This window comes from Kitasatospora herbaricolor (assembly GCF_030813695.1).
Taxonomy (GTDB): Bacteria; Actinomycetota; Actinomycetes; order Streptomycetales; family Streptomycetaceae; genus Kitasatospora; species Kitasatospora herbaricolor.
Genome location: NZ_JAUSVA010000002.1, coordinates 6,397,539 through 6,454,431, shown reverse-complemented (window position 1 = coordinate 6,454,431; position 56,893 = coordinate 6,397,539). Strand labels below are relative to the sequence as shown.

Below are 56,893 nucleotides of genomic sequence, written 5' to 3'. Positions count from 1 at the left end.
GAGCAGCTCGCCGTCCTTGACCACCCGCACCACGTACCGGCTGCCGCGTCGCAGGCCGCCGGGGGCCATCACCACCAGATCCGAGGAGTGTCCGAAGATCTCCAGCAGATCCTTGCGCAGTCGCCGCGCCGCCACGCCGGTGTCCAGCTCAGCCTCGATCACGATCCGGCCGCTCACAATGTGCAAGCCGCCGGCGAACCTGAGGATCGCCGAAACCTCCGCCTTGCGGCAGCAGGCCCGGGTGACGGGGAGCCGGCTGATTTCGTCCTTCACCGCTGCCGTCATCGCCATGGGCCGATCCTTCCATGTGTCCGGAAAATCCGGTCGTACGCCGCGGCCAGAAGCTCCCGGTCGTGTCGCGGCGTACCGTCCGCCGCGGCGACCCGGTCGAGCACCAGCGCCGCTCCCATCCGCTCCGCCGCCTTCTCCAGGCCGGCCAGGTCGGCGACACCGAAGGCGCCGCCGGTGACCGCCCGCTCGTCCACCAGGATCGCATCAACGGCGAGCTCCGGGGCGTGGTCGGCTATCACCTCCAGGTGGCGCTGCGGGGTGAAGCCCTCGGTCTCGCCCGGCTGGGGGGCCAGGTTCAGGGTGAGCAGGCGCCTGGCCCGGGTCTCGGTGAGCGCCTTGGCGAGGTCCGGGACGAGCAGGTGCGGCAGCACGCTGGTGAACCAGGAGCCGGGGCCCAGCACCACCCAGTCGGCCTCCCGGACGGCCGCCACGGCCTCGGGGACGGCCGGCGGCGCGTCCGGCAGCAACCGGATGGACTGCACCGTCCCCGGGGTCACCGCGACGTTCGCCTGGCCGCGCACGGCGGACAGCTCGCCGGGCAGGGCCGGGTCGTGACCGCGGACGACCGCCTCGATGTCCAGCGGGACGGCGGACATCGGCAGCACCCGGCCCTGCACGTTGAGCAGCCGGCCGACCCAGTCCAGCGCGGCCACCGGGTCGCCGAGCTTCTCCCAGAGCGCCACGATCAGCAGGTTGCCGACCGCGTGCCCGCCCAGCTCGCCGGTGCCGCTGAAGCGCTGCTGGATCACCTCGGACCAGGTCCGGCCCCAGTCGTCGTCGCCGCAGAGCGCCGCCAGCGCCTTGCGCAGGTCGCCCGGCGGCAGGACGCCGAGCTCGGTGCGCAGCCGGCCGCTGGAGCCGCCGTCGTCCGCCACCGTCACCACCGCGGTGAGGTCGGTGGTCAGCCGGCGCAGCGCCGACAGCGAGGCCGACAGGCCCTGCCCGCCGCCCAGCGCCGCGATCCTCGGGGCCTTGGCGCGGGGTCTGCCCGTCATCCAGCGCAAGGGGACCGCCGACCGGTCGGCGGCCTTGTTCTGGAGCTGCCGCCCGGGCACGTATCCCGCCACAACCACCTCGCGTTCCTCTGCCTGCCGCCGCCGGCTGCCTGGCGGCAGGGCGTCGCGGCTACTCCCGTCCCATGTCCCGGTGGACGAGCACCGTCTCCACCCCGTCGGCGATGAGACGCTTCGTCAGCCGTTCGGACATGGCCACGCTGCGGTGCTTGCCACCGGTGCAGCCTACGGCAAGCGTCATGTACCGCTTTCCCTCGCGGCGGTACCCCTCGGTGACGATACGCAGCAGGTCCGTGTAGCCGTCAAGGAATTCGTTCGCCCCGGGCTGCTGGAACACGTAGTCGGCGACGTCACTGTCCGTGCCGGTGCGGGCACGCAGCTCTGGGACCCAGTGCGGATTGGGCAGGAACCGGCAGTCCACCACGAGGTCCGCGTCGACCGGCAGGCCGTACTTGAAACCGAAGGACATCACCGTCGCGCGGAGCTCGGGCTCGTCGTGGTCGGCGAACTGGGCGTCGAGCTTGGCCCGCAGCTGGTGGACGTTGAGGTTGGAGGTGTCGATCACCAGGTCGGCCTCGCCGCGCAGCTCGCGCAGCAGGTCCCGCTCCTGGGCGATGCCGTCCACGATCCGGCCGTCGGCCTGCAGCGGGTGCGGGCGGCGGACGCTCTCGAAGCGGCGGACCAGCGCGTCGTCGGAGGACTCCAGGAAGACCACGCGCAGCCGCACGCCGCGCTTCTCCAGCTCGTCCAGCGAGGTCAGCAGGTCGTCGAAGAACTTGCGGCCGCGGACGTCCACCACGACGCCGATCCGGGCGACGGCGCCCTGGGAGCGCGCGCCGAGGTCGACCATGGTGGGGATGAGCGCCGGCGGCAGGTTGTCCACGACGAACCAGCCCAGGTCCTCCAGGCACTTGGCCGCCGTGGAGCGGCCGGCCCCGGACATGCCGGAGATGATCACCAGCTCCGGGGTGGTCTCCGCCCCGGGCTGCGGCCGGGCGGTACCCCCATCGTCTGTCACGGTCACTTCGCTTCCCCGCTCTCGGTGGTTCTGCTGAGGAGAACGCCCGGGGCGGCGCCGCGCTTCCCCAGGTCACCCTGGGGAGTGAACGCGGGCCGCACGGACTGACGGGCGGCGCCGGCCGTCATGGCGTCTCCGGTTGCGTTGCGGTCGGTGGCACTGCGGCCGGCGGCATCGGCGCCGCCGGCCCCGCGGGCGGCGCTGCCGCGGCGGGCAGCGCGGTGCCGCCCTCGGCGGCGTCCCCGGTCACGGCGCCCTCGTCGGCACCGTCGTCAAGGATCTCCCCGGTGGCGGTGTTCACCGCGAATGCCGCGGGTGTACGGGAGGCCAACGCCGCCGCAACAGTCTCGGCGGTGCGCCGGCCGATCCCCGGGACCTCGCAGAGCTCGTCCACGGTGGCCGCCCTGAGCTTCTTCAGCGAACCGAAGTGCTTGAGCAGTGCCTGGCGGCGAGTCTCGCCCAGGCCGGGAACGGAGTCCAGCTCCCCGGCGGTGAGTCGCTTGGAACGCTTGTTGCGCTGGTAGGAGATCGCGAAGCGGTGGGCCTCGTCGCGGACCCGCTGCAGCAGGTACAGGCCCTCGCTGCTGCGCGGCAGCACCACCGGGTCGTCCTCGCCGGGCAGCCAGACCTCCTCCAGGCGCTTGGCCAGGCCGCAGAGGGCGACGTCGTCGATGCCCAGCTCGTCCAGCGCCCGGCGGGCGGCGGCGACCTGCGGCTGGCCGCCGTCGACCACCAGCAGCTGCGGCGGGTAGGCGAACCGGCGCGGCCGGCCGGTCTCCGGGTCGATCGGACCGGCCGGCAGCTCGCCGGCGGTGACGGTGGCGTTCGCGGCGTCCGGGACCGTCGCGTCGGCGCCGGCCGGCCGCTGCCCCGGGTCGTCGGCCTCCGGGACGGCCCACTCGCCGGTCTGCTCGCGCTCCTGGAGGTAGCGGCGGAACCGGCGGCTGATCACCTCGTGCATCGAGCGGACGTCGTCCTGGCCCTCGAAGCCCTTGATCTGGAACCGCCGGTACTCGCTCTTGCGGGCCAGACCGTCCTCGAAGACCACCATCGAGGCGACCACGTCCTCGCCCTGCAGGTGCGAGATGTCGAAGCACTCGATGCGCAGCGGCACCGAGTCGAGCTCCAGCGCGTCGGCGATCTCCTGCAGGGCCCGGCTGCGGGTGGTGAGGTCGGAGGCGCGCTTGGTCTTGTGCAGGGCCAGCGACTGCTGGGCGTTGCGCTCGACCGTGGCCATCAGGTCCTTCTTGTCACCGCGTTGCGGCACCCGCAGATCGACCTGGGACCCGCGCAGGCCGCTCAGCCACTCCCGCACCGGCGCTGCCGGCTCGGGCAGCGCGGGCACCAGCACCTCGCGCGGGACGCTCTCCGCGCCACCGCCGTACAGCTGTTGGAGGGCGTGCTCGACCAGCGCCGCGGTGTCGACGTCCTCGACCTTGTCGGTGACCCAGCCGCGCTGCCCGCGCACCCGGCCGCCGCGGACGTGGAAGATCTGGACGGCGGCCTCCAGTTCGTCCTCGGCGAGGGCCAGCAGGTCGGCGTCGGTCCCGTCGGCGAGGACGACGGCGTTCTTCTCCATCGCCCGCTTGAGGGCGCCGATGTCGTCGCGCAGCCGGGCGGCCTTCTCGTACTCCATCTCGGCGGCGGCGTCCCGCATCTGCTCCTCCAGCCGGCGCAGGTGGTTACCGGTGCGCCCGGCCATGAAGTCGCAGAACTCCTCGGCCAGCTCGACGTGTTCGGCCTGCGAGATCTTGCCGACGCAGGGTGCCGCGCACTTGCCGATGTACCCGAGCAGACAGGGCCGGCCGACCTGGGCGGCCCGCTTGAAGACGCCGTTGGAGCAGGTACGGACGGGGAAGACCCGCAGCAGCAGGTCGACCGTCTCGCGGATCGCCCAGGCGTGCCCGTACGGACCGAAGTAGCGCACGCCCTTCTTGTGCGCCCCGCGCATCACCTGGACCCGCGGGAACTCCTCGTTGAGGGTCACCGCGAGCTCCGGATAGCTCTTGTCGTCGCGGTACTTGACGTTGAACCGGGGATCGAACTCCTTGATCCAGGAGTACTCCAGCTGCAGCGCCTCGACCTCGGTGCCGACCACCGTCCACTCGACGGAGGCGGCGGTGGTGACCATCGTCGCGGTGCGGGGGTGCAGGCCGGCGATGTCCTGGAAGTAGGAGGACAGCCGCGGGCGCAGGCTCTTGGCCTTGCCGACGTAGATGACCCGCCCGTGGGCGTCGCGGAACCGGTAGACACCGGGTGAGGTCGGGATCGCGCCCGGGGCGGGGCGGTAGGTGGACGGGTCAGCCATGGGTCTACCGTACCGAGTCGGCCGGACATCCCGGGGTCCGGTTCACCGTTCGGGCGGCGGGTCCCGCCGCCGGTCCGCCGGGCGGTCCGTCCGCAGGTCGGACCGCAGGCCGGACCCCAGGTCGGGCGCCGGGCCGGGGAGCGGCGCGGGCAGCCGGTCGGGCGCCGGGCCGGGAGGCGGCACGGGCGGGGCGTTCAGCGGTCGCCGCCGAGGTCGAGCAGGTCCGCGCCGAGCGGGGTGATCGAGTGGAGCACCGCCCCGCCGCGGCGGCGGGTGGTGATCAGGTTGGCCTCGCGCAGGACGCCCGCGTGCTGGCTGGCCGCCGCCGGGGAGACGCCGAGCCGGCGGGCCAGCTCCCCGGTGCTGCAGCCGCCGGCGACGACGTCCAGCGCGGCGGCCCGGGTGCGGCCCAGCAGGGCTCCCAGCGGATTCCGGCCCGGCCCGCGGTCGTCCCAGAAGGCGGCCGCCACGAGCGGATCGCGCAACGCCGGGACGCCCAGCACCGGTGGCGCCGCCTCGTCCCGGAGATCGGTCAGCAGCTCCGCCCGGCCGGCCAGGAACACCGACGGCGCCAGGACGAGGCCGCGGCCGTTCAGCCGGATCTCGGCGTCCCGGGGGAAGCGCACCTCCAGCACCGGGCTGCGCCAGCGCACCAGGGCCGGGCAGAGCGTCTCCAGCAGCCGCTCGACGCCGCCGTCCAGGACCGTGCGCGCGTAGTCGGCGCGGACGGCGTCGAGGTGCCCGCGGATCCGGTGCCAGTACGGCTCGACCAAGGTCCGGTAGCAGGCGTCCAGGGAGCCGGCCAGCAGCCTCCTGGCGTCCTGGTCGCCGTCGGTCAGCGCCCGCAGCCAGCCCGGTTCGGCCCTGGGCAGCGGCAGGTGCTCCAGCTCCATCCGCAGCACCGTGTCCGGGACGGTCAGCAGGTGCTCGACCCCCGCCTCGATGGCCGGCGCGGACCCGGCCAGGGCCCGTAGGTCGAGGCCCCGGCCCGGGCCGGGCACCAGCGACATCATCGGGCGCAACGGCTCCCGGGGCCCGTCGCGACCGGGCCGCCCCGCGCTGCCGCCGATCCTGGCGAGCAGCTCCCGGCGCCACGGCCGGAAGCCCACCGGGACGTCGCGGCAGAGCAGTTGGTCGAGGGCGTGGCCGGTCTCGGCGGCCGCCCCGGCGCCGCCGCTCACCCTGGTCCTGGCCAGGTCGTCCGCCGTGAAGTGGATCCGCAGCATCGATCGTCCCTCCCCCAGGAGGCCCCCGCCCCCGCCCCGTCTGCAGTCTCGCGGGTCGGGGGCACGCCGTCCAGCAGGGCCTTTAAGGCTCCACCGAAAGGCCTGCCGGTCACCGACTCCCGGGCCGCAGGCTGGAGTTGTTCGACCCCGCGGGGAGTCCGGCCGGCGCCCCCGACGGGGGTGGGGGCGCCGGCCGGGCAGCTGCCCCCGGCGTCCGGGGGCGATCACCGATCACCGATCACCGTTCACCTCGAAGAGGGAGTCCATCGCATGAGGAAGATCTCCGCCGCCGTCGCCGGCACGGCCGTGGCCGCGCTCGCCGCCCTGCTGCCGTCCACCGCGCACGCCGCGCCGTCGCAGCTCTCCGCGGACGGCAACCTGCACGCCTACCTGGGGCTCAACCGGACCTCGCAGTGCGCCCAGTGGGAGGGCGGCTCCTCGAACTGGGGGTCCTGTGCCAACGTGACCCACTCGCTGTGGAACAACGGCGTGGACGACGGGACGGGCGACGTCCTGGTCTACTGGGGCACCGGCTGGACGGGTGCCTACCGCTGCATCAACACCGGCACGGTGATCGACGACCTCTCCACGGTGACCTTCAACCGCGGGACCGGCGGCGGGCGCGGCCAGACCCTAAAAAACAACATCGCCTCCCACAAGTGGGTCCCCTCCGGCACCTGCTGACGAACCGGCACCGGCCCGGGGCAGCGGTCACCCGGGACACCGGTGCCCCGGGGGCCCGGCCGCTCGGGGGGAGCGGCCGGGGCCGACCGCGCCGGGTCAGGCGGGCGTCACCTTGAGGGTGCCGCCCTCCACCGCCACCTGGTACGAGGGCAGCGGGCTGGGCGCCGGGCCCGTCCCCTGCACCGAACCGTCGGTGATGCTGAACCGGCTGCCGTGGCACGGGCAGAGGATCTCGTTGTTCTTGACCTGGTCGACGATGCAGCCGGCGTGGGGGCACTTGGCGCTGAACGCCTTGTACTGGCCCTCGGTCGGCTGGGTGACGACGATCTTCTTCTCCCGGAACACCTTGCCGCCGCCGACCGGTACCTCGGCGGCCGGGCCGACCTCGACCGGGCCGGCCGCGGCACCGGAGGAGGAGCCGCCCGAGGTGGTGGAGCCGCAGCCGGAGACGGCGAGCGCGCCGCCGCCGGCGAGCACGGCGGCGGCGCCGCAGAGCAGGGTGCGGCGGGTGGTGGCGGGGCTCTGCTGGGCCTCGGACATCGTGGCTGCTCCTGCTCGTGCGGTCGGGTCTGCGGTCGGGTCTGCGGTCGGGTCTGCTGCGGACGGCCCTGGCGGGCCCGCCGAATTCTACGGCGCGAGACCGTGCCGCCCGCCCCGGGTGGGCCGGGGGCGGACGGCACGGGGCCTGGGCTACTTCTTGGCGGCGGCGCGCTTGCGGGGCGCCTTGGCCGGTGCGGGCGCGTCACTGACGTCCGGCAGGATGTCGCGCAGGAACTTGCCGGTGTGGCTGGCGGGCACCGCCGCGACCTCCTCCGGGGTGCCTTCGGCGACGATGGTGCCGCCGCCGGAGCCGCCCTCGGGGCCCATGTCGACCACCCAGTCCGCGGTCTTGATCACATCGAGGTTGTGCTCGATGACGACGACCGTGTTGCCCTTCTCGACCAGCCCGTCCAGCACCTTGATCAGCTTGCTGATGTCCTCGAAGTGCAGGCCGGTGGTGGGCTCGTCCAGCACGTAGACCGTCCGGCCGGTGGAGCGCTTCTGCAGCTCCGAGGCGAGCTTGACGCGCTGCGCCTCACCGCCGGAGAGGGTCGGCGCGGACTGGCCCAGCCGGACGTAGCCCAGGCCCACGTCGTTGAGGGTGCGCAGGTGCCGGGCGATGGCCGGCACGGCCTCGAAGAAGGCCAGGCCCTCCTCGATCGGCATGTCCAGCACCTCGGAGATGGACTTGCCCTTGTAGTGGACCTCCAGCGTCTCCCGGTTGTACCGGGCGCCGTGGCAGACCTCGCACGGGACGTAGACGTCCGGCAGGAAGTTCATCTCGATCTTGATGGTGCCGTCGCCCGAGCAGTTCTCGCAGCGGCCGCCCTTGACGTTGAAGGAGAAGCGGCCCGGCAGGTAGCCGCGCACCTTCGCCTCCTGGGTCTCCGCGAACAGCCGGCGGACGTGGTCGAAGACGCCGGTGTAGGTGGCCGGGTTGGAGCGCGGGGTGCGGCCGATCGGCGACTGGTCCACGTGCACGACCTTGTCCACCAGGTCGGTGCCGGTGACCCGGGTGTGCCGGCCGGGCACGCTGCGCGCGCCGTTCAGCTCCCGGGCGAGGTGGGTGTAGAGGATGTCGTTGACCAGGGTGGACTTGCCGGAGCCGGACACCCCCGTGATCGCCGTGAACGTCCCGAGCGGGAAGCCCACGGTGACGTCCTTGAGGTTGTGCTCGCGGGCGCCGTGCACCACCAGCTGGCGCTTCTTGTCGCGCGGCCGGCGGGCGGCCGGGATCGGGATGGACCGCTTGCCGGAGAGGTACTGGCCGGTCAGCGACTCCTTGTTGGTCAGCAGCTGCTTCAGCGAGCCGGAGTGCACCACCTTGCCGCCGTGCTCGCCGGCGCCCGGGCCGATGTCGACCACCCAGTCGGCCATCTTGATGGTGTCCTCGTCGTGCTCGACGACGATCAGGGTGTTGCCGATGTCCCGCAGCCGGACCAGTGTCTCGATCAGGCGGTGGTTGTCGCGCTGGTGCAGGCCGATGGAGGGCTCGTCCAGCACGTAGAGCACGCCGACCAGGCCGGAGCCGATCTGGGTGGCGAGGCGGATCCGCTGGGCCTCGCCGCCGGAGAGGGTGCCGGCCGCCCGGTTGAGCGAGAGGTAGTCCAGGCCGACGTCGACCAGGAACCGCAGCCGCTCGTTGACCTCCTTGAGCACCCGCTCGGCGATCTGCTTGTCGCGGGCGTCGAGCTTCATCGCGCCGAGGAAGTCGGAGCAGTCGCTGATCGACATCGCCGAGACGTCCGCGATCGACCTGCCCTGCACGGTGACCGCCAGCACCACCGGCTTGAGCCGGGTGCCCTCGCAGGTCGGGCAGGGCACCTCGCGCATGTAGCCCTCGAAGCGCTCGCGACTGCTGTCGCTCTCCGCCTCGGTGTGCCGGCGCTGGATGAACGGCACCGCGCCCTCGAACCCGGTGGTGTAGGAGCGGTCGCGCCCGTAGCGGTTGCGGTAGCGGACCTCGACCTGGTGCTTGTGGCCGTACAGCAGGGCCTTCTTGGCGCGGGCGGGCAGCCCCGCCCAGGGGATGTCGGTCCGGAAGCCCAGCTCGCCGGAGAGCGCGTCGATCAGCCGCTGGAAGTACTCCTTGGTGTGGCCGCCGGACCACGGGTGGATCGCGCCCTCGTCGAGGGACTTCTCCTCGTCGGGGATGACCAGCTCGGGGTCGACCTCCATCCGGTTGCCGAGACCCGAGCAGTCCGGGCAGGCGCCGAACGGGGAGTTGAAGGAGAAGGAGCGCGGCTCCAGCTCCTCGAAGGAGACGTCGTCGTACGGGCAGTAGAGGTGCTCGGAGTACATCCGCTCGCGCTCGGGGTCGTCGTCCGGGAGGTCGACGAAGTCGAGCACCACCATGCCACCGGCCAGCTTCAGGGCCGTCTCGACCGAGTCGGTCAGCCGGCGCTTGGCGCTGTTCTTGACGGTGAGGCGGTCGATGACCACCTCGACGGTGTGCTTCTCCTGCTTCTTCAGCTTGGGCGGCTCGGCGAGCTGGATCGTCTCGCCGTCCACCCGGGCGCGGGCGTAGCCCTTGGACTGGAGGTCCGCGAACAGGTCGACGAACTCGCCCTTGCGCTCCCGGACGACCGGGCTGAGCACCTGGAAGCGGGTGCCCTCGGCCAGCTCCAGCACGCGGTCGACGATGGCCTGCGGGGACTGCTTGGCGATCGGCCGCGCGCAGTGCGGACAGTGCGGCTTGCCGATCCGGGCGAACAGCAGCCGGAGGTAGTCGTACACCTCGGTGATGGTGCCGACGGTCGAGCGGGGGTTGCGGTTGGTGGACTTCTGGTCGATGGAGACGGCCGGGGAGAGGCCCTCGATGAAGTCGACGTCGGGCTTGTCCATCTGCCCGAGGAACTGCCGGGCGTACGAGGACAGCGACTCGACGTAGCGCCGCTGGCCCTCCGCGAAGATCGTGTCGAAGGCCAGCGAGGACTTGCCCGAGCCGGAGAGGCCGGTGAAGACGATCAGCGAGTCGCGCGGGAGGTCGAGGGAGACGTTCTTGAGGTTGTGCTCGCGAGCACCGCGGACGATGAGGCGGTCGGCCACTGCTTCTGGCGCCTTTCTCCGGTGGGCTTCTCACTCAGGTGTTTGGCTGAGGACTCTCACCCAGATGCCAACGAGCTCGGAGGGCCCGTTCTTCCGGTGTTCCAGTCTCGCAGCTTGGGACGGCCAGCCTACTAGCTCAGGCGTTCGATTATCGAGCCTGTCCAGTGGAGTCCACCCGAACGGGTGACGGCGGCCCCGTGCCGTCCGGCCCGGCCCGACCCCGTAACCCGGACAACCCCCCAGGTGAACCGGCCAATCCCGGCCGGCGCACCGGATATCCGCCCCACCGCGCGGCGGATCGGCGATAGCGTCGTACCTCTCAACGAGCGGCCGCCCCGGCGGGCACGCGGCGAGGGCGGCACCCAGCGATCCACGCGTCACCGGACAGGGCACGACAGACCCGGGCGGGTTCGGACCGGCCGGGCGAAACCTTCGGAGGGGTACACCATGACCGACACCGACCACTCGGCACCCGGCGCGCCCGACATCGCGGCCCGGGCCGCGGCGACCAGCCTGCTCCTGGTCGCCGAGAGCACCGACCGGCTGCTGCGGACCGTCGCCGCACTGGACCCGGAGGCCCTGGCAGGCCCCTCGGCCCTGCCCGGCTGGACCCGCGGCCACGTCCTCGCGCACATCGCCCGCAACGCCGACTCGCTGGTCAACCTGCTCGACGGCGCGCGCACCGGCACGGACATCCCGCAGTACGCCACGCCCGAGACCCGCGACCGGGACATCGAGGCCGGCGCGCCACGGCCGCTCGACGTCCAGCTCGCCGACGTCCGGGACTCCTCCGCGCGCTTCACCGCGGCCGCCGCGGAACTCGACGAGAAGGCCTGGACGGCAGAGGTCCGCCACCGCGCCGGCTTCACCTTCGAGGCGTCCGAGATCCCCTGGAAGCGGCTGATGGAGGTCGAGTACCACCACGTCGACCTGGCCGCCGGCCACACCCCCGCGCACTGGCCGGAGGAGTTCGCCACGGCCGAGTTCCGCCGGCTGGCCGCCAAGCTGGACGGCGCGCCCGGACTGCCCGCCGTCCAACTGGTCGCGGAGGACACCGGGGAGCGGGCCCGGATCGGCGACCGGGACGGCGAGCCCGCGCTGACCGCCGAGGGCCCGGTGCGGGCGCTCACCGCCTGGCTGTCCGGCCGCTCGGCCGGCGACGGCCTGCAGGTCCACCGGGGCGACCGCCTGCTCAGCGACGCCCGTGCCGCCCTGCCGGAGCTTCCGCCGCTCGGCTGAGCGCGCCACGACGGGCAGACCGGGACTCGCGGCGGGGGCGGGGACCACGCGATGATCACTGCAGAGCCAGGAGTCCTGCCCCTTCGGCAGCACCCGAGACCAACGAGGAGCGCCCCGATGACGTACCACGGAGCGGTGAAGGTCGGCGGCCCGCCGGACGTGCGCGAGCTGGCCCACCTGATCATCAGCAAGGTGGCCGTCGGCCCGTACGACAACAACGCCTACCTGCTGCGCTGCCGGGCCACCGACGAGCAGTTGCTGATCGACGCGGCCGCGGACGCGCCGGTGCTGCTGGAGACCGTCGGCGACCGGCTGGCCACCGTCGTCACCACCCACCGCCACCACGACCACTGGGGCGCACTGGCCGAGGTGGTGGCCGCGACCGGGGCCCGGACGGCGGCCGGCCGGATCGACGCCGAGGCGGTGGACGTCCCCACCGACCTGCTGCTGGACGACGGCGACGTGCTGCGGGTGGGCCAGGTCGAGCTCACCGTCCGCCAGCTGGTCGGGCACACCCCCGGGGCGATCGTGCTGGTCTACGACGACCCGCAGGGCCACCAGCACGTCTTCACCGGCGACTGCCTGTTCCCCGGCGGGATCGGCAACACCTGGGGCGACCCGGCCGCCTTCGAGAGCCTCTTCCGGGACGTCAACGAGAAGATCTTCGACGTGCTGCCGGACGAGGCCTGGGTCTACCCCGGCCACGGCGCCGACACCACGCTCGGCGCCGAGCGCCCGAAGCTCGGCGAGTGGCGCGAGCGCGGCTGGTGACCCGGTGGCGGGGCCGCCCCCGACCGGGCGGCCCCGCCCCGCCGGAGCTTCGGCGCGTACGGGGAGGCACGCCCGTACGGGGCCTGGAGAACGGACGCGGGCCGGAAGGCGTACGCGGGCCCGGACACGTACGCGGGCTAGAAGTCCCCGTAGTTGACCTGGAAGGTCGGCAGGCCGAGGCGGCGCCAGAGCGCCACCACCCGGTCCCGGTCGTCCAGGCTGACCCGGACGGCGAAGCGGTGGCGGACGTGGGCGTCGAAGAGGTCCAGCTTCACCGCGTCGTCCCGGCGGGTGTCCCCCGCCGCGCGCATCCACAGCTCGTCGTGGAGCACGCCGTGGGTGGCCAGCCAGGCCTCGGTCTGCGGCCGGTACTCCTCGCTGCGGCCGGACAGCACCACGACCCGGTGGCCGGCGTCCCGGTACAGCCGGACGGTCTCCGCGACCGCCGTGTTGAGGGCGTCCTCGTCGCAGTGCTCGAAGTCGTACGGCCCGCGCGAGACGTTCAGCGCGAGTGTCCCGTCGATGTCGACCATCACCGCCGGCGGCAGCCCCTCGGCGGGCACGTACGGCTCCACCGGGATCGTCTCGGCCATCCACTCGGCGGTGAGCCGCCAGCCGCTGCGCCGCGCCGAGCGGTGCCGCTGGTCCAGCCGCCGGATCGCCTCCTCGCCGACCGGGTCGGCGCGGGCGGCGTCGCGGGCCAGGCACTCCTCCAGCGGGACGTCGGTGAAGTCGTGGACGACGAAGGTGATGTCGTCCGCCTGCGCCAGGACGGCCTTCAGCCGGCCGGCCATCCCCGAGGTCATGTGGGTGTTGTCGACGACCACGTCGAAGCCGTCCCGGACGGCGGCCAGGATCGCGGCCTCCTGGACGGCCATCGCGGTCTTCTCGTGCTTGTGGCTCCAGGCCCGCTCGCCGCCGTGCTCGTCCAGCATCGCGCGGATGTCGTCCATGTTGACCCGGCGCATGGTGCCCCGGGAGTCCGCCAGGAGCTGCAGGGCCCGGGTGGTCTTGCCCGAGGCGGGCAGGCCGGTGGTGAGGTGCACGGTGGGCATGGTTCAGCCTTCGTCGTCGGTCTTGAACGGCGCGTCGCCGCGGGGCTTGACGGCCTTCCAGGCCATGTCGGTGACGTCCCGCCCGTCGTACAGGCGGAACATCGCGGCGGTCATGCGGGACTTCTTGGCCTCGGCCGCGAAGGACTTGCGGTCCAGGCCGGCCGGGATCAGGGCGAATTCCGCCTCGGCCCGGGCCACGAACTCGGCGGCCAGGGCCCGCTGGCGGTCGGCGATCTGCTCCACCCAGTCCCGGAACTCGTCCGGGACCCGGTCGAACAGCGTCCCCGGCTCGCGGCCGGCGGCCAGCGCCTCCCAGACGGTCTTCTCGTTGGTGCCGGTGTAGAGCCGGTGCAGCGCGAGGTAGGCGGTCAGCTTGAGCTTGGCCCGGACGCCGGAGGCGAACCGGATGACGTAGCCCTCCTCCTGCGTCCCGCCGACCTGCTCGCCGTCCATGGTGGTGTCCGTGGCGGCGCGCTTCTCCAGCTCCGCGACGTCCGAGCTGAACCCCCAGGTCCGGACCGCCGGGCCGATCGGCGCCCAGTGCTCGGCGGCGACCGCAAGCGGCTCCTCGCTGCCGTCGGCGGGCCGGTACGCGGCGAGCAGCACCAGCTCCTGGCGGGCGCCGTAGTCGACGACGATCCGGTTGCCCGGGTAGATCGCCTCGGCCAGGTAGGTGAGGCCCTCGTCCAGGCGGCCGGTGTCGGAGCTGTCCAGGACCTGCTGCGCCCACCGGGCCTGCTCGGAGATGAACGAGCCCTTGGACGCGGCGTGCCAGCGGCCGGCGTGGTGGAAGACGATGGCCAGGCTGCCGTCGGCCTTCTCGAAGACCTCGAAGGGCTCGGCGGGCAGCTCCGGCGCGAAGTCGTGGAGGCCGTGCATCGCCGTGACGAAGATCTTCGGGAACGGCAGGGCGACCACCTCGCCACTCGCGTCGTCGGCGATCAGACCCCGGCAGCGCATGGTGACCGGTGTCCAGAAATGCCCGTACTGACAGATCGCCGTGTAGGTGTAGATGGAGATCGGCAGCGTCGGGTGCGGCTTGCGGGTGACATGCCCGGCCTCGATCGCGGCCGCGAGATCGGCGCCGTCGAAGAGGTCGTCGAGGGTCGGACGGGTCGTTACGGGAGTCACGGGAGCCTGCTTTCGATGGTCTGCCCGCGATTGTGCCCCGAACGGCGGTATGACTGCCGGAAATATTACTGTCGGCGCCCGACCGGGACGACGGCCGGGGAGGCCCACGGCGGGCGCACCCGGAGGCCGACGGCGAAAGGCCCCGCGGACCGGCGTTCCGGTCCGCGGGGCCGCCTCAGCCCACCGGGGCGTCAGACGTCGATCTTCTCCTGCCGCTGGCCCGCCGCGGCCTCCTGCCGCTTCGAGGCGATCAGGCTGGCCACCGTGGTGACGGTCAGCACCACCACGATGAAACCGAGGGAGAGCGGGATGCCGATCTCCGGCACGTGCAGGCCGCTCTCGTGCAGGGCGTGCAGCACCAGCTTCACGCCGATGAAGCCGAGGATCACCGACAGGCCGTACGACAGGTAGATGAGCTTCTTCAGCAGACCGCCGATCAGGAAGTACAGCTGACGCAGGCCCATCAGGGCGAAGGCGTTGGCGGTGAAGACGATGTACGGGTCCTGGGTCAGGCCGAAGATCGCGGGGATCGAGTCGAGCGCGAACAGGACGTCGGTGGTGCCGATCGCGATCATCACGATCAGCATCGGCGTCATCAGCCGGCGGCCGTTCTCCCGGATGAAGAGCTTGGTGCCGTGGTAGACGCTGGTGGACGGGAAGCGCCGCTCGATCGTCTTGAGCAGGCGGTTCTCCTCGAACTCCTCCTCCTCGCCGGCCCGGGCGTCGGCGATCAGCTTCCACGCCGTCCAGATCAGGAAGGCGCCGAAGATGTAGAAGACCCAGGAGAACTGCGTCACCAGGGCGGCGCCGCCGGCGATGAAGACCGCCCGCAGGACCAGCGCGATGATCACACCGAACATCAGCACGCGCTGCTGGTAGATCCTGGGCACCGCGAACTTGCCCATGATCAGGATGAACACGAACAGGTTGTCGACACTCAGGGACTTCTCGGTGATGTACCCGGCGAAGAACTCCGTGGCGGGCTGCGAACCCGAGTGCCACCAGAGGAATCCGCCGAAGATCAGGGCCAGGACGATCCAGACGGCCGTCCAGATTCCGGCCTCCTTGATCGAGACCTCATGGGGCTTTCGGCCGCCGATGAAGAAATCGGCCACGATCAGGGCGATCAACACCCCGATGGTGCCGACCCACATGGATACGGAAACGTCCACTTCTGCTGCTCCTCCGGCAGGTAGGCGAGACAGTCATCGTCACTGCCGGAGGTCTCTTCCGCCCGTCGGCCCGCATTCCGGGGCAGACGGACCAGCGCCCCGGGAAACCTGGAACAGGCGTCCGTGATGACGGGAACACTGCGGGGGAATACTCCCCTCCGCTGCGCCCCACACTAACAGGAAGCCCAAGAAAAGGTAAAGAAGGTAAAAAGTCGGCCCGGGACCGCCCACCGGCCCTGCGACGCGGCGGGTGCCGCCGGGTGCCGACGGGTGCCGGCCCGCGGTCAGGCGGGCGGGCTCAGAGGAAGGGGTCGATCGCGGGCAGCATGTCCTGGAAGGTCCGGGCCCGGGCCGGCGCGCCGATCGCCTGCATGCCCCAGCCGCCGGACTCCTCGCGGAACACCTTGGCCATGATCTGGCCGGTGTGCGGTCCGCCGCCCGCCAGCTCGTAGCGGGCCAGCTCCTGGCCGTTGCTCTCGTCCACCAGCCGGCAGTGCGCGTTCTGCACCTCGGCGAAGGTCTGCCCGGTGTACGAGCTGACCGTGAAGACCACCTGGGTGATGTGCACGGGCACGTGCGCCAGGTCGACCAGGATCGACTCGTCGTCGTCACCCGCCCCGGAGCCGCCCACCAGGTTGTCGCCGGTGTGCCGCACCGACCCGTCGTTGCTCTCCAGGTGCTGGAAGAAGACCACGTCGGACGGGGTCTTCTCGGCGTACAGCAGCGCGGAGGCGTCCAGGTCGATCTGCCGGGTGCGACTGCCGAACAGGCCGCGCTTGGGGGCGGCCCGCCAGCCGAGCCCCATCCGGACGACGGTCAGGGACTCGCCCGAACTCTTCTGCAGACTGACCGACTGTCCCTTGGCCAGGTTCACCGACACGGTGCTGTCCTCTCTCCTCGGCCGCGCGGGTCGGTATCCCGCGCCGGTTCCACGGCGGAACACCCCGTTGCCGTCCCCCGGCTGAGGCCCCCTGGTGCCGGGCCGCGGCCCGCCCCCGGCCGCCGGCCGGCCGGCGGCACGCTGCCGACACCCGCGGGCAAGCCTATGGCCTGCGGGTGTCGGCACCGTGCAGGACGGACCGTTTGTACCAGTCCCGGGACACGCCCGGGCTTGACCGCGCCCACCGGCCGGGTCAGGCCATGCCCGCCTCGCGCATCTGGCGCAGCTCCTTCTTCAGCTCCTTGACCTCGTCCCGGATCCGGGCCGCGACCTCGAACTGGAGGTCGGTGGCGGCCGCGTGCATGCGCTCGGTCAGCTGCTGGATCAGGTCGGCCAGCTCGGTGGCCGGCAGGTTCTTGGCGGGCTTGCGGTCGGCGCCCAGGGCGGGCACCGGGGCCTTGCCCTTGCCGCTGCCCCGGTAGCCGGTGGAGAGCAGTTCCTCGGTGTCGATCTCCTCGCGGCTGAGGGTGTCGAGGATGTCGCCGATCTTCTTGCGCAGCGGCTGCGGGTCGATGCCGTGCTTCGCGTTGTACGCCTGCTGGACCTCGCGGCGGCGGTTGGTCTCCTCGATGGCCTTCTCCATCGCCGGGGTGATCCGGTCCGCGTACATGTGGACCTGGCCGGAGACGTTTCGGGCGGCGCGGCCGATGGTCTGGATCAGCGAGGTGCCGGAGCGCAGGAAGCCCTCCTTGTCGGCGTCCAGGATGGCGACCAGCGAGACCTCGGGCAGGTCGAGGCCCTCGCGGAGCAGGTTGATGCCGACCAGGACGTCGTACTCGCCGGCCCGCAGTTCGCGCAGCAGCTCGACCCGGCGCAGCGTGTCGATGTCGCTGTGCAGGTACCGGACCCTGATGTCGAGGCCGAGCATGTAGTCGGTGAGGTCCTCGGACATCTTCTTGGTGAGGGTGGTCACCAGGACGCGCTCGTTGCGCTCGACCCGCTTGCGCACCTCGTGCACCAGGTCGTCGATCTGACCCTCGGTCGGCTTGACCACGATCTCGGGGTCGATCAGGCCGGTCGGGCGGATGATCTGCTCGACCACGCCGTCGCCGCGGGACAGCTCGTACTTGCCCGGGGTCGCGGAGAGGTAGACCGTCTGGCCGGTGCGCTCCAGGAACTCCTCCCACTTCAGCGGGCGGTTGTCCATCGCGGAGGGCAGCCGGAACCCGTGCTCGACCAGGGTGCGCTTCCGGGAGGCGTCGCCCTCGTACATGGCGCCGATCTGCGGGACGGTGACGTGCGACTCGTCGATGACCAGGAGGAAGTCCTCCGGGAAGTAGTCGAGCAGGGTGTTGGGGGCGGTGCCGGGCTCGCGGCCGTCGAAGTGCATCGAGTAGTTCTCGACGCCGGAGCAGGTGCCGATCTGCCGCAGCATCTCGATGTCGTAGGTGGTCCGCATCCGCAGCCGCTGGGCCTCCAGCAGCTTGCCCTGCTTCTCCATCCGGGCGAGCGTCTGCTCCAGCTCCTGCTCGATGCCGTTGACCGCCCGCTCCATCCGCTCCGGGCCGGCCACGTAGTGGGAGGCGGGGAAGATGTGGACGGAGTCGTCCTGGCTGATGATCTCGCCGGTGAGCGGGTGCAGGGTGTAGAGCGCCTCGATCTCGTCGCCGAACATCTCGATCCGGACGGCCAGCTCCTCGTAGACCGGGAAGATCTCGATGGTGTCGCCGCGGACCCGGAAGGTGCCGCGGGTGAAGGCGAGGTCGTTGCGGGAGTACTGGATGTCGACGAAGCGGCGCAGCAGGACGTCCCGGTCGATCTCCTCGCCGATCTTGAGCTGCACCATCCGGTCGACGTACTCCTGCGGCGTGCCGAGGCCGTAGATGCAGGAGACCGAGGCGACCACGACCACGTCGCGGCGGGTGAGCAGCGAGTTGGTGGCGGAGTGCCGCAGGCGCTCGACCTCCTCGTTGATCGAGGAGTCCTTCTCGATGTAGGTGTCCGTCTGCGGGACGTACGCCTCGGGCTGGTAGTAGTCGTAGTACGAGACGAAGTACTCGACGGCGTTGTTGGGGAGCAGCTCGCGGAACTCGTTGGCGAGCTGGGCCGCCAGGGTCTTGTTGGGCGCCATCACCAGGGTGGGCCGCTGGAGCTTCTCGATCATCCAGGCGGTGGTGGCCGACTTGCCGGTGCCGGTGGCGCCCAGCAGGACGACGTCCTGCTCGCCGGCGCGGATGCGGCGCTCCAGGTCGGCGATGGCCGCGGGCTGGTCGCCGTTGGGCTGGTAGGGGCTGACGACCTCGAAGGGCGCCACTGTCCGCTCAATGCTCGTGATGGGTCGCACGCCTCCACCGTACGGCCCGGCACCGACAATCCGTCGGGGTTGCACCCGCGCGGGCCCCCGGAGGCACCCGCGGGCTCTTCCGGCGGACGGGGAGACGTGTCATCATTTGATGACATCAGCTGATGACATCGCTTGACGACAAGGAGCAACGCCGTGCGCCCCGGCACCCTCAGCGCACCCGTCCTGGCCGACCCGCGGACGGTACGCGGCCGGGCCCTGGTCCCCGTCCTGGTCTTCCTCGGCATGGTCGTCGCCGTGGTCAGCAGCCTCGGCGCGCCGCTGGTACCGACCGTCGCCGCCGACTACGGCGTCTCGCTCGGCGGCGCCCAGTGGTCCCTCACCATCACGCTGCTGGCCGGCGCCGTGGCCACGCCCGTGCTCAGCCGGCTCAGCGACGGGCCGCACCGGCGCCGGGTCGTCCTCGGCGCGCTGGCCCTGATCGTCACCGGCTGCGTGCTCGCCGCCCTGCCCGCCGGCTTCCCGCTGCTGCTGGCCGGCCGGGCGATGCAGGGCATCGGCCTCGGCCTGACCCCGCTGGCGATGGGCGTCGCCCGCGACCACCTGCCCGGCCCGCGGGCCCGGTCCGCCGTCGCGACGCTCTCGGTCACAACCGTCGCGGGCGTCGGGCTCGGCTACCCGCTGACCGGCATGATCGCCCAGAACCTGGGCTTCCACGCCGCCTTCTGGGTCGCCGCCGCGGCCGGCACAGCCGTGTTCGCCGCCGCCGCGTTCGTACTGCCGGCCAGTACGCACCGCCCGCACCGCCCGCTGGACGCCCCGGGCGCCGTCCTGCTGGGCCTCGGCCTCGCCGCCCTGCTGGTCGCGCTGAGCGAGGGCGGGCAGTGGGGCTGGACCTCGGCCCGACTGCTGGCCGTCGCCGCCGTCGCCCCGCTGGCGCTCGGCGCCTGGGTCCGGCACGAGCTGCGGACGGCGCACCCGCTGGTCGCCCTGCGGCTGCTGCGCGACCGCGCCGTGCTGGCCGCCGACGTCACCGGGCTGGTCGCCGGTGTCGGCATGTACTTCCTGATGTCACTGGTCATCCGCTACGTGCAGACCCCGGTGGCGGCCGGGTACGGGCTCGGCCGGTCCGTGGTGGTCGCCGCCCTGACCCTGCTGCCGTTCTCGGTGGCCAGCGTCGGGGCCAGCCGGGTGGCCCCGCTGATCGGCCGGCGGTTCGGGCCCCGGGCGGTGATGCCGGCCGGCGCGCTGGCCTTCGTGGTCGCGATGCTGGTGTTCTGCTTCGCCCGCTCCGGCCTCTGGGAGATCTTCCTGCTGATGGGGATCGCCGGCCTGGGGGTCGGCTGCACCTTCGCGGCGATGCCCGCGTTCATCGTCAGCGCCGTGCCACCGGGCGAGACCGGCAGCGCGCTGGGGGTCAACCAGGTGCTGCGGGTGATCGGCGGGTCGATCGGCAGCGCGCTCAGCGCCGGCATCCTGACCGCCCGCACCACCCCGCCGGCCCGGCTGCCCGCCGAGAGCGGCTACACCGTGGCGACGCTGGTCGGGATCGGCGTCTGGGTGTTCGCCGGGCTGGCCGGCCTGCTGCTGCCGGCCCGCCGCACGGCCGGCGCCGGCGCCGCCGGGGAGGGCGCCGCGGACAGCCCCGGGAGCGCCGGCCGGGACGGCGACGGCGACCGGACGACCCGGTCCGCCGCCGCCGTCACCTCCACCGCCCGGAACGGCGCGGACGACACCGGCGCCGCCGCCGGTAAGGTCGCCGCCGGGGCCACCGGCAGCGGGCCGGACGGCGGCGAGGGGCACGGCCAGGACGGGAGCCGGCCCGGACGCGTCCCCGCGGACCATCGGGAGGGCCGATGACGGACACCAACCCAGCGGCGGCGGCCACGCCCCGCCGCCGGGACGCCGAGGGCAGCCGCCGGTCGCTGCTGGACGCCGCACGGGCCCTGTTCGGCGAGCGGGGTTACGAGCGGACGACCGTCCGGGAGATCGGCGAGCAGGCGGGGGTGGACCCGGCCCTGATCGCGCGCTACTTCGGCAGCAAGGCGGCCCTTTACGTGGCCGCGCTGCACAGCGAGCAGGATCACGAGGCCCCGGCCGCCGACCTCCTCGCCCCCGGCCGGCTGGACGAGGTGCTCGCCAAGGTGGACCGGGTCGGTCCCGGCCCCGTGCTGCAGGCGGCCGTCCGTCCGCACGACGACCAGGTGGTCCAGCGGGCCGCCCGGGCGGCGCTGTCGGCCCGGCTCACCGGACCGCTGGAGCAGCGGCTGGAGCGCACCGGCGCCGACCGGGCCCGGCTGCGGGCCGAACTCGCGGTCGCCGCGGTCGCCGGCATCGCGCTGGCCAGGTCGGCCGGCGCCTTCGACGCCCTCGTCGCGGCACCGCACGCCGAGGTGGCGGAGCTGACCACGAGGATGCTCGAAGCGCTGGCCGAGTAGGCCCCGGGGCCAGGACCGGCGCGGGTCAGGACCGGCCGGTCCCCACCCGCCGGGATCCGTCCGGTCCTAGCCGACCTTGGCGCTGTCGCGGGCCAGCGCGACCAGGCGGGAGACCGCGCGCAGGTACTTCTTGCGGTAGCCGCCGCGCAGCATCTCCTCGGAGAACACCTGGTCGAACGGGACGCCGGAGGCGGTGACCGGCAGCTCCCGGTCGTACATCCGGTCCGCGAGGACGACCAGCCGCAGCGCGGTGGACTGGTCCTCGACCGGCTTGACCCCCCGCAGGAAGACCGCCCGGACGTCGTCCAGCAGCGCGCCGTACCGGCTGGGGTGGACGACCGAGAGGTGCTTCAGCAGGTCGTCGAAGCTGTCCAGCGAGGCGCCCGCGGTCCGGCCGGCGGCGGCGTCGACGGCCTCGTCGCTGTACGGCGGCGGGGCCTCGGGCAGGCCGCGGTGGCGGTAGTCCTGGCCGTCGATCCGCAGCGGGCGGAAGTGCGCGGCCAGGCCCTGGATCTCGCGCAGGAAGTCGGTGGCGGCGAACCGGCCCTCGCCCAGCTTGTCGGGGAGCGTGTTGGAGGTCGCGGCGAGCTTGACGCCGTTCTCGACCAGCCGGCCGAGCAGGGTGGAGACCAGCACGGTGTCGCCCGGGTCGTCCAGCTCGAACTCGTCGATGCAGAGCAGCCGGTGCCCGGACAGGGTCTGGACGGCCTGCTGGAAGCCGAGCGCGCCGACCAGGTTGGTCAGCTCGACGAAGGTGCCGAAGGCCTTGGGGCCGGGGGTGGCGTGCCAGAGCGAGGCCAGCAGGTGGGTCTTGCCGACACCGTAGCCACCGTCGAGGTAGACCCCGGCCGGGCCGGCCGGCGCCGGGGCGGTGCGGCGGAACCAGCTGCGCTTCGGCGCGGTGCTCGCGTGGTTGAGGCCGGCCGCGAACTCCTCCAGGACCTGTACAGCCTCGTACTGACTGGGCTGGGTCCGGTCCGGCAGGTAGCTGCCGAAGCTGACGTCGGAGAAGCGCGGCGGCGGGACCATCTCGGCGACCAGCCGCTCGGCGGGCACCACCGGGCGGCGGTCGGTCAGCGCGAACGGGGTCACGGCGGTCGCGGCGCGGTCGCCGGCCGGGTTCGGGACCAGGTCCGGGGTCGCTATGGCGTCGGGGCGGGAGGCTGCGGGCACGTTAGTAGAGGGTACGCCTGGTGGAAGACTGGCTCCCATGCAGCAGCTGATCTCTCCCCTGCCCCAGCCCGAGCCGGGCGCCGCGCCGCTCGATCCGGCGTCGCTGGAGTCGCTCGCGGCCGTCTACGCGTACCCCGACCAGGTGAATCACGGCCGGCCGTGGCTGCGCGCCAACATGGTCGCCGGGCTGGACGGCGGCGCCCGTCTGGAGGGGCTCTCCGAGGGCCTGTCCGGCGACGCCGACAAGCGGATCTTCGGGGTGCTGCGGGCACTCGCGGACGTGGTCCTGGTGGGCGCGCAGACCGTCCGGGCCGAGGGCTACCGGCCGGCCCGGGCCCGGGCCGGGTTCGCGGCCGCGCGGCAGGCGGCGGGGCAGGCGCCGGCGCCGGTGATCGCGATCGTCAGCCGCTCGCTGGAGCTGGACCTGGCGGCGCCGCTGTTCACCGAGCCGCTGGTCAGGACGGTGGTGGTGACCACCGAGGACGCCCCGGCCGAAGCCCGGGCGGCGGTCGCCGAGGTGGCCGACCTGGTCCTCGCGGGGCGGGGCTCGGTGGACCTGCCGGCGGCCGTCGCGGCGCTGGCCGCCCGGGGCTGGACCAGGCTGCTGACCGAGGGCGGCCCGCGGCTGCTGGGGCAGCTGGCGGCGGACGGCCTGCTGGACGAGCTGTGCCTCTCGGTGGCGCCGCTGATCACCGGCGGCGACGCGCCGCGCATAGTCCACGGTGCGCAAATGCCGGACGTGCAGCGGATGCGGCTGGTGTCATTGATCGAGCAGAAAGGTTTCCTCTTCACCCGCTACCTGCGTCCGCAGGCCTGGTGATCCAGCTCCCCTGTGGCGGCTGTGCCGTGTGTGCAGCGTGAGGAAAGCTTCCTCCGGGCAGTATGGGACTGGACGCCGGACCCGGGGGCCTGCCACTGGAAGGGACTCACGTGTTCAAAACCGTACTGATGATCGAGAAGGCACTCTCCGATGCCGATGTGGAACTCGTCACCACGCTCCACAGCGAGGAGAAGGTCTCCTTCATCGTCCTGATGCAGCCACGCGGCAAGCAGGACGAGCTGCTCCGCGCGCTCGACGACGTGGCCCTGGGACACCTGGACAAGGTGGTGCACGAGCACGACGAGACCACCGCCCCCACCCTCGCCGGCGAATCCCTGGAGCACAGCCTGCGCCACCTGCGCGAGGCCGGCGCCGACGCAACCGGCGAACTCGTCGAGGACGATCCCCTGGACCGGCTGCGCTCGGTGGTCGAGGCGAACACGGCGGACGAGGTGGTGGTCCTGACCTCCCCGCACTTCGTCGAGGAGTTCTTCCACCGCGACTGGGCCTCCCAGGCCCGGCACAAGGTGGGCGTCCCGGTCCTGCGCCTGTTCGCCAGCGACTCCTGACCCACTCCCCCGGTGGTGCAGAATCGTCCTTGCGGCCGGTCCAACGCGACCGGTCCGCGAGGACGATCCGCCCCGTGGTCCCCCTGCCGCCCCAGCCCGTACGGAGCCCCGCCTTGAACGACGCCGCGCACGACCTGCACGCCCCGCACTTCATCGGCATCGGCGGGGCCGGCATGTCCGGACTGGCGAAGATCCTCGCCGTCCGTGGCGCCCAGGTCTCCGGCAGCGACTCCAAGGAGTCCGAGACCGTCCTCGCCCTGCGCGCCCTCGGCGCCCGGGTGCACGTCGGCCACGCCGCCGAGAACGTCCCCGCCGGCGTCAGCAGCATCGTCGTCTCCAGCGCCATCCGCGAGGACAACCCGGAGCTGGCCGTCGCCCGCGAACGGGGCGTCCCGGTGGTGCACCGCTCCGACGCCCTCGCCGCGCTGATGGGCGGCCGCCGCGCGCTCGCCGTCGCCGGCACCCACGGCAAGACCACCACCACCAGCATGCTCGCCGTCAGCCTCGCCGAGCTGGGCCTGGACCCCTCGTACGCCATCGGCGGCGACCTCGACGCCCCCGGCAGCAACGCCCACCACGGCACCGGCGAGATCTTCGTCGCCGAGGCCGACGAGAGCGACCGCAGCTTCCACAAGTACGCCCCCGAGGTCGCCATCGTCCTCAACGTGGAGCTCGACCACCACGCGAACTACGCCTCGATCGAAGAGATCTACGAGTCCTTCGAGACCTTCGCCGGGCGGATCACCCCCGGCGGCACCTTGGTGATCTCCGCCGACCACGCCGGCGCCCGCGAACTCACCTCCCGGCTGGCCGGCCGCGACGGCCTGCACATCGTCACCGTCGGCGCCGCCGAGGACGCCACCGTCCGGGTGCTCTCGGTCGCCGCCCGGGGCATGACCAGCGAGGTCACCGTCCTGCTCGACGGCGCCGAGCTCACCTTCACGGTGTCCGTGCCCGGCCGCCACTACGCCCACAACGCCGTCGCCGCGCTGGCCGCCGGCGTGGCCCTCGGCGTCCCCGCCACCGACCTCGCCAAGGCACTCGGCGCCTACACCGGTGTCCGCCGCCGCCTCCAGCTCAAGGGCGAGGCCGCCGGCGTCCAGGTGATCGACTCCTACGCCCACCACCCGACCGAGATGACGGCCGACCTCGAAGCCGTCCGGGAGGGCCTGGAGGGTCAGGGTCGCGTCCTGGTGGTCTTCCAGCCGCACCTGTTCAGCCGCACCCAGCAGCTCGCCGAGGAGATGGGCCAGGCCCTCGCGCTCGCCGACGCCTCCGTCGTCCTCGACATCTACCCCGCCCGCGAGGACCCGATCCCCGGTGTCACCAGCGAGCTGATCATCGACGCCGCCCGCCGCGCCGACGCCCGGGTCACCGCCGAGCACGCCTTCGACGCCGCCCCCGCCGTGCTCGCCGGCCTCGCCCGGCCCGGCGACCTGGTGCTCACCATGGGCGCCGGCGACGTCACCAACCTGGGTCCGGAAATCTTGAAGCACCTCGCGAACGTTGCAACCAACGCCTGACGTCGCCATCCATGCCCGACGTCCGACCGACCGGGAGCACGCCGTGAGCTACAAGATCGAGAAGACCGACGCCGAGTGGCGCGAGCAGCTCAGCCCCGCGGAGTACCACGTGCTCCGCGAGGCCGGGACGGAGCGCCCCTTCGTCGGCGAGTACACCGACACCAAGACCGTCGGCGTCTACGGCTGCCGCGCCTGCGGCGCCGAACTCTTCAGCTCGGAGACCAAGTTCGACAGCCACTGCGGATGGCCGTCGTACTACGCCCCGCTCGCCGAGGACCGGGTCCAGTACATCGAGGACACCACCCTCGGCATGCGGCGTGTCGAGGTCCGCTGCGCCGCCTGCGGCGGCCACCTCGGCCACGTCTTCGAGGGCGAGGGCTACGGGACGCCGACCGACCAGCGCTACTGCATCAACAGCATCTCGCTGACGCTGAAGCCCGCCGACAGCTGACGGCCGGCGCCCAGGGCCCCCGGACACTGCCAGGTGTCCGGGGGCTCCGCGCTGTCCACGTGCACGCCGTCGCCGCGTCGCGGGGCAGGGAAGTGGGCACTCGGGCGGGCCGGGAGTCAGTCGACGGAACGTCGGTCAGGAACGCCCGGCGGGGTGTCAGCGGCGGACCGCCGTTCATGGCCGGCAACCCGTCGACCTCCACCGGCGGTGCCTGCCGGTACCACGCGACCAACTCCGCGTAGCGAGGATCGATCCACTCTTCCGTATCCATGGATGCCTCTCCTTCTCCCACCGGCAGGCTACGCGCCACGGGCACCCGCGCGGCCGGGGCCGGGACCCTCTTCGGCTTCGGCACACCGGGCGGGTTGACGATGATCGGCGCACAGTTCGGGCCGGGGCTGTGCCGGACGTTGGCCGTGACCTTGACACCGCCCTCCGCCGGGCCGGCCCACAGCTCCAGGTCGGCCGCGAAGCCGACACCAGCCATGGCGGTCACGGTCCGCTGGATCACTCCGCCGTCGTACCGGGTCTCGTCGAAGAACTCCGGGGCATGATGGATGAATCCCCCCAGCTTCTCGCACAGCCAAGGCGTCGCCCTGACCGTCTCCACACGGATTCGAATCACCCTGGAGCACCTCGCCAAGCTCAGCGGCGTGGAGGGTGTGGAGGCACGCTTCAGTTCCCCGGAGGACGGCCCGAACCACGTCGGCCTGTCGGTCTTCCGCTTCGGCTCCGACATTCTTGTCACGCCCCATTTGGCACGCGTCGTCGGCCATGACTCACCCCTGATGCACCTGCAGCGACAGCAGGACGGCGGCATGTTCGACCGTTTCGCGGAGCACGCCGAAGAGCTTTGGGGGCGTGGCAGCGACGCCTGCTGACGCCTTCGTGTTTTCCCCGTCCGCAACGCACCCGGCCGCTTCGGGCCGACTTCAGCGGCATGGGACTCGGCTACCGGACGGAAGGACTACTCCGATCCTTCGGCGTCGTCCTCGGCTTCGGGAGACACCGGCCCGGCCCCCGGGCTCCGCCGGACGACGTGGCCGTCGTCCGGCTCGCCGATCGCCGGTCCGTCGGGGAAGGGCGGCGCCGTGGGGCCGGCCGGGCCGCGGGACGGCCCCCGGGTGCCTCGGGTGCCGCCGGGCCGGCTCGGGCCCTTCGCCCCCGGTGGTGGTGTCCGGCTCATCGGTGGTCCTCCCTGCTGACGCGGCCTGTCCCGGCCATCCTGGCCCATCCGGCGGCCGCGGCGGGTGTCCGGGGCGTTGGCGGGCGGTTGGCGGCCTGTTGGAGCCCTGTTGGCGGGGGCCTGGAGGATCGTCCCGTCGGTTACCGAGGAAAGGTACGCGGAGATGATGAAGAAGTTCGTGACCCGGCTGGGGCTCACGGCAGGGGTGGCGGCACTGGCGCTCGGCGGGGTGAGCGGCACCGCGCAGGCGACGCCCGGCGCCGCCTACGTCGGCCCGGGATACCCCAACAACCCGCACGCGGTGTGGTGCGTGCAGCACCTGATGAACGACGTGTCCCGGCAGTACGGCCAGCCCACGGTCGACGAGGACGGCGTCTGGGGCCCGAAGACCTTCGCCGCGGTGAAGACGTTCCAGAACCGGTTCTGGGCCACCTCCGCGAACGGGGCGGACGGCATCGTGGGCCCGACCACCGGCGAGTACCTGCTCTCCTACGGCGACGACTACTACGGTCGCGGCAACTACTGCTTCTGGTACCTCCCGTCGCCGGACGCCACCTTCATGCCGGTGGCGGGCACCCGCCTCGACTGACGCCGGCCGCCACTGCGCGGGGAGTGGCGGGCGGCCGCGCCGGGGGTGATCCCCGGACGGTGAACCCGGACGTCGGGGCAGCTCGACGGAACAGCAGCCGCAGGCCCAGGCCTGCGGCTGCTGTCGTACGGGGCCGCCCGGGGTGCCGTCAGAACCGGACGGTGTCCCCCGCCCGGACCGGGCCGGGCCGCAGCACCTGGGCGTACACCCCGACGCAGGGTTCCGGCGGCCGCCCGGGCAGGGCCGGGACGCGGTTGTGCACGGCCGGCGTCCGCAGGGCGTCGGCGTCCCGGGGCAGGTCGCCGTGCACGAGGGTGGGCACCGCGCAGCGGGGGGTGGAGGCCATCACCCGCAGCACGAGCCGGTCGCCGATCCGCAGGTCCCGGCCGACCCACCGCTGCTCGACGAATCCCTTACCGGGGGTGTCGATCACCAGGTTGGGGCGGTAGCGCTCCACCTCGGCGACGCCGCGCGGGCCGAGGGCCGCCAGCCGCTCCAGGGTGGAGGTGGTCAGCAGGTGGACGGGGGCGAAGTCGAAGAACGTCCCCGGCGGGGCCGCCGAGCCGAACCGGACGACGTCGGCCGCCACCTCCGCCTCCAGACCCTCCGCCAGGACCTCTTCGGGCCTGGACCGGTCCAGCTCGGCCCCGTCCGGGGGCCGGCCGGTCAGGGTGACGGGCCGGCCGACGATCGCGGAGAGCGCCTCGTCGACGCCGGCGTCGGTGCTGAGCAGGGTCTCGCCGGCCGGACCGGTGATCCGCGTGGCCTGCCCCGCCCGGACGGCCGTGCAGGTGAGCAGGGACCGCCACAGTCGCGGGGTCTTGGCACTGGCCACCTTGCCGCTCTCCCGGTCGAGCAGGGCGAGGCGCCGGTCGCCCGCGAGCCCGCGGTCGGTCACCTCCGCGGCGGGGATCCGCTCCCCGAGCATCGACTTGACGGGGTAGCGCCACAGCGCGCCGACCGTGCCGACGGGGGCGTCCGCCGTCGGAGCGTCCGCCACCGGTCAGGCCCCGCGCCGGTGAAGGGCGTCCAGCAGGGCCAGATCGTCCGTGGTCAGGCGCAGGGCCCCGGCGGCGACGTTGGCCGCCAGGTGGTCCGGGTTGCCGGTGCCCGGGATGGCCAGCACGTGCGGACCCCGGTGCAGCGTCCAGGCCAGCCGGACCTGCGCGGGTGTCGCGTCGTGGGCGCGCGCGACGGCCAGCACCTCCTCCGCCTCGGCGCCGGTGGCGCCGCCCTCGCGGCCGGCGGCGGCGATCGAGTAGAACGGCACGAAGGCGACGCCCAGCTCGCCGCAGGTGCGCAGGAACTCGTCGTGCTCGGGCCGCATCCCGATGCCGTAGAGGTTCTGCACGCACACCACCGGGGCGATGGCCAGGGCCTCCACCAGATGCTCGGGCTGGATGTTGGAGAGGCCCAGGTGGCGGATGAGTCCGGCGTCGCGCAGGTCCGCGAGGGCGCCGAAGCGCTCCGCGATCGAGGCGGTGCCGAGGATCCGCAGGTTGACCACGTCGAGGTGGTCGCGGCCGAGCTGGCGCAGGTTCTCCTCGACCTGGCCGCGCAGCTCCTCCGGGGTGGCGGCGTGCCGGCTCCAGTCGCCGGCGGGGCCGCGGGCCGGGCCGACCTTGGTGGTGATCACCAGGTCGTCCGGGTAGGGGCCGCCCAGGGCGCTGTTGATCAGCTCGTTGGCGGAGCGCAACGACGAGAAGTAGAAGGCGGCGGTGTCGATGTGGTTGACGCCCAGCTCGACGGCGCGGCGCAGCAGGCCGACGGCCCGGCCGCGGTCGCTGGGGGTGGCGCCGGGGGCGAAGGCCGCGCCGGTCTGGGTCAGGCGCATCGCGCCGAAGCCGATCCGGTTGACCGTCAGGTCACCGAGTTTCCAGGTGCCCGAGGCAGCCGCGGTGATGGTCTCGTTCGTCATGCGGAGCATCATCATCGGGAGGCGGGCCGGCCGCCATTGAATAAGACACGTCAGAACGCGGGGGCGGCCCGACGGGGATGAGCAGGGGCGACAGGATTCGAACCTGCGACATGCGGTTTTGGAGACCGCCGCTCTGGCCAACTGAGCTACGCCCCTCGGTGGGTGGCCCCAGCCTGCCGTACCGGGCCGGGCCCGCGCAACGCCATTTGCGGCGTCGCGCGCGCCCGGCCGGCGGTCAGGCCGTCAGCTGCTTGACGAACTTCCGCTCGCTCGCGCAGCGTCGGTAGCCGAGCCGCTCGTTGATCGCGAGCATCGGGGCGTTGGTGGCGTCGTTGCTGGTGAAGGCCTCGGTCAGGCCGGCGGCCCGGGCCAGGTGCAGGGAGCGGACCTTGGCCAGGGTGGCCAGGCCGCGGCCGCGGAACTCCCGGCGGCAGGCGGTGAAGGCCGACCAGTAGCGGGACTCGCCGTCGGTGTGCGCGGCGCTGAAGGCGGCCGGGCTGCCGTCGACCAGAGCCACCACGGTGAGGTCGCGGTCGAGGTCGGGGCGGGACCAGACGCCGTCCAGCCAGTCCTGGTAGTCGGCCCGGTCGATGTCGACCTCGCCGGGTTCGTCCCGCCCGGCGTCCGCGTCGACGACGAACAGCGGGTACGGGTCGTCCTGGAAGTCGGCGGCCGTCCGCAGCTCGACGCCGGCCGGGTGCACCGGCACGGGCGGCAGCGGAGCGGTGAGGTCGCGGCGGGCGAAGTGCGCCGTCCGGCCCTCGCGGTAGCCGCGCCCGGCGGCGAAGGCACGGGCCTCGGGCTCGTCGTCGACCCAGCTGTGCACCTCGGTCGCACCGTGCTCGGCGAGATGCCGCTCGGCGGTGGCCAGCAGCGCGGTGAAGGCGCCGCGGCGGCGGAACCCGGGGAGCACGCTGCCGTTGGCGTACGCGATGCCCTCGGCGCTGGTGTCGATCACCCGCCCGCAGCGCACGCTGCCGACCACCCGGCCGTCGATCTCGGCCACGAAGGTGCGGTAGTGCTGGGCGGCCGGCAGGTGCTCCGGCAGCCAGGCGAACACCTCGGCGGTCAGGACCAGGTGCGGGCGGCCCGCGCGGTGGGCGGCGGCGGCCGCCTCGGCGTCGGCGGGGGTGAAATCACGAATCGTCAGAGTCATAGGCCTGCCAGGCTAGCCGGGCGGCCGTCCGTACGCCTCCCGATTTTCCGCCGCGCCCACGGCGTTCCCGCAGGTCAGAAGGCCAGGGTGCACCCCGGAGCGGCCGGCGGCACGACCGTATGCTCAAGTAATGCTCTGAGAATCCCGGTCGAGGCTTGGCAGCGGCCCCGACCGGGGACATCCTCAGCAGCAGGCGGGGCCGAAGCCCCGCGGCACCTGCTCCGCACCGGCCCGACGGCCGCCCGGCGACGAAGCCCGCGACCCGTCCGGCACCCTTTCCGCAAGCCCTCCGAAGGGGGCGCACCCATGACCACCCCTGCAACGAACCTGCCCCGGCTCGGGGTCGGCCTCGGCTGGCGCACCGAGATCGACACCGTCGTGGAACGGCTGCCCGGCCTGGACTGGGTCGAGGTGGTCGCCGAGAACCTCTGCGCCGGCCACCTCCCCGAGTCGCTGCGGCTGCTGCGCGAACGCGGCGTCACCGTCGTGCCGCACGGCGTCTCGCTCGGCCTCGGCGGCGCCGACCTGCCCGAGCCCGCCAGGCTCGCCCGGCTCGCCGAGGCGGCCCTGGCCCTGGGATCGCCGCTGGTCACCGAGCACCTGGCGTTCGTCCGGGCCGGCGGCCTGGAGGCCGGCCACCTGCTGCCGGTGCCGCGCTCGCGGGAGTCGCTGCGGGTGATCGCCGAGAACGTCCGGATCGCCCAGGAGCAGCTCCCGGTGCCGCTGGCGCTGGAGAACATCGCGGCCCAGCTGGCCTGGCCCGACGACGAGCTGACCGAGGGGCAGTTCCTGGCCGAACTGGTCGAGCGGACGGGCGTCCGGCTGCTGATCGACGTCGCCAACCTGCACACCAACCGGGTCAACCTCGGGGTCGACCCGGCCGCCGAGCTGGACCGGCTGCCGCTGGAGGCGATCGCCTACGTGCACGTGGCGGGCGGGCGGCTGGTCGACGGGATCTGGCACGACACCCACGCCCACCCCGTCACCGAGCCGGTGCTGGAGGTGCTCGCCGAGCTCTGCTCCCGGGTCTCGCCGCCCGGGGTGCTGCTGGAGCGGGACGGCAACTTCCCGTCGCCCGCCGAACTGGGCGGCGAACTGGACGCGATCCGCCGGGTGCTGGAGGGGGTGCCGCAGCATGTCTGAGGGACTGGAGTACCTGGCCCGGGGCGCGGACGCGGAGCTGGTGCTGGCGCGGGCCGCACTGGCCCGGCGGCAGGGCGCGCTGCTGGCGGCCCTGGTCGCCGGCGGCCCGCCGCCACCGGGCTTCGACCCGGAGCAGGTCCGCGCCCAGTCGATCGGGCTGGCCGCCAAGCGGCGCGACACCGTCGCCAAGGTGGTGCCGGAGCTGCCGCAGCTCCTCGGGCCGGCCTTCGGCCCGCTGTTCCTGCGGTACGCGCGGCAGCGGCCGCAGGACGGCGGCTACCGGGCCGACGGACGCGCCTTCGCCCGCTGGGCCCTCGCGGACGAGGCCGGCGACCCGCTCGGCCCCGAGGAGCGCCGGGCCCTCGAAGGCTGGCTCGCGCCGGCAGGGACGCGGGTGCCCCCGCAGCGCTCCGGTCCGCTGGACCGGCTGCGCCGGGCGCTGCGCCCGCAGCAGGACTGACCGAACCACTCACCACCCGGGGGAACCGCCCATGTGGCACACCACGCACCTCACCGTCCTCACCGTGCTGCTGATCGCCGCCGGCCTGTACACCGTCGTGACCTTCGTCCGGGCCCGGCGCCGGTCCAACCCGGCCGACCTGCCCGGCACCGGGATCCCGCTGCTGGACGCGGCGTTCCTGGCCGGCGGGCCCGGCCGGGTGGTCGACACCGTGCTGGTCCGGATGCACCAGGAGGGCCGGGTGATCGTCTCGCGCAGCGGGCTGGTCACGGTCACCTCCAACACCGCGTACGACGAGGTGGAGGCCGCGCTGCTGGTGGCGGCCGGCGACCTGCGCCAGCGCGACCTGCCCGGCCTGCGCCGGGCGGTGATGACCTCCGACGCCGTCCAGCGGATCGGCGACCGGCTCGCCGCGCACGGGCTGATGCTCGACCCGGCCCTGCTGCGCCGGGCCCACTCGGCCCGCCGGCTGCTCTGGCTGGTGGTGCTGGCCGTCCCGGTCAGCACGGTCGTCGGCTCGATCCTGGCGGCCGGCCGGCCGGCCGCCGAACGGCCGGTGCTGGGCGGGGCGATGGCACTGCTGTTCGCCGGTGTCGTCCTGCTGGTGACGACCCGGCCGGGCCGGGGCCGGATCACCCCGGCGGGCCGTCGCCAGCTCCGGCAGCTGACCGGCACCGGCTGGCGGCCCCGGCACGGCGTGGGCGTCGCGAGCGGCGCGCTGCTCGGCGTGGTCGCCCTGGAGGGCGTGAACGCCGGCCTGCCGGACGAGGAGCTGCAGGCGGCGATGCTGGCCGCGGCGCGGCCGGTCCCCGTCCCCGGCTCCTCGTCGTCCTCGTCCTCGTCCAGCTGCGGCTCCGGGCCGGCCAACTGGTGCGGCTCCTCGGACCCGGGCTCCTCCGGCGGGTCGTCGAGCTGCGGTTCGTCCAGCTGCGGCTCGTCCAGCAGCTGCGGGTCCTCCTCGTCGAGCTGCGGCTCCTCCTCCAGCAGCTGCGGGTCGAGCTCCAGCAGTTGCGGCTCCTCCTCCAGCTGCGGCGGCGGGTCGAGCTGCGGCTCCTGAGGCCCGGCCGGCGGGCCTCAGGAGCCCGGCCCGGAGGGCTCACCGCCCGCTCACCCGCCTCACATGCGGCCCTCATGTCGTGTTCCTACCCTCGGCGGTATGGGACACGATCATGAGGGCCAACGCGTCAGCCGCCGCACCGCGCTGGCGGGCATCAGCAGCATCGGCCTCGGCGCGCTGCTCGCGGCCTGCGGCCAGGGCGGCGGGAACCGGGCGACCACCACCACCGGCGCGAGCGCGGTCATCTCCCCGCGGTCCGTCACCACCGAGGACCTCACCTCGCTGTTCGCGGCCTCCGGCACCTGCACGCTGACCGCCGGGACCACCCAGGGGCCGTACTACTTCGACGCGGACAAGATCCGGAGCGACATCCGCGAGGACCGCGCCGGCACCCGCCTACGGCTGGCCGTCCGTCTCCAGGACAGCGAGAGCTGCGCGGCGATCCCGAACGCCGTGGTGGAGATCTGGCACTGCGACGCGGCAGGCCTGTACTCCGGTGCGGAGAGCCTCTCCTCGGGCGGCGGAGGCGGCGCACCCGGCGGCGGCCCGGGCGGCGCGGGCGGCACGCCCCCGGCCGGGGCCCCTTCGGGGGCACCGGCGGGCGGCCCGGGCGGCGCACCGCCCGCCGCATTGCCGAGCGGCGCACCGCCCTCGGGCGGCCCGGGCACCGGCGGCGGCGCCGGTGGCACGGCCGACCTGACGCCCACCGACGACAAACGCTACCTGCGGGGTGCCCAGGTCACCGACACGGACGGCATCGTGCAGTTCACGACGATCTGGCCCGGCTGGTACGCCGGCCGGACCGTGCACGTCCACGCGATGGTGCACGTCGGCGACGAACGCACCCTCACCACCCAGCTGATGATGGACGAGAAACTCAACAGTGCGGTTTTCGCCAAGGAGCCGTACTCCCGGCACACCGGCCGCGACACCTTGAACGAGGGCGACTCCATCTACCGGCCGGGCATGCTGCTGACGGTCAGCGAGGACGGCGACGGCTACCTGGGCGTCATCACCCTTGCGGCGGACCCGGATCACAACGGCAAGTGACCGCCACGGCAGGCGGTCACAGTTCGGTATCGCGCACCTGGAACTGTTCCGCGATGGCCGGATCCGGTCTACAACAGCCCCATGTGGCTGCTCCTGCTGATCCCCGCCTGCATCGCCGCCGTGCTCTCCTGCATGCGGCTGGTCCGGATCGCGGCCACCGCCGACGCACTCGCCGGGGCGGACGCCCCGCGCCCGGCCGAGGCCGTCGGGATCGGCCTGTACGAGACGGCGTACCTGGCCGGCGGCCCGGCCCGGGTGGTCGACCTCGCCCTGGTGCTGATGGCCTCGCGCGGCCGGCTGCACCTGGCGCACACCGGGTGGACCAGCGTGGTGGACCCGCAGGGGCGCAGCCGCCTGGAGCGGGCGCTGATCGCCGCCGTCGGCCCGGAGGGCCAGTGCCGCACCGGTGAGCTGCGGCAGGCGATGGCCTCGCACCCGACGGTGATGGAGGTCGGCGCCCGGCTGTCGCTGGCCGGCCTGGCCACCCCGGCGGCGGTCCGGCAGAGCACCGCGACGGCGGTCCGGCACGTCCGCCAGGCGCTGCTGCTGGCGCTGGTGCTGCTCGGCACCGCGATCATCCTGGGCGCCCCCGCCGGCGAGGACCCGGCGGCGGCCTTCGCCTGGTTCGCGCTACCGGTGATCCTCACCTCGGGCACCCTGCTGATGGCCCGGGTCGACGTCTACCCGTACACCCGCTGGGCCTCGCCGGCCGGGCAGGAGGTCCTGCGGGTGGTCCGGCTGCCGCGCCAGGAGGCGGCCGACCGGGAGCAGGAGCTGCTGACCGCGGTGGCGATGACCGGCCCGGCCGCCGTCCAGGACGCCCGGCTGCGGGCGGCGCTGCGGCACTGACCCACGGGCCCGGGGCGCCCCCGGGAACGCCGAAGGGTGCCGCCCCGGCCGGGGACGGCACCCTTCGGCCCTACGGCCCGGCGTACGGCGTCAGGTCACGCCAGGCCGTTCAGCAGCTCGGCTACCGGCTTGCGGCGCCCGGTGAAGAACGGCACCTCCTCGCGGACGTGCAGGCGGGCCCGCGACGGGCGCAGGTCGCGCATCAGGTCGACGATCCGGTGCAGCTCGTCCGCCTCGAAGGCGAGCAGCCACTCGTAGTCGCCGAGCGCGAACGAGGCCACCGTGTTGGCCCGCACGTCGGGGTAGCCGCGCGCCATCTTGCCGTGCTCGGCGAGCATCGCGCGACGCTCGGCGTCCGGCAGCAGGTACCACTCGTAGGAGCGGACGAAGGGGTACACGCAGATGTAGTCGCGGGGGGCCTCGTCGGCGAGGAACGCCGGGATGTGCGACTTGTTGAACTCCGCCGGGCGGTGCAGCGCCATGTTGGACCAGACCGGCTCCAGCCGGCGGCCCAGGCCGGTGCGGCGGAAGCGGTTGTACGCCTCCTGGAGGTCGTCGGAGTCCTCGGCGTGCCACCAGATCATGACGTCGGCGTCGGCCCGCAGCCCCGACACGTCGTAGGTGCCGCGCACCGTGACGTCCTTGGCGGCCAGCTGCGCGAACAGCTCGTCGACCTCGGCCGCGAGGGCGGCGCGGTCGTCGGGCAGGTTGTCCTTGAGCTTGAACACCGACCACAAGGTGTACCGGATCACCTGGTTGAGGTCGCGGGCCTTCTTCTTCTCGGGCTGCTGCGCGGCTACCTGCTCGGCGGCCGCCTGCGGCTCAGTGCTGTCAGTCATGCGGACATTGTCCCTTCTGTGACGGCCGCCCCGGCGGCCGGGGTCAACACCTTGTCGACGGCCGCGCGGGCGCTCGCGACGCAGGCGGGGATGCCCACCCCGTCGTACGCGGCGCCGCACAGGGCCAGCCCGCCGAGCCGCTCGGCGCCGGCCCGGATCCGGGCCACCCGGTCGAGGTGGCCGACCGGGTACTGCGGCAGGCCGGCCCGCCAGCGGGTGACCGCCGTGTCGTACGGCTTCGCGGTCAGGCCGACGGCCTCGCCGAGGTCGGCCAGCGAACGGGCGACCAGCTCCTCGTCGGGGAGGTCGAGCGCCTGTTCCTCCCGGTGGCGGCCGAGCGAGGTGCGCAGCAGGAAGCTGTCCGGAGCCGAGCGCTCCAGCCAGCCCCACTTGTTCGAGGAGAAGGTGGACGCCTTGATCTGCCGGCCGTCGACCGGCGGCACCAGGAACCCGCTGCCGGCCGGCGGGACGGGCAGGTCGGCGCGCCGGAAGGCCATCGTGACCAGCGCCATCCCCGCGTACTCGACGGCGGCCAGCTCGGCGGCCGCGCCGGGCGCCTCGGCCCGCAGCAGCCGGGCCGCCTCGGGCGCGGGCACGGCGAGCACCACCGCGTCCGCCCGCAGCACCTCGCCGCCGACGACCAGGCGCCAGCCCTCGGGGGTGCGGCGCAGCTCGTCCACCGGGCTGCCGGTCCGCAGGTCGGCGCCGGCCGCGCGGCAGGCGGCGGCGACGGCGACGGGCAGGGTGCCGAGGCCGCCCTCCAGGCCCTGGAAGACCGGGCCGCCGCCGCTCTGCGGGCGGGTCGCCAGCTCGTGCACGCCGTCCAGCAGCGGACCTCCGGTGCGGGCCAGGGCGAGCAGCTGGGGGACGGCCGCGCGCAGCGAGATCTCGTCCGCGTGGCCCGCGTAGACGCCGCCGAGCAGCGGCTCGACCAGCCGGTCGACCACCTCCCGGCCGAGCCGCCCGGCCACGTACGCGCCGATGGCGATGTCGTCGCCGACCGCCGGGGTGCTCTCCTCCCGGCCGGCCCGGGCCAGGCCCTCGGGGGTGAGCACGCCGGAGGCGGCCAGCGCGTCGAGGTCACCGGGGACGCCCATCACCTGGCCGCCGGGCAGCGGGCGCAGCGCGTCCCTGGTCCAGATCGCGGCCTTGGCGGTGCCGGGCGGCCGGAGGGCGTCGGCCAGGCCTACCGAGCGGGCCAGGGCGACCGCCTCCGGGCGGCGGGCGAGCATCGACTCGGCGCCGAGGTCGACCTGCACCCCGCCGACCTCGCCGCCGCGGAGCTTCCCGCCGAGGCGATCAGAGGCCTCCAGCAGGGTGACCGCGGCTCTCCCGCCGCCACCGTCCGCCCCGCTGAGGAAGGCGGCCGCGGCCAGGCCCGCGATACCGCCGCCGATCACGACGACATGTGGTTGCGACATGCTTCGCAGTCTTGCAGAGAGCCGGGCGAAGGCCTCAATCCGCCCTTAATCCGTCCGCTTCCGGGCGGGCACCAGTGCGTCCAGGTCGATGGCGACCGGGAACGGGACGGGGCGCTCCAGCCTGCCGCGGAAGATCCCGGCGGGCGCGTAGGCGGTGGTGGGGGCGTCGAGCTCGTAGACGTGGACGACGGGCGCGCCGTCCTCCTCCTCGATCAGCCAGTAGTGCGCGATGCCCGCCTCGGCGTACTTGCGGACCTTGACGGTGCGGTCGCGGTGGGCCGACTCGGGGGAGACGACCTCGACGACCAGGGAGACCGTGGCGGGGGAGAACCACGTCCGGTCCGGGTCGTACTCGGTCTCAGCCACCACCAGATCGGGCTCGGGACGGTTTCTGCCGTCGAGCCGGATGGTCATCTCACGTTCCACCACAGTGCCGGCGGGAGCCTGGTCCTCCAGGGCGACGGTCAGAGCCGTGACGATCCGGCCGTGCCAGGAGCGCTGCGGGGACATCACGAAGACGAGCGCTCCGTCGATCAGTTCGGTGTGCCGGGGCGCTTCGGTCAGCCGGTCGAGGTCATCGGCGAACCAGCCCTCCTCTCGGGGCGGTCGCATCCAGTCGGGCAGCGCGCTCATGGGTCCAGACTAGCCAGTGCGGAGCTCCGCCGAGGGCCGTCCGCGCGCGGTCAGCCCGAAGCCGACGGCGCACAGAAGCACGACGGCGGCGGACACCAGCAGCGGGAGCTGCGGGCGGTGTCCGGCGGTGAGCATCCAGGCGCCGAGCAGGCCGCCGAGGAACATCGCCACCACCCCGGCGGCCCGCAGCGCGGCCGAGCCGGTGCCGCCGCCCCGGGCGGGATCGTGCCCGACGGCCGGGGCCAGCCCGCTGATCACGGAGGTGAGCGCGCGGGTGGTGAGCGTGGTGGGCAGTTCGGCGACCCGGGCCCGGAGGCTGGTGACGCTGCGCAGGCCCATAGCCAGCGCCGTCAGGGCGATCACCAGGTAGAGGTGGCCGGTCAACGGCTCGTCGAGCCGGCCGATCCCGCCGGCGGCCAGGCCGGCGCCGCCGAGCAGCAGGGCCTCGGCCACCAGTCCGACGACGAACCAGCGGTGGCGGCGGGCCTCGACCCTGGTCTCCAGCAGGGCGCCGGTCAGGTTGCCGACGGCGAAGGCCCCCAGGGAGACGGCGGAGGCCGTGACGGACAGGCCCGGGCCGCCGGCCAGCCCGAAGGCGAGGAAGAGCATGTTGCCCGTCATCAGGGCGGTGAAGACGTGGCCGAGCGCGAGCAGGCTGACGGCCTCGATCACCCCCGTGGTCAGGGTCAGCACGATCAGTACGGCGTCGAGCGCGGCGCTGCGCCTCAGGGTCAAGGCCGGTTCCTCCCTCGGACGACGAACCACCCACTCTCGCGTTCCGCCGCGGACCGGCCCGGCATTGGGCCATGTGTGGGGGCGCCCCCGGGCCGGGGCCGGGTGGCGGTTCCGGTCCGGGGGCGCCGGTAGGCCCAGCTGGTGGCGGGCGCGGACGGCCCGTCAGGTGGCGTAATGCGGTGGCAACGAAAAACCGGCCGGTACGCCCCTAGGGTTCTGCCAGAACCAACCGCCCGGCACCGCCGCCCGGCGGACCGCCATCGGCCCCCAGCACCGGAGCAGTCGCGATGAGCACCGAGAACCCGCCCCGGCCGACCGGGGCCTGCCAGCCCCGCCGGCCCCGCGCGGACCGGGCCCGGCAGGTCGCCGACGTGCTGCGCCAGCAGGTGCTGAGCGAGGTGTACGGGCCCCGGCCGCTGCCGCACGAGGAGGTGCTGGCCGAGGAGTTCGGGGAGTCCAGGAACACCATCCGGGAGGCCCTGGACCTGCTCCGGACGGAGGGCCTGGTCCGCCGGGTGCCCGGGTCGGGGACGCTGGTGGTGGCGGAGAAGGTGCCGCACGGGCTGAACCGCCTGATGGGGCTGGCCGAGACCCTGCACGAGCACGGCGAGGTCACCAACGAGGTCCGCTCGTTCGGCCCGGTCCGGGCCCCAGGCCCGGTGGCCCGCCGGCTGCGGCTGCCGGACGGCGCGGACGTGGTGTACGTCGAGCGGGTGCGGCGGCTGAACGGGCTGCCGCTGTCGCTGGACCTCACCTACCTGGCCCCGGACATCGGCGCCGCCCTGGACGCCGAGGACCTGGTCCACCAGGACGTCTTCCAGCTGATCGAGGAGGTCGCCGGCCAGCCGCTCGGCTCGGCCGACATCACCCTGGAGGCGGTGAACGCCGACGCGCACTCGGCCACCGTGCTGGAGGTCCCGCGCGGCGGGGCCCTGCTGATGCTGGAGCGGCTGACCACGCTGGCCGACGGCCGCCCGGTGGACCTGGAGTACGTCCGGTTCCGCGGCGACCGGATCACCATGCAGGGCCGGCTGCTGCGCTCCGCGCTCTGACCCGCGCCCTCCCCCGCCCGGACCGACCTCACCTCCCCTCAGCACCCTCCCGCAGCAGCCTGCCCGCGGTCGCCCTCCCGCCGCCGCGTTCCTTCCCGTAGCCGATTCCCGGAGACCCTCATGGCGCTCGCCGACCACCGCTCCGACGTGCCCGTCACCATCGACGGCTCGCTCTGCATCGACGGCTGCACGCTCTGCGTGGAGATGTGCCCGCTCGACTCGCTGGCCATCGACCCGGACACCAACAAGGCCTTCATGCACGTCGACGAGTGCTGGTACTGCGGCCCGTGCGCCGCCCGCTGTCCCACCGGTGCGGTCACCGTCAACATGCCCTATCTGCTGCGCTGAGGAGCGTTCCCCGATGTCACGCCGTCCGTTGTTCCCCCGCCCGACGTCCCGCCCGGCGGCCCGCCCGCTCGGGCCGGCGTCGGTCCAGGGCCCGTCGTCGGCCCAGGGCCCCTCGTCGGCCCGGGGCACGTCCGCCGCCCGGCGCCCGCTGCCGCTCGCCCTGCTGGCCGCCACCGTGCTGACCGGACTCACCGGCTGCTCGTCCGCCGACGCCTCGGCCGGCGGCGACGTCGAGGTGGTGGTCGGCTACCAGTCCAAGACCATCAACACCGTCACCGCCGGCACCCTGTTGCGGGCCCGGGGGTACTTCGAGCAGCAGCTCGCCGCCGAGGGCAAAAAGAACGGCCGTACGTACAAGGTCAGTTGGCAGGACTACGACTCCGGCGCGCCGATCACCGCGCAGATGCTGGCCGACAAGACCGACATCGGCTCGATGGGCGACTACCCGCTGCTGATCAACGGATCGCGGGCCCAGGAGGCCGGCGGGGCGGGCACCCGGATGATCTCCGTCACCGGCTACAACGAGCTGGGCGCGCTCAACAGCGTGGTGGTGCCGAACGGCTCGCCCGCGCACACGCTCGCCGACCTGAAGGGCAAGAAGGTCTCCACCTCGGTCGGCTCGGCCGCCGACGGCACCCTCGTCCAGGCGCTGCGCAAGGCCGGGGTGCAGGACACCGAGATCTCCAAGCAGAACCAGCAACCCGCCATCGGCGCCTCGGCGCTGAAGGCCGGCGGCGTGGACGCGCTGGCCCAGTTCGTGGCCTGGCCGGGCCAGGTGGTGTTCGGCGGCGACGCCCGGCTGCTCTACGACGGCGCGGCGCTGGCCCGCCCCACCCTGCACGGCGTGGTGGTCCGGCAGAAGTACGCCACCGAGCACCCCGAGGTGATCGGGGCCTTCCTGCGCGCCCAGGCGGACGCCACCCGCTACCTCAACGAGCAGCCGCTGGCCGCCTCCCAGGAGGTCGCCGCGGCGACCGGCCTGGCCCCCGAGGTGGTCCACCTCTACAACGGCCCGAACGGCATCGCCACCTTCGGGCTGCCGCTGCGGCCCGAACTGCTGGCCGCGCTGCGCGAGGACGTCCCGTTCCTGAAGTCGGTCGGCGTGCTGAAGGCGCTGGACCTGGACTCCTTCGTCGACCCGTCCTACCTCGCGAAGGCCGCCCTGTCGGAGATCGCGCCGGCCCGGATCACCGGCACCGACACGGTCTGCGGGCAGCCGGTCACCGACCCGGCGAAGGCCGGCGAGATCTGGTTCGACGGTGAGGACGCCACCCGGCCCGCCGCGACCCCCGCCTGCCTGCTGAAGGCGGTCAAGGCGGCCGCCGGCAAGAAGGTCCGGGCCGCCTACGTGCCCGACGCCACCACCGGCACCCGTTGGTTCGCCGACAAGGACCACTGGGCGCAGGACGGCGCCGACCTGCTGCCCTTCACCACCGAGGACGGCCTCAAGGCCTACCTGGGCGCCCACCCGGGCGCGAAGCAGATCGGCTACGAGCAAGCCCTGGCGGCGTCGTGACCGCCACCCTCCGGCCGGCCCCGGCACCCGCCGGGGCCGCCGGGCCGAGCCGGCGGGACCAGGTGGCCGCCCGGCGCCCGGCGGCCTGGCGCCGCCGGGCCCTGCGGGCGCTCTCGCTGCTGGCCTTCGCCGGGCTCTGGCAACTGCTCACCGCCGCCAAGGTGCAGTTCTGGGTGCGCTTCGACCACCTGCCGACCGCCGTCCAGGTCTGGCAGGCCTTCGGCCGGCAACTGGCCACCGACCAGTACTGGCAGGACCTCGCGGACAGCCTGCGCCGGATCGGCAGCGGCTTCCTGCTGGCGGCCGTGCTCGGGGTGGCCGCCGGGGTGGCGACGGCCCGCTCGCGGTGGGTCTCCGACCTGCTCCAACCGGTGCTGGAGGTGATCCGGCCGGTGCCGGCGATCGCGCTGGTACCGGTGGCGATCATGCTCTTCCCCGACAACGAGCAGGGCATCGTCTTCATCACCTTCGCGGCCGCCTTCTTCCCGGTCACCGTCTCCACCCGGCACGCCGTGCGGGCCGTCCCGCCGCTCTGGGAGGAGGCCGTGCGCACCATGGGCGGCGGCCGGTGGCGGGTGCTGTGGAGCGTGGTACTGCCGGGCGCGCTGCCCGGGGTGGTCGGCGGGCTGTCGGTCGGCATCGGGGTGTCCTGGATCTGCGTGATCTCCGCCGAGATGGTCTCCGGCCAGTTCGGCGTCGGCTACCGCACCTGGCAGTCGTACACCGTGCTCGACTACCCCGGCGTCTTCGTCGGGATGGCCACCATCGGCCTGCTCGGGTGGCTGACCTCGGGCGCCGTCGAACTCCTCGGCCGCCGCGTCACCCGCTGGCTGCCGACCCGACCCGGGAGCGCACGATGAGCACCGCGACCGCCACCGCCGCCGCCACCGCGACCGCCGGCCTGCGGCTGACCGCCCGGGGCCTGGCCCTCGGACACGCCGGGCACCCCGTCCTGGACGGCCTCGACCTGGACGTCGCGCCGGGCGAGGTGCTGACCGTGGTCGGCGCGTCCGGCTGCGGCAAGTCCACCCTGCTGCGGGCGCTGGCCGGCCTGCTGGCGCCCACCGCCGGCGAACTCCTCGCCGACGGCGAGCCGCTCGCCGGACCGCACGCCGACCGGGCGCTGGTCTTCCAGGAGGACGGCCTGCTGCCCTGGCGCAGCGTCCGCCGCAACGTCGAACTCCCGCTCGCCATCCGGCGGGTGCCCCGGGCCGAGCGCGCCCGGCCGGTCGCCGAGTGGCTGGGCCTGGTCGGCCTGGACGGCCACCAGGACCGGCTGCCGCGGCAGTTGTCCGGCGGCCAGCGCCAGCGCGTCCAGCTGGCCCGGGCCCTGGTCGGCTCGCCGCGGGCCGTCCTGATGGACGAGCCGTTCGGCGCGCTCGACGCCCAGAACCGCGCCGCCATGCAGCAGTTGCTGCTCACCGTACGGGAGCGGCTGCGCTGCACCGTGGTGTTCGTCACCCATGACGTGGACGAGGCGCTGCTGCTCGGCGACCGGGTCGCGGTGCTCGGCGGCGGCAAGGTCGCCGCCCTGCACGACGTACCCCGCCCGCGCGACGCCGCCGCCCGCACCGACCCCGCCGTACTGCGCCTGCGCGAGGCCGTCCTCGCCGGGCTGTCCTGAAAGGCCGCTCACCATGCCGACCACCGAAGCCCTGCGGATCCCCGACCTGACCGAGGCCCGCCACCTGACCTGCGACGTCCTGGTGATCGGCGGCGGCACGGCCGGCTCGATGGCCGTGCTCAGCGCCGCCGAGCAGGGCGCCGACGTGCTGCTGCTGGAGAAGGCGCACGTCCGGCACTCCGGCGCGCTCGCGATGGGCATGGACGGCGTCAACAACGCCGTCGTCCCCGGCCGGGCCGAGCCCGACGACTACGTCGCCGAGATCACCCGCGCCAACGACGGCATCGTCGACCAGCGGACCGTCCGACAGACCGCCACCCGCGGCTTCGCGATGGTGCAGCGGCTGGAGAAGTACGGCGTGAAGTTCGAGAAGGACGAGTACGGCGAGTACCAGGTCCGCCAGGTGCACCGGTCCGGCAGCTACGTGCTGCCGATGCCGGAGGGCAAGGACGTCAAGAAGGTGCTCTACCGGGTGCTGCGCCGGCGCGAGATGCGCGAGCGGATCACCATCGAGAACCGGGTGATGCCGGTGCGGGTGCTCACCTCGGGCGGCCGGGCCGTCGGCGCGGCCGGGTTCGACACCCGCAGCGGCGGGTTCGTCACCGTCTCGGCCGGCGCGGTGATCCTCGCCACCGGCCCCTGCGGCCGGCTCGGCCTGCCCGCCAGCGGTTACCTGTACGGCACCTACGAGAACCCCACCAACGCCGGGGACGGCTACGCGATGGCCTACCACGCGGGCGCCGAGCTGAGCGGCATCGAGTGCTTCCAGATCAACCCGCTGATGAAGGACTACAACGGCCCGGCCTGCGCGTACGTGGCCAACCCGTTCGGCAGTTACCAGGTCAACCGGCACGGCGAGCGGTTCGTCGACTCCGACTACTGGTCCGGGCAGATGATGGCCGAGTTCGCCGCCGAACTGGAGTCCGACCGGGGGCCGGTGTACCTGCGCACCACCCACCTGCCGGAGGAGTCCGTGCAGGCGCTGGAGTCCATCCTGCACACCACCGAGCGCCCCAGCCGGGGCACCTTCCACGCCGGACGGGGACACGACTACCGCACCCACGACGTGGAGATGCACATCTCCGAGATCGGCCTCTGCGGCGGGCACTCCGCCTCCGGCGTCTGGGTGGACGAGAACGCCGCCACCACCGTGCCCGGCCTGTACGCGGCCGGCGACCTCGCCTGCGTGCCGCACAACTACATGATCGGCGCCTTCGTCTTCGGCGACCTGGCCGGCGCCCACGCCACCGCCCACCTGCCCGCCGAACGGGCCGAACTCCCCCCGGACCAGGTCGAGGAGGCGCACGAGCTGGTCTACCGCCCGCTGCGCAACCCGGACGGGCCGCCGCAGCCGCAGGTCGAGTACAAGCTGCGGCGCTTCGTGAACGACTACGTCGCCCCGCCGAAGACCGGCTCGCGGCTCTCCGTCGCGCTGGAGCACTTCGAGCGGATGCGCGGCGAGATCGCGGGCATGGGCGCCCGCACCCCGCACGAGCTGATGCGCTGCGTGGAGGTCGACTTCATCCGGGACTGCGCCGAGCTCGCCGCCCGCTCCTCGCTCGCCCGCACCGAGAGCCGCTGGGGCCTCTACCACGAGCGGATCGACCACCCCGGCAAGGACGACGAGAGCTGGTTCAGCCACCTCAACGTCCGCAAGCACCCCTCCGGGACGATGGAGTTCCTGACCCGGCCGGTGGCTCCCTACCTCGTCCCGGTGGAGGGCCTGGAGCCGCCCGGCGGCGAGGTCACCGTGCTCGGCGAGGTGCACGCGATGCCGGTCGGACGCACCGGCACGAGCGCCGCCCCGGCCGGGGCGGCCGCCGGCGCGGGCGAAGGGCCGCAGGCCGGCGCCCCCGCGGCCGCACGCCTGCTCGACCTGCTCCGGCTGGCCGAGGAGCAGCCGACGCTGGCCCAGCTGCTCCCCTACCTCGGCGACCCGGCGGCGGACGTGCGCCGCACCACCGTGAGCGTCCTCACCGAGGCCGCGCCGGAGGGCACCGGCAGCGAACTCGCCCGGGCGCTGGCCGACCCGGACGGCTCCGTCCGGGCGGCGGCCGTCGCCGGACTGCGTGAGCTGGTCGAGGTGCTGGACGCGGCCGCGCTGGCCGAACCGCTGCGGGCGGCCGCCGGCTCCGCGGACCCGGCGGTCCGGGCCGGCGCGCTGGACGTCGCGCGCTCGTTGCGGACGGGCAGTGCCGGGGGCTTCGCCGCCGCGCTGACCGACCCGGAGGTCCCGGTCCGGCTGCAGGCCGTACACGGCCTGGTCTCGCTGGACGCGGCCGGGCCGCTGGCCCGGGCCGCCGAGGACGCCTCCCGCGAGGTGCGGGTGGCCGTCGGCGAGGGCCTGGGCACCATCGGCGACCCGGCGGCCGCGCCGGTGCTCGTCCGGCTGGCCGCCGACCCGGACCCGCTGGTGCGGGCCGCCGCCCTGCAGGGCGCCGCCGGGATCGGCTGCCCGGCCCCGCTGGACGCCCTGGCGGCCGCACCGGACGAGGCCTGGCAGGTCCGCAAGGCGGCGGCCGGCGCCCTGGGGCGAACCGGGCCGGCGGGGCTGGCACCGCTGCTGGCGCTGCTCGCCGACGAGCACATGGACGTCCGCAAGGCCGCCGTCCGGGCACTGGCCCCGCAGGCCGGCACCCCGGCCGTGGCCGAGGCTCTGCGGGCCCGGTCGGCCGACTCCGACGCCGACGTCCGCGCCTACGCCAGGATCGCCCTGCGCCCGGCCGGCTGAGCGGCCGGCCGGCTCCGGTGTTCCGGCTCCGGCGGGGCGGCGGGTCACGGGCTCCGGGTCACGGGCTCCGGGTCTCCGGCCGCAGGTGGCGGGGCCCGCCACCGGGCATTTGGGTGCACGGCCGTCCAAACGGACCGGCCGAGTCCGGGCCGCCGCCGACCCGTGACCGAGTTGCGATCTCCCGGGCGGATCCCGACAGGCCGTCAGCCCGTCGAATGGTTCGGAGCACCCGGACGGGGCTCGGAGCGAGGACGGGGAGGGCTTTGACCATGGGAGCAGCAGGACGCGGACCGGGGGTGCTCGCGGCGGCGGTGCTGGCGGTCGCGGTGCTGATCGGCGGATGCTCCGCCGAGGGCGGCAGGTCCTCGTCGGACTCGGCGAAGGCCCCGGTCCAGGCGCCGCAGGCGGCCGACGCCGCGGGGAAGGCCGCCGGCGCCGCACCGGCCGCTCCGGCGACCGGGGGCGCGGCCGGCGCCGGAGCGGAGCCGGTCCCGGCGGTGACCGCCGACAGCCGTCTGATCGCCTACACCGCCCAGCTGACGCTGGTGGCCAAGGACCTCGACCAGGCGATGGCCCAGGCCCGCGGCCTGGCCGCCGGCGCCGGCGGCTACGTCGGCAAGGAGACGGTCAGCGGGGCGGCAGGTTCCGGCGCCCCCGGCGGCGAGCGGGACGGCGGACCGCTGGGTGGCCAGATCGTGCTGAAGGTGCCGTCCGGGTCCTATCAGAAGACGCTGGACCAGCTCGCCGCCCTGGGCAAGGTGGTCTCGCGCAACAGCCAGGCGGACGACCTCACCCAGCAGGTGGTCGACGTCGCCAGCCGGGTGCAGAGCCAGCAGGCCAGCGTGGAGCGGGTGCGCGCGCTGATGGCGCAGGCGAAGTCGCTCGCCGACGTGGTGTCGCTGGAGGCGGAGCTCAGCCGCCGCCAGGCGGACCTGGAGTCGCTGCAGAAGCAGCAGACGGAGCTGACCGCGAAGACCTCGCTCTCCACCATCACGCTGGAGCTGCGGCGGGAGGCGCCCGCTCCGCCGCCGGCGGCGGAGCGGGCGAAGAAGAAGGACGGCTTCTGGGCCTCGGTGGGCTCGGCGCTGGGCGGCGGCTGGCACGTGCTGTCGATGATCGTCAAGGGTCTGCTGATCGCCCTGGCGGCCGTCGCGCCGTTCCTGCTGGTGCTGGCGCCGCTGGGCTGGATGCTCTGGTACCTCGGCCGCAGGCGGAAGGCGGCCCGCCCGGACGGCGCGGCGCAGGCCCCGGCGCGCGAACCCTGGTCGGCGCCGGGGGACGGACCCGACCCGCGGTGAGAACGCGGCGGCGGCCGGCGGACCACCCCGGTCCGCCGGCCGCCGCCGTACCGCTCACTGCTCCCTGCTCACGGACCACCGGTCGGGGGCAGGGCTCAGGCAGGGCTCAGCGCGCGCTGCTCTCGTGCACGAAGGCGACCAGCCGGCTCAGCGCGTCCGGGTCCATGCTGGGCAGCACGCCGTGGCCGAGGTTGAAGATGTGGCCGCTGCTGCCGAGCGCCTGGGCGGCGTGCAGCACCTCGCGGGCCTTGGTCTCCACCGCGCGGGTCGGGGCGAAGAGCACGGCGGGGTCGAGGTTGCCCTGCAGGGCCTTGCCGGGGCCGACCCGCTCGGCGGCGACGTTCAGCGGCACCCGCCAGTCGACGCCGACCACGTCCGCGCCGGCCTGGCCCATCAGCCCGAGCAGCTCGCCGGTGCCGACGCCGAAGTGGATCCGCGGCACGCCGTACCCGGCGACCGCGTCGAACACCTTGGTGCTGGCCGGCATGACGGAGCGACGGTAGTCGTCCGGGGCGAGCGCGCCGACCCAGGAGTCGAAGAGCTGCACGGCCGAGGCGCCCGCCTCGATCTGCACCTTCAGGAAGGCGGCGGTGATGTCGGCGAGGCGGTCGACCAGCTCGGCCCAGAGCTCCGGCCGGCCGTACATCATGGCCTTGGTGTTCTCGTGGTTCTTCGAGGGCCCGCCCTCGACCAGGTAGCTGGCCAGCGTGTACGGGGCGCCGGCGAAGCCGATCAGCGGGGTGGAGCCGAGCTCGTCCACCAGCAGGCCGACGGCCTCGGTGATGTAGGGGACGTCGTCCGGCTCCAGGTTCCGCAGCCGCTTGAGGTCCTCGGGGGTGCGGATCGGGTCGGCGATGACCGGGCCGATGCCCGGCTTGATGTCGACGTCGATGCCGATGGCCTTCAGCGGCACCACGATGTCGCTGAAGAAGATCGCCGCGTCCACCTTGTGCCGGCGCACCGGCTGCAGGGTGATCTCCTTGACCAGCTCGGGCCGCATGCAGGACTCCAGCATGGGGATGCCCTCGCGGACCTTCAGGTACTCCGGCAGCGAGCGCCCGGCCTGGCGCATGAACCACACCGGGGTGTGCGGCACCGGCTCGCGCCGGCAGGCGCGCAGGAACGCTGAGTCGTACGCGGCGCCGCGGCGCGCGGGGGGCTGCTGACCGGTGGTGTCTGCCGTTGTCTCGCTCACGGTCCAAATCTTCGCACGCGCCCCGGGCGCGACTTCCCGCCCCCGGGTGGTGCGAAGCTCCAACATTGCCCGCCGGACGGGCCTCGGCACGCCGCACAAACGGAAGTTGCGCGAATTGCGGCTCCGTCCGACCTAGTCTTCGGGTCATGGCAGCGGTCGGCGGGCACCCCGCACAAGGTGGAGGAACGGGCAAGGAGTCGGCGCCGATCGAGTTCCGCGACGCGGTCGAGGCGCTGAGCGGAGCGAGGCTCCGCCCCGAGGTGCAGCTCTCCCCTGCCCCGGCGCCGCGCCGGCTGGCCCCGTACGCGTTCGCGCTGACCGCCTCGGTCGAGGTGGACGGCGAGGAGCTGGCGGACGGGCGGATCGTGCTGCTGCACGACCCGGCCGGCCAGGAGGCCTGGCACGGCGACTTCCGGGTGGTCACGATGACCCGCGCCGAGCTGGAGCCGGAGATGGCGGCCGACCCGATGCTGTCCGAGGTCGGCTGGGCCTGGCTGCTGGACGCCCTGCAGGCGCACGGCGCCGGCTACGCGGAGGCGGGCGGCACGGTGACCCGGTGCGCCTCGCAGTACTTCGGCGCGCTCGCGGACCGGCCGTCCTCGACCGAGATCGAGATCCGGGCGTCCTGGACGCCGTCCGACGGGCGCTTCGAGCGCCACCTGGCGGCCTGGGGCGAGCTGCTCTGCGCCGGCGCGGGGCTCCCTCCCGTCCCGGGCTCGCCGCAGAACGCCCCGGACGCCCCGTCACTCGGTGGAGTGGTCCCGATGCCCGCGCGGCGTCGTCCCCGTTCGCACTGAGGAGTGAAGCCCGGCCGCCGGGGGCCCCACCTCGGCAAAAGCCACTCCCAGGGCTGACGGAGTGTGACTTCCGCCCCGTTCTCCGTCAATTCATCGACCTGAGACGATCAAGGCGCGCCCGAAAGTGATCGATTTTGTGCGATTTCGGAGCATGTCGCATCAGTCATCCGCGCCCTTTGTCCGTATTGTTACTCACTAAATCGTGATCTTTCGCTAAAGCCGGGCACGGTTGTTGCCGAAGCAGACTGTGACCCTTTCCAAACGCGGAACACTCCGACCGCCCCATCGGGGTTCCGTCCGCCACTCCCCGCAGGAGGCCTGGTGTCGGTCCTTCTTGAGCACCCCGCAAACGTGGTCGCCTACCGTCCGACGAAGCCCACCGCCATGGTGGTCATCGCTGATCCCCGAGTCCGAAACACCGTCACCCGCCACCTGTGGGCGCTCGGCGTCCGGGACGTCATCGAGGTCTCCTCGATCGCCGAGGCCCGCCCCCGGGTCTCGACGCCCCGCGACATCTGCGTCGCCGACGTCCACCTCCCGGACGGCTCCGGGCTGACCATCCTCGCCGAGACCCGCGCCGCGGGCTGGCCCAACGGCCTCGCCCTCTCCGCCGCCGACGACATCGGCGCGGTCCGCAGCGCGCTGGCCGGCGGCGTCAAGGGCTACGTGGTCACCGGTACCCGTACCAACATCGCCATGCCGGGACGACCCGGCATGCCCCTCGGAACCGGCGGCCTGGCCGGCCGGATGCGGCGCCCCGGCATGCCGGGAGTCCCCGGAACGGCCGGAGCCCCCGGCGCCCCGGGTGCTCCCGGTGCTCCCGGGACCCAGCAGTCCGCCTACCGGGAGCTCTCCGGCCGTGAGGTCGAGGTCCTGCGGCTGGTGGCGGAGGGCCAGTCCAACAAGGCGATCGGAGTCGCCATGGGCCTGTCCGCCCTCACCGTGAAGAGCCACCTCGCCCGGATCGCCCGCAAGCTGGGCACCGGCGACCGGGCCGGCATGGTCGCGGTCGCGCTGCGCACCGGCATCATCCACTGAATCACCCGTAGGAACCGCGGCGGCGGCCCGGAGGAACGTTTCCTCCGGGCCGTCTCCCTTTTCGGGCGCCCCTCGCCGCCGGGGCCCTCCGGTCCGGACGCGGTCCGTGCGTGCGGGGCAGGGGTTACGGCAGAGCCGAACGGGTGAACGCGGTGATCCGGTCCGACCGGTCGACGCTCCCTCTCCTCCGGGCGCCGCGCTGCCGGCGGGCAGCATCCTGCGGCCGGGTCGCTCGGCCATGGACGCCTCAGCGTCCTCCGAACTCCGTCCGATGGGCCGTTTGGGGCGATTGGTGGCGGAAGGCGATCACCCGGATTCGGGGTGGCATATCCCTGAACGCGGTCTGACCAGTCCGACAACACTCCCGCCGGCGGGGGGCGTCGTACCCTTGGGGGGTGACCGACGCCGTAGCAGCCATCCCAGAAGAGACAGCCCCGGTCCCGCTCCTCGAACCGCGGGAGGGAATCCCCCCGGTCGTGGCGGACGCGCAGGCTCTCGCCGCCACCGTCGCCGCGTTCGCGGCGGGCACCGGACCGGTCGCCGTCGACGCCGAGCGGGCCTCCGGCTACCGCTACGGGCAGCGCGCGTACCTGATCCAGCTGCGGCGAGCCGGGTCCGGCACCGCGCTGATCGACCCGATCGCCTGTCCGGACCTCGGCGAACTCGGTGAGGCGCTGGCCGACGCCGAATGGGTGGTCCACGCGGCCACCCAGGACCTGCCGTGCCTGGCCGAGGTCGGCATGAAGCCACGCCGGCTGTTCGACACCGAGCTGGCCGGCCGGATCGCCGGGTTCCCCCGGGTGGGCCTGGGGCCGATGACCGAGAACGTGCTCGGCCTGACCCTGGCGAAGGAGCACTCGGCGGTGGACTGGTCCACCCGCCCGCTGCCCGAGCCGTGGCTGCGCTACGCGGCCCTGGACGTCGAGGTGCTGGTCGAGCTGCGCGACGCACTCGAACAGGAGCTGGACGCCCAGGGCAAGCTCGGCTGGGCCATGGAGGAGTTCGCGGCGATCGCCAACGCCCCTAAGCCGGCGCCCCGGGTCGACCCCTGGCGCCGGACCTCGCAGCTGCACAAGGTGCGCCGGCGCCGGCAGCTGGCCGTCGTCCGCGAGCTGTGGCTGGCCCGGGACCGGATGGCGCAGGACCGCGACGTCTCCCCCGGCCGGGTGCTGTCGGACGCCGCGATCGTCAACGCCGCCCTGGCCGTTCCGCTGAACCTCGCCGCGCTGCAGGCCGTGCAGGGCTTCGGGCCCCGGGTGCACCGGCGCCAGCTGGAGCAGTGGCTGGCCGCCGTGCAGCGGGCCCGGGAGATCCCGGAGGCGCAGCTGCCGCCGCCGTCCGCCCCGCACGAGGGCCCGCCGCCGCCGCGCGCCTGGGCGGAGAAGGACCCGGTGGCCGCCGCCCGGCTGTCCGGGGCGCGGGCCGCGGTCGGCGAGCTGGCCGAGAAGCACAGCCTGCCGCCGGAGAACCTGATCACTCCCGACCTGGTCCGCCGGGTGTCCTGGGAGCCGCCGGCGAACCCGACGGCGGAGAACGTGGCGGCCGCCCTGCGGGCGCTGGGCGCCCGGCAGTGGCAGGTCGACCTGGTCGCCCCCGCGGTGGCCGCGGCCTTCGTGAAGGCCGCCACCCAGCCGGCCGAGCCGCCGGCGGCGGCTCAGGCGGAGCTGCCCGAGGGGTGAGCGGGCGACGGATTCGACGATGACGGGGACGCCGGGCGGCGTCCCCGTCGTCGTTCCCGACGGGCGCAAGCACGGCGCAGGTGGGACGCAGGGCGGCCGCAGGCCGGGCGGGGCACGCTGGCGGCCGGACCTGGCCGGGTACCGGTGGCGGGACGTGGCGCGGGACACACCACGTGATCGGGGTGCCGGGCCTGGGCAAGTTAGTTACCGGCGGGTAGCATGGCCGTGAAGCAGCGCCGCCCGCCTTTGTCCGCGCCGGCCTGCCCACATCATCCGTTGGTCCCTGGGAGGAGAGCCCCCGTGCCTCGTACCGCGAGGGATGTCGTCTTTGTCGATGGCGTCCGCACCCCGTTCGGCAAGGCAGGCCCGAAGGGCATCTACCACGAGACGCGCGCCGACGACCTGGTCGTCAAGTGCATCCGGGAACTCGTGCGTCGTAACCCGAGCCTGCCCGTCGAGCGCATCGACGAGGTCGCGATCGCGGCCACCACGCAGATCGGCGACCAGGGCCTGACGATCGGCCGCACCGCCGCGCTGCTCTCCGGTCTGCCGAAGTCCGTCCCGGGCTACTCGATCGACCGCATGTGCGCCGGCGCGCTGACCGCCGTCACCGCCACCGCGGGCGGCATCGCCTTCGGCGCGTACGACATCGTCGTGGCCGGCGGCGTCGAGCACATGGGCCGCCACCCGATGGGCGAGGGCGTCGACCCGAACCCGCGCTTCGTCTCCGAGAAGCTCGTCGACGAGTCCGCCCTGTTCATGGGGATGACCGCGGAGAACCTGCACGACCGGTTCCCGCACATCACCAAGGAGCGCTGCGACGCCTACGCGGTGCGCTCCCAGGAGAAGGCCGCCAAGGCGTACGCCAACGGCGACATCCAGCCGGACCTGGTGCCGGTCTCGATCCGCAACACCAACCCCGAGGTCGGCGAGACCGGCTGGGGCCTGGCGACCACGGACGAGCCGATGCGCCCGGGCACCACGATGGAGTCCCTGGCCGGCCTGAAGACCCCGTTCCGCCCGCACGGCAACATCACCGCGGGCAACTCGGCCGGTCTGAACGACGGCGCCACCGCCTCGCTGCTCGCCGCCGAGGACGTGGCCGAGGAGCTGGGCCTGCCGGTCAAGATGCGCCTGGTCTCCTACGCCTTCGCGGGCGTCGAGCCCGAGGTCATGGGCATCGGCCCGGTGCCCGCCACCGAGAAGGCGCTGGCCAAGGCCGGTCTGACGATCGACGACATCCAGGCCTTCGAGGTCAACGAGGCCTTCGCCGTCCAGGTGCTGGCCTTCCTGGACCACTACGGCATCGCGGACGACGACGAGCGGGTCAACCCGTTCGGCGGCGCCATCGCGTTCGGCCACCCGCTGGCCTCCTCGGGCGTGCGCCTGATGAACCAGCTGGCCCGCCGCTTCGAGCAGCGCCCGGACGTGCGCTACGGCCTGACCACCATGTGCATCGGCTTCGGCATGGGCGGCACCATCATCTGGGAGAACCCCCACTTCGAGGGTGGTAAGTGATCATGAGCACCACTGAGCTGCTGAAGCGCGCCGCCGAGCTGTTCCCGGGCGAGGTCGTCACCTCCGCGCACGTACGGCACCTGGACCTGCCCCTGCAGGCCGGCAAGCTGGCGCTGATCACCCTGGACAACGGCTTCGACCACACCAAGCCGACCACCTTCGGCCCCGGCTCGCTGGCCAAGCTGTCCGAGGCCCTGGACCAGGTCGAGGCGGAGGCCGCGGACGGGAAGATCGTCGCGGTCGCCGTCACCGGCAAGCCGTTCATCTTCGCGGTCGGCGCCGACCTCAAGGGCGTCGAGGTGCTCAAGGAGCACAGCGACGCGCTGGCCATCGGCAAGGGCGGCCACGACGTCTTCAAGCGGATCGCCGCGCTGCCCGTCCCCAGCTTCGCCTTCTACAACGGCGCGGCGATGGGCGGCGGCGTCGAGGTCGGCCTGCACTGCACCTACCGCACGGTCAGCACGGGCGTCCCGGCGTTCTCGCTGCCCGAGGTCTTCCTGGGCCTGGTGCCCGGCTGGGGCGGCTGCACCATCCTGCCGAACCTGATCGGCCCGTCCAAGGCGATCAAGGTCATCATCGAGAACTCGATGAGCCAGAACAAGCAGCTGCGCGGCAAGGACGTCTTCGAGCTCGGCATCGCCGACGCGATCTTCGAGCCGGCCGACTTCCTGGAGCAGTCGCTGCTCTGGGCCTCCAAGGTGCTCACCGGCGCGACCGCCGTCGAGCGCGAGGAGATCGACCGCGGCAAGGCCTGGGACGACGCCGTCGCCTGGGGCCGCCTGATCGCCGACTCCAAGGTGCACGGCGCCGCTCCGGCCGCCTACAAGGCGCTCGACATCATCCAGCAGGTCAAGGACGCCGACCTGCAGGCGGGCTTCGACGCCGAGGACGTGGCGCTGGCCGACCTCATCATGAGCGGCGAGCTGCGCGCCGGCCTGTACGCCTTCAACCTGGTGCAGCGCCGGGCCAAGCGTCCGTTCGGCGCGCCGGACAAGGCGCTGGCCCGCCCGGTCACCAAGGTCGGCGTCGTCGGCGCGGGCCTGATGGCCTCGCAGCTGGCGCTGCTGTTCGCCCGCCGCCTCCAGGTGCCGGTGGTCCTCACCGACATCGACCAGGAGCGCGTCGACAAGGGCGTCGGCTACGTCCACGCCGAGATCGACAAGCTGCTGGCCAAGGGCCGGGTCAGCCCGGACAACGCCAACCGCCTCAAGGGCCTGGTCACCGGCTCGCTCGACAAGGCCACGGCCTTCGGCGACGCGGACTTCGTGATCGAGGCCGTGTTCGAGGAGATGGGCGTCAAGCAGAACGTCTTCGCGGACCTGGAGGCCGTGGTCTCGCCGACCTGCGTGCTGGCCACCAACACCTCCTCCCTCTCGGTCACCGAGATGGCGTCGAAGCTGCGGCACCCCGAGCGGGTCGTCGGCTTCCACTTCTTCAACCCGGTCGCCATCCTCCCGCTGCTGGAGATCGTCCGCGCGGAGAAGACCGACGACGCCTCGCTGGCCACCGCCTTCGGCGTGGCCCGCAAGCTGAAGAAGACGGCCGTCCTCACCAAGGACGCCCCGGCGTTCGTGGTGAACCGGATCCTGCTCCGCTTCATGGACGCGATCCAGGGCGCCATCGACGAGGGCACCCCGATCGAGACCGTCGAGAAGGCCGTGCTGCCGCTCGGCCTGCCGATGTCCCCGATCGTGCTCCTGGAGCTGGTCGGCCCGGCCATCGCCCTGCACGTGTCGGAGACCCTGGCCGCGGCCTTCCCGGAGCGGTACACCGTCTCCGAGAACCTCGGCAAGCTGGTCAAGGCCGGCAAGCGCGGCTTCTACGTCTGGCAGGACGGCCAGCAGGTGCTGGACCCCGAGGTCCTGGCGCTGCTGTCGTTCGGCACCACCGTGCTGACCGAGGAGCAGGTGCTGGCCCGCGCCCTCGACGCGGTGGCGCAGGAGATCGGCCTGATGCTCGACGAGGGCGTCGTCGGCGAGGCGCAGGACATCGACCTGTGCATGATCACCGGCGCCGGCTGGCCCTTCCACCTGGGCGGGATCACCCCCTACCTGGACCGCGAGGGCGTCTCCGAGCGGGTGAACGGCAAGAAGTTCCTCGCCCCCGGCCTGGCCAGCATCCCGGCCTGAGCCTGAAGCGGCACCGTACGGCGGAGCGCCGGTGACCCCCTCGCGGGTGGTCACCGGCGCTCCGTCGCTCTCCCCGGCCGCCGGGCCGGGCGCTCCGCACCACGCGGCCGTCAGGGGCCGCCGCGGGCACCGCCCGGACCCGGACCGCCGACCCGCGCCTCGGACAGCCGTCAGGGGCTGCGCAGGGGCCGGCCGGGGCGCCGGCGTCAGCGCTTCATGTAGACGCTGTCCATGAACTCGACGATCTGCCGGTCGGTGAGGTGGTTGCCCTCCCGGTGGCCCATCGCGATGTCGGCCTCGCTGATCATGCCCACCAGCCGCTCCTCGTGGATCACCGGGATGCGGCGGATCTGGTGCTGCTCCATCTTCTTGAGCACCACGTCCATGTCGTCGTCGGCCCGCACGCAGTGCAGGTGGCCGCCGAGGTCCATGGCCTTCATCATCGCCGGGTCCTTGCCCTCGGCGATACATCGCACGACGATGTCCCGGTCCGTGATGATCCCGCTGAGCTTCTCGTCCGCGCCGCAGATCGGCAGCGCGCCGACCCCCATGTCGCGCATCATCCGGGCGGCTTCGGCCAGAGTCTGGTCGGCGCGGACGCACTGGGCACCACCGTGCATGATGTCACGGGCTGTAGTCACTGGAGTCTCTCCTCGATCGGCCCCACGGTCCGGCGCCGCAGTCCCTCACGGCTCGCACCCGGAGCTGTACGTGATGATGCGATCACCATAAGCAGCATCGCGGGAGGCGGCGAGTGGATCAGCGGGCGGCCGCTCCGGCCGGGCCGGGAGGGCGGCCGGGAGGGCGCCTAGCGCTTGAGGCGGTAGACCACCGTGTCGGTGAAGACGCCGACCATCTCGTAGTGGGTCTCCAGCAGGTTCTCGATCCGGGGGACGAGGAAGGGCTGGTAGGGCGCCGGGCCGGAGTCGTCCACGACGATCTCGGGCAGGCCGTTGGCGAGCAGTTCTGCGTCGAAGGTCTGCCAGGCGTCGGTGACGCTGTACTTCTCGCCGACGTTCTGGCTGCCGTCCTTGCCGCCGCTGAAGTTGGTCAGGAAGCCCGCGGTCAGGTAGCGGGTGGCCGGGCGGCGGTCGGCCAGCCAGTAGAGCTCCGGGTGCATGCCCCAGACCAGCACGGTGTCCTTGGGCGTGGTCTGGGCCGCGACGGCGGTGGCGACCTCGGTGGTGCGGTCCAGCCGCTCCCCCGGCCAGGCCACCGCGAGCACCCAGAAGGCGGTGGCGGCGGCCGTGCTGTAGATCATCACGGGCTTCCAGCGGATC

48 protein-coding genes, 1 tRNA gene and 2 pseudogenes (2 of these 51 only partly in view) are annotated in these 56,893 nt (G+C 73.5%); 27 read left to right on the top strand and 24 right to left on the bottom strand.

What is annotated here, in order from left to right; genetic code table 11:
• The 5 genes from whiA to J2S46_RS28345 form a co-directional block, all read right to left on the bottom strand.
• A protein-coding gene (gene whiA / locus J2S46_RS28365; RefSeq protein WP_073928888.1) for a DNA-binding protein WhiA crosses the window boundary here: on the bottom strand, positions 1-291 show its start. 690 nt of this gene lie to the left of the window's left edge; only the first 291 of its 981 coding nucleotides appear in the window; the start codon lies at positions 289-291; its stop codon lies beyond the left edge, outside the window.
• Positions 282-1,286: a gluconeogenesis factor YvcK family protein gene (locus J2S46_RS28360; protein WP_191289978.1), complete on the bottom strand. Its 1,005-nt coding sequence runs from the start codon at positions 1,284-1,286 to the stop codon at positions 282-284. Before J2S46_RS28360 ends, whiA begins: the two co-directional genes overlap by 10 nt.
• Positions 1,287-1,416: 130 nt before the next feature.
• The gene (gene rapZ, locus J2S46_RS28355) at positions 1,417-2,247 is read right to left on the bottom strand and encodes an RNase adapter RapZ (protein WP_229912698.1); all 831 of its coding nucleotides are present in this window, start codon (positions 2,245-2,247) and stop codon (positions 1,417-1,419) included.
• Positions 2,248-2,446: 199 nt separating this feature from the next.
• A complete protein-coding gene (gene uvrC / locus J2S46_RS28350; protein WP_229912688.1) occupies positions 2,447-4,630 on the bottom strand; it encodes an excinuclease ABC subunit UvrC in 2,184 nt (727 codons plus the stop codon).
• Positions 4,631-4,824: 194 nt separating this feature from the next.
• Positions 4,825-5,856 carry a winged helix-turn-helix domain-containing protein gene (locus J2S46_RS28345; RefSeq protein ID WP_191289916.1) on the bottom strand — a complete coding sequence of 344 codons (1,032 nt, stop codon included), beginning with the start codon at positions 5,854-5,856 and terminating at the stop codon, positions 4,825-4,827.
• A gap of 270 nt (positions 5,857-6,126) precedes the next feature.
• Here J2S46_RS28345 and J2S46_RS28340 point away from each other — a divergent pair, with 270 nt between their 5' ends.
• The gene (locus tag J2S46_RS28340) at positions 6,127-6,540 is read left to right on the top strand and encodes a hypothetical protein (protein ID WP_191289917.1); all 414 of its coding nucleotides are present in this window, start codon (positions 6,127-6,129) and stop codon (positions 6,538-6,540) included.
• 96 nt (positions 6,541-6,636) lie between these two features.
• On the opposite strand, the gene J2S46_RS28335 is transcribed toward J2S46_RS28340, so the two are convergent.
• Positions 6,637-7,080, bottom strand: coding sequence for a Rieske (2Fe-2S) protein (locus J2S46_RS28335; RefSeq protein ID WP_191289918.1), 444 nt, complete (start codon positions 7,078-7,080; stop codon positions 6,637-6,639).
• A gap of 150 nt (positions 7,081-7,230) precedes the next feature.
• Positions 7,231-10,128, bottom strand: coding sequence for an excinuclease ABC subunit UvrA (gene uvrA / locus J2S46_RS28330; protein ID WP_191289919.1), 2,898 nt, complete (start codon positions 10,126-10,128; stop codon positions 7,231-7,233).
• 447 nt (positions 10,129-10,575) lie between these two features.
• Here uvrA and J2S46_RS28325 point away from each other — a divergent pair, with 447 nt between their 5' ends.
• Both J2S46_RS28325 and J2S46_RS28320 read left to right on the top strand, forming a co-directional pair.
• Complete coding sequence (locus J2S46_RS28325) at positions 10,576-11,367, top strand: maleylpyruvate isomerase family mycothiol-dependent enzyme (protein WP_191289920.1); 792 nt, start codon at positions 10,576-10,578, stop codon at positions 11,365-11,367.
• 117 nt (positions 11,368-11,484) lie between these two features.
• The gene (locus J2S46_RS28320) at positions 11,485-12,138 is read left to right on the top strand and encodes an MBL fold metallo-hydrolase (protein ID WP_190214825.1); all 654 of its coding nucleotides are present in this window, start codon (positions 11,485-11,487) and stop codon (positions 12,136-12,138) included.
• A gap of 137 nt (positions 12,139-12,275) precedes the next feature.
• Here J2S46_RS28320 and J2S46_RS28315 read toward each other — a convergent pair whose 3' ends face one another.
• From J2S46_RS28315 to uvrB, 5 genes are all read right to left on the bottom strand, one after another.
• The gene (locus tag J2S46_RS28315; RefSeq protein WP_191289921.1) at positions 12,276-13,193 is read right to left on the bottom strand and encodes a phosphatase domain-containing protein; all 918 of its coding nucleotides are present in this window, start codon (positions 13,191-13,193) and stop codon (positions 12,276-12,278) included.
• 3 nt (positions 13,194-13,196) lie between these two features.
• The gene (locus J2S46_RS28310) at positions 13,197-14,324 is read right to left on the bottom strand and encodes an RNA ligase (RefSeq protein ID WP_191289922.1); all 1,128 of its coding nucleotides are present in this window, start codon (positions 14,322-14,324) and stop codon (positions 13,197-13,199) included.
• Between the two features lie 191 nt (positions 14,325-14,515).
• A complete protein-coding gene (locus tag J2S46_RS28305; protein ID WP_191289923.1) occupies positions 14,516-15,496 on the bottom strand; it encodes a TerC family protein in 981 nt (326 codons plus the stop codon).
• A gap of 298 nt (positions 15,497-15,794) precedes the next feature.
• Positions 15,795-16,376 carry a TerD family protein gene (locus J2S46_RS28300; RefSeq protein ID WP_073928898.1) on the bottom strand — a complete coding sequence of 194 codons (582 nt, stop codon included), beginning with the start codon at positions 16,374-16,376 and terminating at the stop codon, positions 15,795-15,797.
• Positions 16,377-16,629: 253 nt separating this feature from the next.
• A complete protein-coding gene (gene uvrB / locus J2S46_RS28295) occupies positions 16,630-18,720 on the bottom strand; it encodes an excinuclease ABC subunit UvrB (protein WP_191289924.1) in 2,091 nt (696 codons plus the stop codon).
• A 153-nt stretch (positions 18,721-18,873) separates the two neighbouring features.
• On the opposite strand from uvrB, the gene J2S46_RS28290 reads away from it, so the two are divergent.
• Together J2S46_RS28290 and J2S46_RS28285 are read left to right on the top strand one after the other, a co-directional pair.
• Positions 18,874-20,538, top strand: coding sequence for an MFS transporter (locus J2S46_RS28290; RefSeq protein WP_229912689.1), 1,665 nt, complete (start codon positions 18,874-18,876; stop codon positions 20,536-20,538).
• Positions 20,535-21,116 carry a TetR/AcrR family transcriptional regulator gene (locus tag J2S46_RS28285; RefSeq protein ID WP_191289925.1) on the top strand — a complete coding sequence of 194 codons (582 nt, stop codon included), beginning with the start codon at positions 20,535-20,537 and terminating at the stop codon, positions 21,114-21,116. Before J2S46_RS28290 ends, J2S46_RS28285 begins: the two co-directional genes overlap by 4 nt.
• Positions 21,117-21,182: 66 nt before the next feature.
• Here the strand turns inward: J2S46_RS28285 and zapE are convergent, their stop codons facing one another.
• Complete coding sequence (zapE, locus tag J2S46_RS28280) at positions 21,183-22,145, bottom strand: cell division protein ZapE (protein WP_229912699.1); 963 nt, start codon at positions 22,143-22,145, stop codon at positions 21,183-21,185.
• Positions 22,146-22,326: 181 nt separating this feature from the next.
• Between zapE and J2S46_RS28275 the strand changes: the two genes are divergently transcribed.
• The 6 genes and pseudogenes from J2S46_RS28275 (at position 22,327) to J2S46_RS28250 (ending at position 27,427) form a co-directional block, all read left to right on the top strand.
• Complete coding sequence (locus tag J2S46_RS28275; RefSeq protein WP_191289927.1) at positions 22,327-23,109, top strand: pyrimidine reductase family protein; 783 nt, start codon at positions 22,327-22,329, stop codon at positions 23,107-23,109.
• A 110-nt stretch (positions 23,110-23,219) separates the two neighbouring features.
• Positions 23,220-23,678 carry an indole-3-glycerol phosphate synthase gene (locus J2S46_RS28270; protein WP_191289928.1) on the top strand — a complete coding sequence of 153 codons (459 nt, stop codon included), beginning with the start codon at positions 23,220-23,222 and terminating at the stop codon, positions 23,676-23,678.
• A 134-nt stretch (positions 23,679-23,812) separates the two neighbouring features.
• Positions 23,813-25,201 carry a UDP-N-acetylmuramate--L-alanine ligase gene (murC, locus tag J2S46_RS28265; RefSeq protein WP_191289980.1) on the top strand — a complete coding sequence of 463 codons (1,389 nt, stop codon included), beginning with the start codon at positions 23,813-23,815 and terminating at the stop codon, positions 25,199-25,201.
• A gap of 43 nt (positions 25,202-25,244) precedes the next feature.
• On the top strand, positions 25,245-25,652 hold the full coding sequence (gene msrB / locus J2S46_RS28260) for a peptide-methionine (R)-S-oxide reductase MsrB (protein WP_190214835.1): 408 nt from the start codon (positions 25,245-25,247) through the stop codon (positions 25,650-25,652).
• 584 nt (positions 25,653-26,236) lie between these two features.
• A pseudogene (locus J2S46_RS28255) lies at positions 26,237-26,533 on the top strand (XRE family transcriptional regulator); the annotation flags it as partial.
• Positions 26,534-27,001: 468 nt separating this feature from the next.
• Positions 27,002-27,427, top strand: coding sequence for a peptidoglycan-binding domain-containing protein (locus J2S46_RS28250; protein ID WP_191289929.1), 426 nt, complete (start codon positions 27,002-27,004; stop codon positions 27,425-27,427).
• Positions 27,428-27,575: 148 nt separating this feature from the next.
• Here J2S46_RS28250 and J2S46_RS28245 read toward each other — a convergent pair whose 3' ends face one another.
• From J2S46_RS28245 to J2S46_RS28230, 4 genes are all read right to left on the bottom strand, one after another.
• The gene (locus tag J2S46_RS28245) at positions 27,576-28,427 is read right to left on the bottom strand and encodes an MOSC domain-containing protein (protein ID WP_229912690.1); all 852 of its coding nucleotides are present in this window, start codon (positions 28,425-28,427) and stop codon (positions 27,576-27,578) included.
• A gap of 3 nt (positions 28,428-28,430) precedes the next feature.
• Positions 28,431-29,345 (bottom strand): aldo/keto reductase, encoded by a 915-nt coding sequence (locus J2S46_RS28240; protein ID WP_191289930.1) that lies wholly within the window; start codon positions 29,343-29,345, stop codon positions 28,431-28,433.
• Between the two features lie 82 nt (positions 29,346-29,427).
• Positions 29,428-29,501: transfer RNA gene (locus J2S46_RS28235), tRNA-Trp, on the bottom strand.
• Between the two features lie 79 nt (positions 29,502-29,580).
• Positions 29,581-30,501 carry a GNAT family N-acetyltransferase gene (locus J2S46_RS28230; RefSeq protein ID WP_191289931.1) on the bottom strand — a complete coding sequence of 307 codons (921 nt, stop codon included), beginning with the start codon at positions 30,499-30,501 and terminating at the stop codon, positions 29,581-29,583.
• Between the two features lie 306 nt (positions 30,502-30,807).
• Between J2S46_RS28230 and J2S46_RS28225 the strand changes: the two are divergent.
• The 4 genes and pseudogenes from J2S46_RS28225 (at position 30,808) to J2S46_RS28210 (ending at position 35,060) form a co-directional block, all read left to right on the top strand.
• Positions 30,808-32,104, top strand: a pseudogene (locus J2S46_RS28225) (MbnB/TglH/ChrH family RiPP precursor modification enzyme).
• Between the two features lie 31 nt (positions 32,105-32,135).
• Positions 32,136-33,161, top strand: a complete 1,026-nt coding sequence (locus tag J2S46_RS28220) for a TIGR04222 domain-containing membrane protein (RefSeq protein WP_191289932.1) — start codon at positions 32,136-32,138, stop codon at positions 33,159-33,161.
• Positions 33,162-33,260: 99 nt separating this feature from the next.
• On the top strand, positions 33,261-34,211 hold the full coding sequence (locus J2S46_RS28215; protein WP_191289933.1) for a peptidase associated/transthyretin-like domain-containing protein: 951 nt from the start codon (positions 33,261-33,263) through the stop codon (positions 34,209-34,211).
• Positions 34,212-34,292: 81 nt separating this feature from the next.
• Positions 34,293-35,060 (top strand): TIGR04222 domain-containing membrane protein, encoded by a 768-nt coding sequence (locus tag J2S46_RS28210; protein ID WP_073928912.1) that lies wholly within the window; start codon positions 34,293-34,295, stop codon positions 35,058-35,060.
• A 95-nt stretch (positions 35,061-35,155) separates the two neighbouring features.
• Here the strand turns inward: J2S46_RS28210 and hemQ are convergent, their stop codons facing one another.
• The 4 genes from hemQ to J2S46_RS28190 are packed head-to-tail and all read right to left on the bottom strand — an operon-like array spanning position 35,156 to position 38,688.
• Positions 35,156-35,899, bottom strand: a complete 744-nt coding sequence (gene hemQ, locus J2S46_RS28205; protein ID WP_191289934.1) for a hydrogen peroxide-dependent heme synthase — start codon at positions 35,897-35,899, stop codon at positions 35,156-35,158.
• Positions 35,896-37,320: a protoporphyrinogen oxidase gene (gene hemG, locus J2S46_RS28200; protein WP_191289935.1), complete on the bottom strand. Its 1,425-nt coding sequence runs from the start codon at positions 37,318-37,320 to the stop codon at positions 35,896-35,898. Before hemG ends, hemQ begins: the two co-directional genes overlap by 4 nt.
• 45 nt (positions 37,321-37,365) lie before the next feature.
• The gene (locus J2S46_RS28195; RefSeq protein WP_191289936.1) at positions 37,366-37,953 is read right to left on the bottom strand and encodes a Uma2 family endonuclease; all 588 of its coding nucleotides are present in this window, start codon (positions 37,951-37,953) and stop codon (positions 37,366-37,368) included.
• 9 nt (positions 37,954-37,962) lie between these two features.
• The gene (locus J2S46_RS28190; RefSeq protein WP_191289937.1) at positions 37,963-38,688 is read right to left on the bottom strand and encodes a YoaK family protein; all 726 of its coding nucleotides are present in this window, start codon (positions 38,686-38,688) and stop codon (positions 37,963-37,965) included.
• 287 nt (positions 38,689-38,975) lie between these two features.
• On the opposite strand from J2S46_RS28190, the gene J2S46_RS28185 reads away from it, so the two are divergent.
• The 7 genes from J2S46_RS28185 (at position 38,976) to J2S46_RS28155 (ending at position 47,257) form a co-directional block, all read left to right on the top strand.
• Entirely contained in the window at positions 38,976-39,740 is a 765-nt protein-coding gene (locus J2S46_RS28185) for a GntR family transcriptional regulator (RefSeq protein WP_073928916.1), read from the top strand.
• Positions 39,741-39,860: 120 nt separating this feature from the next.
• Positions 39,861-40,088 (top strand): 4Fe-4S dicluster domain-containing protein, encoded by a 228-nt coding sequence (locus J2S46_RS28180; protein WP_073928917.1) that lies wholly within the window; start codon positions 39,861-39,863, stop codon positions 40,086-40,088.
• A gap of 13 nt (positions 40,089-40,101) precedes the next feature.
• Positions 40,102-41,604, top strand: coding sequence for an ABC transporter substrate-binding protein (locus tag J2S46_RS28175; protein WP_191289938.1), 1,503 nt, complete (start codon positions 40,102-40,104; stop codon positions 41,602-41,604).
• A gap of 62 nt (positions 41,605-41,666) precedes the next feature.
• The gene (locus tag J2S46_RS28170; protein ID WP_229912701.1) at positions 41,667-42,464 is read left to right on the top strand and encodes an ABC transporter permease; all 798 of its coding nucleotides are present in this window, start codon (positions 41,667-41,669) and stop codon (positions 42,462-42,464) included.
• Positions 42,461-43,228, top strand: a complete 768-nt coding sequence (locus J2S46_RS28165; RefSeq protein WP_191289940.1) for an ABC transporter ATP-binding protein — start codon at positions 42,461-42,463, stop codon at positions 43,226-43,228. Before J2S46_RS28170 ends, J2S46_RS28165 begins: the two co-directional genes overlap by 4 nt.
• A gap of 13 nt (positions 43,229-43,241) precedes the next feature.
• Positions 43,242-45,959, top strand: a complete 2,718-nt coding sequence (locus J2S46_RS28160) for a fumarate reductase/succinate dehydrogenase flavoprotein subunit (protein WP_191289941.1) — start codon at positions 43,242-43,244, stop codon at positions 45,957-45,959.
• A gap of 269 nt (positions 45,960-46,228) precedes the next feature.
• On the top strand, positions 46,229-47,257 hold the full coding sequence (locus J2S46_RS28155; protein WP_191289942.1) for a DUF4349 domain-containing protein: 1,029 nt from the start codon (positions 46,229-46,231) through the stop codon (positions 47,255-47,257).
• Positions 47,258-47,363: 106 nt separating this feature from the next.
• Here the strand turns inward: J2S46_RS28155 and hemE are convergent, their stop codons facing one another.
• Complete coding sequence (gene hemE, locus J2S46_RS28150; protein WP_229912691.1) at positions 47,364-48,452, bottom strand: uroporphyrinogen decarboxylase; 1,089 nt, start codon at positions 48,450-48,452, stop codon at positions 47,364-47,366.
• A 146-nt stretch (positions 48,453-48,598) separates the two neighbouring features.
• Here hemE and J2S46_RS28145 point away from each other — a divergent pair, with 146 nt between their 5' ends.
• The 5 genes from J2S46_RS28145 (at position 48,599) to J2S46_RS28125 (ending at position 55,613) form a co-directional block, all read left to right on the top strand.
• Positions 48,599-49,249, top strand: coding sequence for a DUF3000 domain-containing protein (locus J2S46_RS28145; RefSeq protein ID WP_191289944.1), 651 nt, complete (start codon positions 48,599-48,601; stop codon positions 49,247-49,249).
• A 321-nt stretch (positions 49,250-49,570) separates the two neighbouring features.
• Positions 49,571-50,287, top strand: coding sequence for a response regulator transcription factor (locus J2S46_RS28140; protein WP_073928921.1), 717 nt, complete (start codon positions 49,571-49,573; stop codon positions 50,285-50,287).
• A gap of 395 nt (positions 50,288-50,682) precedes the next feature.
• The gene (locus tag J2S46_RS28135; RefSeq protein WP_191289945.1) at positions 50,683-51,966 is read left to right on the top strand and encodes a ribonuclease D; all 1,284 of its coding nucleotides are present in this window, start codon (positions 50,683-50,685) and stop codon (positions 51,964-51,966) included.
• 300 nt (positions 51,967-52,266) lie between these two features.
• Complete coding sequence (locus J2S46_RS28130; RefSeq protein ID WP_073928923.1) at positions 52,267-53,484, top strand: thiolase family protein; 1,218 nt, start codon at positions 52,267-52,269, stop codon at positions 53,482-53,484.
• A 2-nt stretch (positions 53,485-53,486) separates the two neighbouring features.
• Entirely contained in the window at positions 53,487-55,613 is a 2,127-nt protein-coding gene (locus tag J2S46_RS28125) for a 3-hydroxyacyl-CoA dehydrogenase NAD-binding domain-containing protein (protein ID WP_191289946.1), read from the top strand.
• A gap of 206 nt (positions 55,614-55,819) precedes the next feature.
• On the opposite strand, the gene J2S46_RS28120 is transcribed toward J2S46_RS28125, so the two are convergent.
• Both J2S46_RS28120 and J2S46_RS28115 read right to left on the bottom strand, forming a co-directional pair.
• Positions 55,820-56,254, bottom strand: a complete 435-nt coding sequence (locus J2S46_RS28120; RefSeq protein WP_191289947.1) for a CBS domain-containing protein — start codon at positions 56,252-56,254, stop codon at positions 55,820-55,822.
• A 167-nt stretch (positions 56,255-56,421) separates the two neighbouring features.
• On the bottom strand, positions 56,422-56,893 hold the end of the coding sequence (locus J2S46_RS28115; RefSeq protein WP_191289948.1) for an ArnT family glycosyltransferase. Its footprint extends 1,043 nt past the window's final position; only the last 472 of its 1,515 coding nucleotides appear in the window; its start codon lies off the right edge, out of view; it ends in the stop codon at positions 56,422-56,424.

What these genes read in the sequence shown, in the direction of transcription:
- J2S46_RS28360 (WP_191289978.1), bottom strand. Translation starts at nt 1,286, where the DNA reads ATGACGGGCAGACCCCGCGCCAAGGCCCCGAGGATCGCGGCGCTGGGC.
- rapZ (WP_229912698.1), bottom strand. Translation starts at nt 2,247, where the DNA reads ATGTCCGGGGCCGGCCGCTCCACGGCGGCCAAGTGCCTGGAGGACCTG.
- uvrC (WP_229912688.1), bottom strand. Translation starts at nt 4,630, where the DNA reads ATGGCTGACCCGTCCACCTACCGCCCCGCCCCGGGCGCGATCCCGACC.
- J2S46_RS28345 (WP_191289916.1), bottom strand. Translation starts at nt 5,856, where the DNA reads ATGCTGCGGATCCACTTCACGGCGGACGACCTGGCCAGGACCAGGGTG.
- J2S46_RS28340 (WP_191289917.1), top strand. Translation starts at nt 6,127, where the DNA reads ATGAGGAAGATCTCCGCCGCCGTCGCCGGCACGGCCGTGGCCGCGCTC.
- J2S46_RS28335 (WP_191289918.1), bottom strand. Translation starts at nt 7,080, where the DNA reads ATGTCCGAGGCCCAGCAGAGCCCCGCCACCACCCGCCGCACCCTGCTC.
- J2S46_RS28325 (WP_191289920.1), top strand. Translation starts at nt 10,576, where the DNA reads ATGACCGACACCGACCACTCGGCACCCGGCGCGCCCGACATCGCGGCC.
- J2S46_RS28320 (WP_190214825.1), top strand. Translation starts at nt 11,485, where the DNA reads ATGACGTACCACGGAGCGGTGAAGGTCGGCGGCCCGCCGGACGTGCGC.
- J2S46_RS28315 (WP_191289921.1), bottom strand. Translation starts at nt 13,193, where the DNA reads ATGCCCACCGTGCACCTCACCACCGGCCTGCCCGCCTCGGGCAAGACC.
- J2S46_RS28285 (WP_191289925.1), top strand. Translation starts at nt 20,535, where the DNA reads ATGACGGACACCAACCCAGCGGCGGCGGCCACGCCCCGCCGCCGGGAC.
- zapE (WP_229912699.1), bottom strand. Translation starts at nt 22,145, where the DNA reads ATGGTCCCGCCGCCGCGCTTCTCCGACGTCAGCTTCGGCAGCTACCTG.
- J2S46_RS28275 (WP_191289927.1), top strand. Translation starts at nt 22,327, where the DNA reads ATGCAGCAGCTGATCTCTCCCCTGCCCCAGCCCGAGCCGGGCGCCGCG.
- J2S46_RS28250 (WP_191289929.1), top strand. Translation starts at nt 27,002, where the DNA reads ATGATGAAGAAGTTCGTGACCCGGCTGGGGCTCACGGCAGGGGTGGCG.
- J2S46_RS28240 (WP_191289930.1), bottom strand. Translation starts at nt 29,345, where the DNA reads ATGACGAACGAGACCATCACCGCGGCTGCCTCGGGCACCTGGAAACTC.
- J2S46_RS28230 (WP_191289931.1), bottom strand. Translation starts at nt 30,501, where the DNA reads ATGACTCTGACGATTCGTGATTTCACCCCCGCCGACGCCGAGGCGGCC.
- J2S46_RS28220 (WP_191289932.1), top strand. Translation starts at nt 32,136, where the DNA reads ATGTGGCACACCACGCACCTCACCGTCCTCACCGTGCTGCTGATCGCC.
- J2S46_RS28215 (WP_191289933.1), top strand. Translation starts at nt 33,261, where the DNA reads ATGGGACACGATCATGAGGGCCAACGCGTCAGCCGCCGCACCGCGCTG.
- J2S46_RS28210 (WP_073928912.1), top strand. Translation starts at nt 34,293, where the DNA reads ATGTGGCTGCTCCTGCTGATCCCCGCCTGCATCGCCGCCGTGCTCTCC.
- hemQ (WP_191289934.1), bottom strand. Translation starts at nt 35,899, where the DNA reads ATGACTGACAGCACTGAGCCGCAGGCGGCCGCCGAGCAGGTAGCCGCG.
- hemG (WP_191289935.1), bottom strand. Translation starts at nt 37,320, where the DNA reads ATGTCGCAACCACATGTCGTCGTGATCGGCGGCGGTATCGCGGGCCTG.
- J2S46_RS28195 (WP_191289936.1), bottom strand. Translation starts at nt 37,953, where the DNA reads ATGAGCGCGCTGCCCGACTGGATGCGACCGCCCCGAGAGGAGGGCTGG.
- J2S46_RS28185 (WP_073928916.1), top strand. Translation starts at nt 38,976, where the DNA reads ATGAGCACCGAGAACCCGCCCCGGCCGACCGGGGCCTGCCAGCCCCGC.
- J2S46_RS28180 (WP_073928917.1), top strand. Translation starts at nt 39,861, where the DNA reads ATGGCGCTCGCCGACCACCGCTCCGACGTGCCCGTCACCATCGACGGC.
- J2S46_RS28175 (WP_191289938.1), top strand. Translation starts at nt 40,102, where the DNA reads ATGTCACGCCGTCCGTTGTTCCCCCGCCCGACGTCCCGCCCGGCGGCC.
- J2S46_RS28165 (WP_191289940.1), top strand. Translation starts at nt 42,461, where the DNA reads ATGAGCACCGCGACCGCCACCGCCGCCGCCACCGCGACCGCCGGCCTG.
- J2S46_RS28160 (WP_191289941.1), top strand. Translation starts at nt 43,242, where the DNA reads ATGCCGACCACCGAAGCCCTGCGGATCCCCGACCTGACCGAGGCCCGC.
- J2S46_RS28155 (WP_191289942.1), top strand. Translation starts at nt 46,229, where the DNA reads ATGGGAGCAGCAGGACGCGGACCGGGGGTGCTCGCGGCGGCGGTGCTG.
- J2S46_RS28145 (WP_191289944.1), top strand. Translation starts at nt 48,599, where the DNA reads ATGGCAGCGGTCGGCGGGCACCCCGCACAAGGTGGAGGAACGGGCAAG.
- J2S46_RS28125 (WP_191289946.1), top strand. Translation starts at nt 53,487, where the DNA reads ATGAGCACCACTGAGCTGCTGAAGCGCGCCGCCGAGCTGTTCCCGGGC.